Source organism: Emticicia sp. W12TSBA100-4, assembly GCF_040253585.1.
Taxonomy (GTDB): Bacteria; Bacteroidota; Bacteroidia; order Cytophagales; family Spirosomataceae; genus Emticicia.
The window spans coordinates 115,343-173,013 of sequence record NZ_JBELAU010000014.1 but is presented as its reverse complement, the minus strand read 5'-3'; the positions used below and the strand labels follow the sequence as shown (position 1 = coordinate 173,013).

Below are 57,671 nucleotides of genomic sequence, written 5' to 3'. Positions count from 1 at the left end.
AAAATGTTGAAACGAATGAGTCTTTACACCAAATGGCTTTTAAGTGCAATTGGCGGGTTAATTTTAATTGGCTTTGGTCTGAGTATTTTTAGCGAGGCCGCCAACTTGAAGCATACCAATGCCCCGTTTTTGCGTTGGTTTTTGTTGGGAAGTTATAGCCTAATTATGATTAATGGTGGTTTATGTGTCTTTGGGCAAGCTATCATTTTTAAAGTAAGAATGGAGAATAAAAAGCTTATCAAAAAAGCCCTCAAACAAAGAGAAAAAAATGTAAGAAAAAAGCTGACTATCACTAAGTTAGATACACCTAAAGGTGAGTAAACTTGTAAATTTATATAGTTATTTATTACCGGTTTTCTTTAGACTTTCACGACTAAAATAAGATTTGGTCGTGATTTTTTTTAATTCCCCCTCTTACTTTAGAACTTAATAAAGTTTTTATAGGCTTATTTTAAGTATAAATACTTAAAATATATTGATTTAAATAATTGACTATCAGTAATTTGTGAAAATATAATTAATATACGTAATTTTGCACAACCAATATGATGAAAGTCGTTTTATACTCAATTTTGTTAAAAACCTATAGATGAAAAAAAATGATAATGGTATTAAAATGCCATTAGCAACTCAAAGAATTAGAAAAATTTTAATAGCTGTTGATTTAGAAAAAAACTCAGAAAATCTAATAATGTATTCAATAGTTGTCACAAAGCGTATTCTTTGCGAATATACTTTGTTGCACTATCATAGAGAAAAAGTATTAGACTCTGCGAATGTCGAAAAAGTGAATTTACTTTTACAGAAAGTAAAAAATGTTCATAATGTCGATGTAAAAAGTGTTTTTGGACAAGAAATAGCTACTGAACAAATTTCAGCTAAAATAACTGAATTGCATAGCATTGAGCATTTCGATACAATCGTAATCGGAACTTCAAATACCCCAAACTCGTGGAAAATGGGCAGTGTTTCCACGCAAATTTTACGAGAAGTACCTGCTAATATCTTGGTTGTACCTCCTTATATTTCTTTAGCTTTTCCGCAAAATATAAGTATTTTGGCCGATACTCAGCAAAAAGCAGATATTGAAAAACTAACAGCCTTTAATCGATACATCTCTCAGTTTAGTGTATTTATTAATTTTGTTTTTTTTGTTGATTCTAAAGAAGATTTAGAAGAGAAACAAAAAGCAATGCGACAATATCAAACTTTTTTTGAAGCAAACTTTACTTTCAACTTTATATTACAGGATGTCAGGAATTTACCGAATTTTCTGACAAAAATTGAAGAAACATTGTGTGAATCGGCTGTAATTGCGTGGAATGAGGATTTTATGAATGTTGAGCAAAACAGTACAAATTTTCCATGTAGTCCCAAAATATCTATTTTTTATTCTAAAAGTAGCGAACCTGCTGAAAACGCTTTTCGGCTCGAAACACCACTTCGATAAACAAAAAAAAAGAGATACTCATCGAGTATCTCTTTTTTTTTGTTCGATAATCGAACTACAAAAATTATTTTGTAAATTCTGCTTTCAATGCCTCAATATCAACACGTTTAATATCTAATTTCAAAGATAAACGTTTGATAGTTGCAATTCTATTTTTAGCTACTGCTTGGTTTCTTTTTGCTTTACGCTTCAACTGTGTTACTGCCATTGTATTATGTATTTTAGACCCTAAAACCCATTTACTAATGGAGAATCAGAGCATAGTAAAAAATTTTTGGAATATCTAAAGTCCCTTTTTGAGGGGCTTGGGGCAAAATTAGGGTGCAAAGCTACGAAAATCAATTAACATTTAATAATTAACAATGACTTTTTTAAGCTAATTTTGTGGCAAAGAAAAATAAATGTCTAAAAAACACCGTCTGTACCGCAAGTCTGACGGTATTTCTGAGAAAAATATTCTTAGAAAATACTAAAAAACAACATGAGTAAACCAAGTTTAGCAAGAGGAACAAGAGATTTTGGACCGTCGGTGATGGTCAAGCGAAATTATATTTTTGATACAATTAAGCGTACTTTTCAGAAATTCGGTTTCCAACCAATTGAAACGCCAACCATCGAAAATCTTTCGGTTTTGATGGGAAAATACGGCGATGAAGGCGACCAACTCTTATTCAAAATCTTAAATTCGGGCGATTTTTCAAAAGACCTGACTCAAAAAGATTTAGAAGAAGGTTTCAAGAAACTAACGCACAAAGTCTCAGAAAAAGGTTTACGTTATGACCTTACTGTTCCGTTTGCACGTTTTGTGGTCATGAACCGCAACGACTTGGTGATGCCATTCAAGCGTTATCAGATTCAGCCAGTTTGGCGTGCCGACCGCCCTCAAAAAGGCCGTTATCGTGAGTTTTATCAATGCGATGCCGACGTGGTGGGTACTGATTCATTGATTTGTGAAGCCGAAATTGTGTTGATGTTGCAGGAAATTTTGCAAAACTTGGGCATCAAAGACTTTACGATTAAAATCAATAACCGAAAAATCTTATCGGGTATTGCGGAAGTAATCGGTGTGAAAGGCAGTGAAGTCCCGCTAACGGTTGCGATTGATAAATTAGATAAAATTGGAAAAGAAAAAGTAGAAGACGAACTCCGTGAACGTGGTTTTTCAGAAGAATCTATTGAGAAATTGCAACCGATTTTTGAAATACAAGGAGCTGATAGCCAAGTGTTTGATAAATTAAAGGCTTGGTTGAAAGATTCTGAAACAGGTTTGAATGGTATCGAAGAATTAGAGAAAGTTTGGTCATTGGTGCAAAGTTTTGGATTAGAAAATGCCAATACACAACTTGATATTACGCTCGCCCGTGGACTCAGCTATTATACAGGAGCTATTTTTGAAGTAAAAGCCAACGGCGTACAGATTGGAAGTATTTCGGGTGGTGGTCGTTATGATAATCTAACAGGCACTTTCGGAATGCCTGGACTTTCAGGAGTTGGTATTTCATTAGGCGTTGACCGTATTTTTGATGTAATGGAAGAATTAAGTTTATTCCCAGATAATCAAGGTGTTACGACTAAAGTTTTATTAACTAATTTTGATGCAGAAGCCGAAAAGTATTCTTTGCCAATCCTAAAAAAATTGCGTGATGCTGGCATCAATGCTGAAATTTATCCAGAATCGGCAAAAATCAAAAAGCAGTTTGATTACGCCAATCGTAAGAATATTCCATACGTAATCGTTGTGGGTTCTGACGAAATGCAATCGGGCGAACTAACATTTAAAAATATGGTTTTGGGCGAGCAGGAAAAACTGTCTATTGAACAAATAATTAGTCGATTGGTATAGTTTCTGGAAATAACTATATTTGATAAAAATATTGAATGATGGTAGCACTAACCGAAAAAGAACTTTCCAAGAGTGATTCAATGGACTGGCGAGAAATTGAAAGCCAATTGGCTGACATCGGTGTGCCATTTCTTCCTCTCTCTTGGGAAGATGAATTTTTAATGGCAGAAAACCTCCAAAATTACTTTGCGGAGGTGATTGCGGGCTATTCCTTACTCGAACTCCAAGAGGAAGAAAATCAGGAAATAGATGAAGCAAAGTTAATCGTTTGGGAAAATGCCAGTATAGAATTGATACGTGAACGAAGTAAGTATTTTAAATATTCACTAAAAGAAAGGCAAGCACTATTAATTAGGTTAATGAAAGAAGCTAAAGTAATTGAAAAGTTAAGGAGGTAATGCAATATAATATCGAATTATCAAGCGAATTTAGTGAAAGAGTTTTTGAAAAAATTAAAAAGAAATATCTTTTTGAAAAAGAACCGTCAATAAATCCAATAGGTATAATTTTAGGTGGACAACCTGGCTCTGGAAAATCTTTCTTGGTAAACGAAGTGAAAAAAGAATTTCAAAAAGACTTTATTTTTATCAGTACCGATGACCTCCGACTTTATCATCCTGCTTATGCAGCTCTCCAGCAAAACCCCGAAACACTTCAAAATGCTGCTAATCTCGTAAATCCGTACGCTTATGCTTGGACAGAACGCTTAATAAAACACTGTATCGAAAACAAATTCAATCTCATCATTGATAGTACACTGGGTGGAAATATCAATGCGGTTTATCAAACTGTTGATATGCTGCGAGAAAATGATTTTTCTTTCCACCTAAGGCTGATGGCTGTGCCTGCACTCATCAGTAAATTGAGCATTTTTTTGCGTTATGAATTTCAATTGAAAGAAAAAGGTTTTGCCCGATGGACACGCATGGAAGACCACGATAATAGATTTGAGAAAATTCCGAGTGTTATCGAGCAAATTTTCACAACTAAACCGCCCGATACTGCCCGATTTTATCAACGAGTGCTGGCAGCAAGTATAACAATCTCTCTAAAGTCTTCGCAAGTTTTTTTCTTAGATAACAATGCCTTTCCTACCTTTGCATTTTTGCAAGACTTCCATTCGATTAGAAATCAATTTAATAGAACAGAAACAGGCTTCATTATTGATTCTATCAGAAATATCGAAGCGTTTATTTTGCAAAGAAGAGGTACTTTAGATGAATTTAGAACAATGATTCTTCAAGAGTCTAACAACATTTCGGGTAGATTGAAAAGAATGATTTTGAAAACTATTACAAATATTTGATTACAAAATGTTAAAAAACAGAAAATTCATTGCCTACGCATTAGTAGTTGTCACCACCGTTGCGGCCACTTTATCCTTTTATTTTTGGCAAGTTGCCAATAGTGCCAATCTCAATGTCGAGGGCAAAAAAGACTTTGTTTTGTATATTCCAACTGGTGGAACTTACAAAAATGTGGTCGATTCATTGCATAAACATAAGGTAATTCATGACGAAATTTCTTTCCAATTTCTCTCAAAATTCATGGATTACCCCGAAAAAGTAAGAGCAGGACGCTACATCATCAAACCAAATTCGGGCAACCGTGAAGTAATCGGGAAATTACGCCGAGGCGAGCAAGATGAAGTTCGTTTGACTTTCAATAATGTACGCTTAAAATCAGATTTGATTAAGAAAATGGGCGGTCGTTTTGAGTTTAAAACTGAAGAATTGGTCGATTTACTTCGTAATCCAGAAGCTTGTCAGAAGTACGGTTTCGATACAACCACCATTATGTGTATGTTTTTGCCGAATACGTATTTTATCAGATGGACGACCACACCCGAGAAATTTATGGCAAGAATGCACGACGAATACAATAAATATTGGACTGACGAACGCCTTTCGCAAGCAAAATCTATCAATATGACACCTATTCAGGTGGCGGTTTTGGCTTCAATCGTGCAATCTGAAACTAATAAAGTTGACGAAATGCCACGTGTAGCGGGAGCATATATCAACCGTTTGGCGGCAAATATGCCTTTGCAAGCTGACCCAACCGTTAAGTTTGCCGTTGGTGATTTTTCTTTACGTCGTATTCTCTACAAGCATTTAGCCGTAAATTCACCTTACAATACTTATAAAAATACAGGTTTGCCTCCTGGCCCAATTGCATTACCTGAGCCAGTAGCCTTGAATGCGGTTTTGAATTACGAACGCCATAAATATGTATATTTCTGTGCAAAAGAAGATTTCTCGGGCTATCATAATTTTGCCGAAACCTTCGAAGAACATACAAATAATGCTCGTATTTTCCAAGAAGCACTTGATAAAGCGAATATTAAATAATCTTTCAGCAGGCAGTTTTCAGTAAACAATTTTCAAAACAATAATTTCTTACCAAAAAAGCGAAGTAAATATCAGATTACTTCGCTTTTTTGTATGTTTGTATCCAACAAACTAAAACCTACCTTATGAAAAATATTTTCAAAAAACTCTTTCTAATTCCCTTCTCATTTGCCACGTTTCAACTCTTCGCACAGAAAAAAACGGCCGACCTCATTGTGCATAATGCGGTGGTTTACACCGTCGATAATCAATTTGCAAAAGCTGAAGCATTTGCCATAAAAGGCGGTAAATTTCTCGAAACAGGCACTTCTAAAAATATTTTGGCCAAATACACTGCCAAACAGAAAATTGATGCCAAAGGCAAACCTGTTTTCCCTGGTTTGTATGACCCCCACAGTCACTTTTTAGGGCTTGGACAAATGCTTAGTCAGTGCGATTTGGTTGATACAAAATCTTACACCGAAATCATCGAACGTTTACAGAAATTTGAAGCCCAGCACAAGGGTGATAGATGGCTGATTGGCCGTGGCTGGGACCAAAACGATTGGGATGTAAAAGTTTTTCCGACCAAAGAATTACTCGATAAAGCTTTCCCGAATAAACCTGTTTTCTTGACTCGTATTGATGGTCATGCGGCGGTTGTTAATTCAAAAGCGATTGAATTGGCAAAAATTTCGCCCGCAAGTAAGGTAAATGGTGGCGATGTGGAAGTAATGGATGGACAATTGACAGGAATTTTGGTCGATAACGCCATGGGTTTGGTGCGTAGAGTTATCCCGCAAGCTACCGAAGAAGATAAACGAAAAATGCTTTTAGCGGCTCAGAAAGAGTGTTTTAAATTGGGACTTACTACGGTTTCAGATGCGGGTCTTAATCAAGACGATATTGATTTGATTGATAAAATGAACAAAGAGGGTTCGTTGAAAATCCGTAATTATGTGATGGTTTCGCTCGGAATTAGAAACCTTGATTATTTCATCAAAAAAGGCGTTTACAAAACCGACCGCCTCAATGTGCGTTCGTTTAAATTATACGCCGATGGTGCTTTGGGTTCACGAGGTGCGTGTTTGCTCAAACCATACAGCGATGAACCTTCAAAAACTGGCTTTTTATTGTTGAGTGCTGCCGAATTAGAACGCAGCCTTACACAAATCTATAATTCGGGTTTTCAGGCAAATACTCATTGCATTGGCGATTCGGCCAATCGTTTGATTTTGGATATTTATGGTAAATTATTGAAAACCAAAAACGACCGCCGTTGGAGAATCGAACATGCACAAGTAGTTGATAAACAGGATGTTCCGAAGTTTGGCAAATACTCAATCATTCCTTCAATTCAGGCTACGCACGCTACATCTGATATGTATTGGGCCGACGAGCGATTAGGCGATGTACGTGTCAAAACAGCTTATGCTTTTCAAGATTTATTGAAACAAAATGGCTTTTTGGCTAACGGAAGCGATTTCCCTGTTGAATTTGTGAATCCTCTGTATGGTTTTCATTCGGCAGTTGCTCGCCAAGATGCCAAGAATTTCCCCGAAGGAGGTTTTCAGATGGAAAATGCACTTACTCGTGAGCAGGCCCTAAAAGCCATGACGATTTGGAGTGCCTACGCCAACTTTGAAGAAAAAGAACGTGGTAGTATTGAAGCAGGAAAAATGGCAGATTTTGTGATTTTGGAAGATGATTTGATGCTCGCTCCAAAAGAAAAGCTTAGAAATGTAAAGGTTCTGAATACATTTGTTGGTGGAGAAAAGGTACATTAATAATCGAAATTACCCGTGGCACGAATTTTTAGTCAATATAATTAACGTATTGAGATACTTTCAGGCCACGGGAATTTTTGAGTATTTAGTATTTTACTACGCCATTCAACCGAATAATTGTAAAATTCTAAAAACTACGCAATGAAACCAGCAAACACCACACGTAAGATTCTCCTCCGAGTCCTCTACGGCTTTATATTTTTCAGTATCGTAGTGACTTTGATAGGTATTTGGGGTTTAAAACCTTTGTTATCAAGCCGAATCAAAGAAGCAATTCTGACTTCTACCAATGGTTTGTATCAGATAGATTTCAAAGATATTCAGTACAGCCCAATGACAGGTAATGCTGAAATCAGAGCCGTGACTTGGACGGCTGATTCAATGTTGTTTGATAAATTAAGAAATCAAAAAAAACTTCCTAACAATGTTTTTAAGTGTAAAGTTGAAGAAATAAAGTTGACTGGATTGAAACCGTGGACGATTATTTTTTCAAAAAAGTTAAATATCAATACAATTCTGGTTAAAAATCCACTCATTGAAATTCTTCACGAAAAACACACTTACAATAATTCTAATAAAGCAAAAACTCCTTATCAGACAATCTCAAAATTTGTTGAATCGTTTTCGGTTGATAAAATAAATCTCGAAAACATTGGTCTGACTTATACCAACTTGTCAAAGTCGAAACGAACAAAAAGTAGTAGAATCGCCAGCCTCGATTTAGAAATTTCAAATTTGCTGATAGATTCGCTTTCGCACAAAGACACCGCACGTTTTTATTACACCAAAGAATGTATCATTAAATTAAAAAAACTTGAACTTCCCTCTGCCGACTCGCTTAATACATTTAGGCTTAATATGTTGGTCTTTTCGAGCGAAAATCGTACTTTAACTATTGAAAAACTGGCTTTTCAACCTCATTATAAGCCTTTTGAATACGGCAATCAGTCGAACGGTGATGACAGAGTAGAAGTTTTATGCGAAGCCATCAAAATCTCAGAAGTTGATATCGAAAAGCTGCTTGAGGAAAAGAAAATTTATGCCAAAGAGTTAAGCATTGATAAGGGACTTCTCAACGTTTTCTCTGACGAACGCCCGTTTGTTCGTCCACCAAGGATCAATTACCGACTTTACCCGCATCAAGCTTTTGTTCAACTTCATCTGAAATTTAATATTCAACAAATTAAACTTCGACAGGTAAATGTCACGTTTTCGCAGTATAATCCAGAAACTCGCCTAATTGGATTTTTATATTTCAATAGCATAAATGGAAAAATTAAAAACGTAACAAACGATACGATACCTCTACAACAAAATCCTTTTTGTGAAGCCAATTTATCAACAAGGTTTATGAAAAAAAATCCTGTAAATTTGACTTTCAACTTTAATCTAAAAGACCCTAAGGGGGCTTTCAGGTGTAGAGGAGAGGTTTCGCCAATGCCATTATCTGACATTAATCAAGTGACTAAGGCTTTGGCCAAGGCAAAAGTTGATTCTGGTATTCTTGATAGTTTTTCGTTTAATTTACAAGGCGATAAATATGGTTTGCGTGGGCCAGTCACGTTTTTGTATCATGACCTAAAAGTAAGTTTAATGAAAGAGCAAGAAAATACAAAAGTGATGAAAATTAAGCGACTTTTGTCATTTTTTGCCAATAAAAGCGTATTGAAAAGAAGCAATCCAATAAGAAATAAACCAGCAAAAACAGTGACTGTCAATTACCAACGCAATCCCAAAAAAGGCTTTTTTACCACAGTTTGGCTTGCTTTAGTCGAAGGTATCAGAGGAACAGTGATGTGATTTTTATATTTTAATCGAAATTTTATGATAAACGTACTTTTTGTTTGCCTCGGTAATATTTGTCGCTCTCCAATAGCTGAAGCAACTTTCCGTGAGTTAGTGCAACAGCGTGGACTCGAAGACCAAATCTCTTGCGATTCGGCTGGTACAGCGGGCTATCACATTGGGCAATTACCTGACCAGCGTACCATGAAAAATGCCGAAAAACATGGCTTAAAACTCACCCATCGTGGGCGTAAACTTTCAGCAGCAGATTTAGATTCTTTTGACCATATTGTAGTTATGGACGAAGCAAATTTCAAAGATGTGAATGATTTGTACTATAAAACCAAGCACAAAACTCCTTCGGCCGATAAACTTTTCTTACTCCGTGACCATGACCCCGAAACCCGTGGCATCAAAGAAGTGCCAGACCCATATTATGAGTCAGAGCCATTCTTCGAAGATGTTTACCAAATCGTATGGAGAAGTAACGAAACTTTGCTTGATTATCTGATTGAAAAACATCAAATCGTAAAAACAGAGGAGTAATGAACCTTCACCAAGAAATTCTCAAAGAACATTCCAAGGCTACCGTCAATAAAATTATTGACTACATTGGCACTGACGAAGAGCTTTTTGCTGAATTAATGCAAGTTTTTCTGAAAGGAGATTACATCACAACCCAGCGTTCGTCATGGATAGTGAGCGAGTGTGCCGAACTTTATCCATTTTTGATAAAGCCTTATTTCAGAAATTTAATTGATAAACTGCACGAACCCAATATTCACGATGCAGTCAGACGAAATATTGTCAGAATCTGGCAATTTGTAGAAATCCCCGAAGAATTTATGGGTGAGGTTTATGATATTTGTTTTTGTTATCTAACTGGTAATGAAGCAATTGCGGTCGTAGCTTTTTCTATGACCGTCTGCCTCAATATTACAAAGTATTTCCCCGAACTCAAAACAGAACTACGAGTTACAATCGAAGATTTACTACTGAAACATCAAAATGGTTCGGCAGGAATAAATAGCAGAGGAAAGAAAGTTTTAGCCGAATTGAAAAAAAAATGAGTAAATTTGGGGAATTAATTAACCAAAGAATTCATTGAAATTCGTATGCTTCATAAGCCTCATCATACGAATCTTTCTAATAAAATTCCTCTTTGGGGCAAGGGGTTTAACGTATGAACAAAAAAGTAGCATTAATTATCCTTGATGGATGGGGAATTCCTAAAAAAGGAGAAGAGTGGCGTTCGGCAATCGAGGCCGCCAATGTACCATATTTCAGAAAGCTTATGAGCGAATACCCAAATAGTACGCTTGAAGCTTGCGGTCGTGCCGTAGGTTTGCCAAACGGACAAATGGGTAACTCAGAAGTTGGCCACATGAATCTGGGGGCTGGCCGAGTAGTTTATCAAGAATTAGAAAAAATCAATATTGCAGTTGAAGAAGGATATTTGGCCAAAGAACAAGTTTTGGTCGATGCTTTTGAATATGCCAAAACCAATGGCAAGAAAGTACACTTCATAGGTTTAGTGTCAGATGGTGGCGTTCACTCGCACATCGACCACGTAAAAGGACTCGCCAAAGCCGCTGGTGATTATGGTTTGACCGATGTTTTCGTTCATGCGTTTACTGATGGCCGTGACTGTGACCCAAAAAGTGGAAAAGGTTTCTTGACTGAGCTTCAAGCAACGCTTGAGCAAACAGGTGGAAAATTGGCTTCGGTAACGGGTCGTTACTACGCAATGGACCGAGATAAGCGTTGGGAGCGTGTAAAAATGACATACGACGCAATGGTAAACGGAATTGCAGCAGTTGATGAAAACGTAGAAGGCTTAGAGGTGAAAATTCAGATTGAAGAATTGCCACAAGTTATTCAAGATTTCTATGACGAAGGCATTACCGATGAGTTTTTGAAGCCAATCGTAATCGTTGAAGACGAAAAGCCAGTTGCCGTAATCGAAGAGGGTGACGTTGTGATGTGCTTCAATTTCCGTACTGACCGTGGGCGTGAAATTACAGAGGCTTTGACTCAAAAAGACTTCCCAGATTTTGGCATGAAAGCCCTTGATTTGTACTATATAACCATGACAATGTATGACGAAACATACAAAAATGTGAAGGTTATTTACGAAAAAGACAACCTAAATAATACTTTGGGTGAAGTTTTGGAGCGAGCGAAGAAAAAACAAATTCGTATTGCTGAAACAGAAAAGTATCCGCACGTAACATTTTTCTTCTCAGGTGGACACGAACAACCATTCGAGGGCGAAAGTCGCTTAATGTGTCCATCGCCAAAAGATGTGGCTACTTATGATTTAAAGCCACAAATGGCCGCTTTTGATATTGATAACGCCATTTTACCCGAACTTGAAAAAGGCGAAGTAGATTTTATCTGCTTAAACTTTGCCAACCCTGATATGGTTGGTCACACAGGTGTTTTCTCAGCAGTAGTTGAGGCCGTTGAAGCAGTTGATAAATGCTTAGAGCAAGTGGTAGAAACTGGTTTGGAAAATGGTTATACATTTATTGTAATTGCCGACCACGGTAATGCTGATTATATGATTAACGATGACAAAACGCCAAATACGCAACACTCGCTTAACCTTGTACCGTGTATCATCGTTGATAAAACTGACACTTTTGAGGTAAAAGATGGTAAATTGGGTGATATTGCCCCTACAATTTTAACATTGATGGGTGTAGAAATTCCAAAAGAAATGACTGGAAATGTTTTGATTTAAAATTACCCAAAACGGAAGCCTTCGCTCAAAGCGAAGGCTTCCGTAAACACCAAATAACAAAAATCCCCCAAGAGCAAACTCAAGGGGGATTTTTATTATATTCTGTTGACCGTCGTCAGTTGACTGTGGTCTTAAAATTATGCGTAAACGGTTTCAGCAACTTTGTTGAATTCTTCAACATTAACGGCTGTTTTCTCAACTGCGATGTTTGCTTTCAAGAACTCACGTACTTTTTTGCCAAATGCACGGTCAGTATAACGACGAACTGCATTATCTTTGTTTTCTTTCAAAGTTTTACGAGCCATTTGGTCAATCATTTCGTCCAAACCTTCGTAAGCATATCCACCGAAATAGTTTCTCATTTCAGCTTTTACTTCTTCAACGATGTCAGTATATTCTAATTTAATATCGCTATTTGAAGCAACTTCATTACGAATCAAATCCATGCGTAAACCTTTAGCGAAAGCATCGTAATCTTTCTCGATGTCTTCTACAGTAAATTTACCTTCGTTGATATTGAACAACCATTTTTTCAAAAACTCATCTGGAAGTTCGATAGAAATATTATCTAAAAGTGTTTTTTCTACCTCGAAGTCTAATAAATGTTCGCTTTCACGGCTGTAATTTTCTCCGATGATTTTTGAAATTTCAGCTCTGAACTCTTCTTCGTTGCTTACTTTTCCTTGTCCAAGAGCTTGGTCGAATAATTCTTGGTTAAGTTCTGCTGTACCAACACGAGTAATTTTCTCAACTGTCAATTCAAATTCACCGCTCAAAGCTGCCGCTTCTTCTTCTGTTTTACCAGTTGCAAAGCCTAAATCTTTTGTGTTTGAGAAAATTGATTGAATATCAAATTTTACGCTGCTTCCTTTTTCTAAACCTTTGAAAATGTGAGCAGATTCTTCTTTCACACGCTCAGTCGGGATAGTTGCATCTTTTACTTCAAACTCCGAAGATTCTTGTTTCAAAGTACCAAAAATCATATCGCCAGCCTCAACCTCTTCAACTTCTTCATCTTTTCCGAAACGCTTACGTACGTCAGCAATTGCATCTTCGATTTTATCTTCCGAAACTGCAATGTCATACGTTTTGATAGCTGGAATTTTCGATAAATCTACCGAAAAATCAGAAGCTGTTCCGATTTCATATTCAAAAGTAAATTCTTTTTGGTTGTCCCAGTCAATGTTTTGTGCTGCTTCATTATCTGGCATTGGGTCGCCCACAACACGCAATTTATTTGCAGCAATATAATCATTCACAGTTTTCGATACCATATTGATAACCTCATCAACTAAGATACTTTTACCGTGTAATTTTTGGATATATTCTTTAGGCACCATTCCTGGGCGGAAGCCTTTTATTTGAGCAGTTTTGCTGTATTGTTTGATTTTTTTATCAACCTCAGGCTTATAATCAGCTTCGATGAGGGTTACTTTCAATTTGCCTTGAGTAGAAGAAATTCTATCTAATGTAGTTTCCATTGAGGATTATTTTTGATTTTGCAGCTCTTAGCATTAAGCTATTAGCTTTTAGCTTTAAAAACGATAGTTATAAAATAATGACTTATTAAAGAAATTCTAAGATTAATAATTAACAATTGCCAAACTATTTCTCGTTGTGATGTCGCTGCATTTTGAAAAATTCACATCGAAACGACGAACCGTTCAACAATTTGCAATTACTAATCTTCAATCACTTCATTAATTGCTAAAAGCTAACTGCTAATAGCTAAAACTTAAAAAACCCCCTAACCAAGCAAGGTTCAGAGGGTTTTTTCGTACGGGCGAAGGGACTCGAACCCCCACACCTTGCGGCACCAGATCCTAAGTCTGGCACGTCTACCAATTTCGCCACGCCCGCATTTTCCAATCTGATAATTGTCTTAAAAGTGAATTACTTGTTCTGACTTTTTGTATCATTTGGGCTGCAAAGGTAATGAGTTTTTTTTAATGTGTCAACCTAATATTGAAAAATATTTTATAATTTTTTATTCATTCATCTTTATCGCTCAAAAGAAGGCTTTCAAAATATGAATCACAGAAAATAATTTGTTCCTTTAAGTCTTACTATTAACTTAGTGTTACGAAAATACAACAAAACAAAATATAATATTAGGAGGGCGATTGTGATGGAGCAAGAACTAAGTACTACAACGGAAGTTAGTCAGCAAGGAGCAATGATTGATTTAGAAAAAGAGCGTAATGAAATATTGGCAAGGTATCGACGATTATTTCGGGCGGCCAAGCCTGTTTTGAAAGGTGACGATGCTAAACAGATAAAAAAAGCATTTACGATTGCGATGGAAGCCCATAAGGACATGCGACGAAAGTCGGGTGAACCCTATATTTTTCATCCGCTTGAAGTTGCTCAAATTTGTGTCGAAGAAATCGGACTCGGTGCAACTTCGATCATTTGTGCATTGCTACACGATGTAGTAGAAGATACTGACATGACGCTCAAAGATATTGAGCAAGAGTTTGGCTCAAAAGTGGCTCGAATTATTGATGGGTTGACCAAAATTGGGGGAAGTTTTGAGCAAGGAACATCGGCACAGGCAGAAAATTTCAGAAAGATGCTTCTGACGCTTTCAGAAGACGTAAGAGTGATTTTGATAAAACTCGCTGACCGCACGCACAATATGCGTACGCTTGGAAGTATGGCTCGTAATTCACAGCTAAAAATCGCTCATGAAACTATCTTTATTTATGCTCCGTTGGCTCACCGTTTGGGGCTTTATAAAATCAAATCCGAACTCGAAGATTTATATCTGAAATATACCGAGCCAGAAATATATAAAGATATAGCCAACAAGCTAAAAACCACTAAATCGACTCGTGATCGTTTCATTGAAAACTTTATAAAGCCAATTCAGAAGAAATTAAATGATGCGGGAATCAATTTTGTAATCAAAGGCCGACCAAAGCATATCTACTCGATTTGGAATAAGTTAAAGAATAAACATACTTCATTTGAAGATATTTTCGATCTCTTTGCGATTCGTATTATTTTGCAAGATGTTCCTTCGGAAAGAGAAAAATCGGCTTGTTGGCAGGCGTATTCTATCGTAACTGACGAATATAAGCCAAATCCTGACCGATTGAAAGATTGGATTTCGATTCCGAAAGCCAATGGTTATGAGTCGTTGCACACAACGGTAATGAGCCAAACTGGACAATGGGTTGAGGTGCAGATTCGTACCGAACGCATGGACGAAATTTCAGAACGTGGTTATGCTGCTCACTTTAAGTATAAAGGCAATGACACTTCGACCGATGCTCCGCTCGACCGTTGGATAAATCAAGTGCGTGAAACGCTCGAATCGGAAGATAAATCGGCAATTGAATTTTTGGAAGATTTCAGAGGCAATTTCTATAACGAAGAAGTTTTTGTCTTCACTCCAAAAGGCGATTTAAAAGTTTTGCGAAAAGGAGCAACAATTCTTGACTTTGCCTTTGAAATTCATACTGATATTGGCAAGCGATGCACGGCAGGAAAAGTAAACAGCCAGCTTGTGCCGATAAGTTATGTGATGCAAAACGGTGACCAAATTGAGATTCTGACCACTAAAAGTCAGAAACCTTCGGAAGATTGGTTACGATTCGTTACGACTTCAAAAGCCAAAGCTCGTATCAAAGATTTGCTGAAAGAAGAAAACAAAGTTTATTTCAGCGATGGAAAAGAAATTATTGCCAAAAGATTTAAGGTTCTGGGACTTGAAAATAACCTCGAAACACTGAATCAACTTCGAGCGTATTTCAATAAAAAAGATTATAACGACCTTTATTACAGTTTCGGAAAAGGCTATATTCATTCGGATGAAATTAAGAAATTCAAAGCCGACCGAGACGCTCGAATCAATAAACAAGCCAAAATTGAACTTGATAATAAGGCCTTTATTGATGCCAAAAGTTTCGAGAAAGAAATCAAAAAAGTAAAAGGTGTCGATACGCTTTTTATTGGGGATGATTTGCAAGAAATTGATTTTACACTGGCTAAATGTTGTAGTCCAATTCCTGGCGATGATGTTTTTGGATTTCTAACAGTTAATGAAGGCATCAAAATTCACCGAAATACTTGTCCGAATGCCCAGCAGTTACTTTCGCAATATGGCAATCGAGTTATTAAAGCCCGTTGGTCGTCGCAAGTTGCTAAAGCTTTTGTGGCCAGTATCCATCTCGACGGCCTTGATAGAATGGGAATGATTCAAGATATTTCAAAAGTTATTTCAAGCGAATTGCATATTAATATGCGTTCTTTGGCAGTTGATACAAATGATGGTATATTTACGGGCGATATTAAACTTTATGTACAAGATACCCGGCATTTAGAAACATTGATGCAGAAACTTAATGGTATTGAGGGAATGAATAAAGTGACGAGGGTTGATGTAGAATAAGTCCATGCGATTTCTATAAAGATTTTATTTAGGAAACTTCAAGCTATAACCGTAACCCTACTTAGGTATGTTTAGGAAAGCATATTTTGTCTGTATATTTATTTGTACAAGTTGTTATACTGTTTTTGCACAAAAAGTAGATACCTTGTATGCACAAAAGGCTTTTCTGAAAACTCATATATTTAAGGACAGTGTACAACTTTCAAGAAAAAAAGTCGTAGCATTATTTCATGATACTTACCTTCCTAAAAAAAAGTATAAGTGGGCAAATATACTTAAACCAGTCGGGCCATTAGTTACGCTTGGAGGTGTAGGGCTTACTTATGTGGCATTTAGGGGAAAAAATTTTATTACGACTGTTGAGGGTAACCGTGTTACTTATAAAAGTGTAAGTTTACCTCAGCTTTCTATCGGTGTTGGTTTAGTCGTCTTGGGGTATAGTATCATTGAATCATCAAAACTGCTGGCATTTAGTTCGGTGAATGTTTATAATAAAATGCTGAAGGAAGGCCGAAAAACAAGTTACATCAATAATATTCAGTTTGGAATTACGGACAGCAAGTCAATTGGGTTTTCGATTTCCTTAAAATAAATAGTAGAAGAAAAATTTATTAAATCTCGGATGAAACAAAAAGCAGTGTTGCTATTTTTTATATGTGTATGTTCTTTGAATGCTTTTGCTCAGAAAAAGGATTCTTTATATGCTAAAAGAGGATTTTTATCGACTTATATTTATAAAGATGGTGTAAAGCTTTCTATTCAAAGGACAAACAAAATATTTAAAGACGTCGAACAGTCGAGAATTAAATATACGTGGTCTAATATCTTGAAGCCCATCGGGCCAGTAGTGGCCGTTGGTGGTGTAGGATTAGCATACGTTGCATTAAAAGGAAAAGATGCGACTGCTGTTGTAGATGGCAAAGAGGTTGACTATAAAATCAGAAGTTTGCCTAAATTATTGATAGGTTTAGGTTTGGTCGTGGGTGGTTTGAGCATGGTAGAATCATCTAATGAACTTGCCCAACATGCTGTTGATATTTACAATGCTAAGCTACACGAAAGCAAAAAGACCAGCTACATTCATAAAGTACAGTTTGGTATCACTGATAACAATGGTTTAGGTTTTTCTATTTTACTAAAGTGAGCTTGAAAAAATATTTTTAGCATAGCTATAATTGCTCAAAAGCACTGAGAAAACTCGGTGCTTTTGGTATTTATTTAAGAATTGATTGAAATAAACGTAGCTAATTTGTTCAATAAGTTTTTAAATCATGGAAGTTCTGTATTTTATTAGTAATTTTATCCTAAAATCATAGTCAAACGCATTTAATAAAATGGTTTCTACTCCTTCAAATTTTGAATCAGCAAAAAGTATTTTTACGGCTTATTTGGAGACAAAATTGCTCCGTAAAACGCCCGAAAGATATGCTATTTTGGAAGAGATTTACTCAAGAAATGACCATTTCGAGGTAGAAGATTTATATATTTCTATGAAAAACAAGAAATATCAAGTAAGCCGTGCCACGGTTTACAATACCCTCGATTTGTTGGTTGAATGCGATTTAGTGAAAAAACATCAGTTTGGTAAAAATTTAGCTCAATACGAAAAGGCTTATGGCTCGAAGCAGCACGACCACCTCATTTGTGTTGACTGCCATAAAGTAATGGAGTTTTGTGACCCTCGTGTTCAAAATATTCAAAACATGGTTGGTGATATGCTAAAGTTTAAAGTGATGCACCATTCACTGATTTTTTATGGGAATTGTGAGCGAGAAAATTGTGAGAATAAAGCGGCTTCTTGATTTTACGGACTTAAAAAAAAATAGATTTTTATACATTGAATTTTAGCATTTTTTTCTACTCGAAAAATTCTTATATTCTAACGGGCGGCGTACCGCTTCTTAATTCTTAATTGATAAAATGGTTGATATTCTTTTAGGCTTACAGTGGGGCGATGAAGGCAAAGGCAAAATTGTTGATGTGCTTGCTCCTGATTATCAAGTAGTTGCACGTTTTCAAGGTGGCCCTAATGCTGGACATACACTCGAATTCAACGGCAATAAACATGTGTTGCATCAAATTCCATCAGGTGTTTTCCGCACCGATTGCTTAAATATCATCGGAAATGGCGTTGTGCTTGACCCAATTATCTTCAAAAAAGAGATTGATGGTTTAGGAAAATATAACCTTGATTTGAAGAAAAACTTAGTTATTTCTAAGAAAACTGCGATAATTATTCCAACGCACCGTTTGCTTGATGCCGCCTACGAAAAAGCCAAAGGAGATGCCAAAATCGGCTCAACCTTGAAAGGTATCGGTCCAGCATACTCTGATAAAGTTGCTCGCCAAGGTTTACGTTTAGGTGATATTATTTCGCCAAACTTCACCGAAAGATACAAGGCTTTAGTAGCGAAACATACACAAATCTTAGATTTTCATCACTTTGAGTATGACCTAACCGAGGCAGAAAAAGAATTTTTCGCAGCTCTTGAGTTTATCAAAGAATTTGATTTACAAGATACCGAATATGTGGTAAACGCTTCAATAAAAAGTGGTCAAAAGGTATTGGCCGAAGGAGCTCAAGGTTCTTTGCTTGATATTGATTTTGGTTCGTATCCATTCGTAACGAGTTCAAATACAACCGCTGCGGGTGTATGCTCAGGCTTGGGAGTAGCACCAAATACAGTAGGAGAGGTTTACGGAATTTTCAAGGCATACTGCACACGTGTAGGGAGTGGACCATTCCCGACCGAATTAGATAACGAACTTGGAGAAAAAATCCGTCAAGAAGGACGTGAGTTTGGGGCGACAACTGGCCGAGCTCGCCGTACAGGTTGGTTAGATTTGCCAGCACTCAAATACAGTATCATGCTCAATGGCGTAACGCAATTGATTATGATGAAAGTTGACGTATTAAATTTCTTAGATGAAGTAAATATCTGTACGCACTACCGCTTACCAGATGGTACTATCACCGAGCAAATGCCTTTTGATTTGACTGATACTGATGTGGAGCCAATCTACAAAACATTCAAAGGTTGGGCTTGCTCACTTGAAGGAATGCGTAAATTTGACGAAATCCCAGCTGAACTGGCTGATTATGTAACTTACTTAGAAGCCGAGCTTCAAGTGCCAATTAGCTTTATTTCAACTGGTCCTGACCGTGAAGAAATTATCTTGCGTTAAGAGCAGATGTAATTCATATTAATTTTAAATGTGCCATATTTAAAAAGTGTGGCACTTTTATTTTGTAACACAAGGTTGAACGCAACCCCGGTTCTAACTTGTGAATAGCAAACAGAAACAAGTCGGAGACTTGTTTTACAAGTTTTAAGAAGATGACTTCAAATCTTGCCAATTATCTTTTTAGTACCGAAACACTCTACAGAAATGTAGTTTCCGAAAGCCCAAAAGTTGCGGAAACTAAGCCTGTTATTGAGCAAAAAGTGATTGTGCAAGAATCTGTCCCTGCTTCAGTGCCGCCAAAAGAAGTGTCGAAGCCAGTTATTCCGACTTTCAAATTCCGAAATCAAGTTTTGATTCTGATCGATACGATTTCAGATTCCGAAAAAGCACTTTTGGTGAAAATTCTCGGAGCAATTGGTCTTACGATTGACCAAGTTGATTTAGTAGAATTGAGTAAAGTTCAAACGCTTGATTATCAGTCGTTTTTATCGCAGAATGTTACGAAGAAATTTGTAAGTTTTGGTGTAGGTCTCGGTAAAATAAACTGGAATATTCTGCTCAATATTTACCAACCTAAAAATATTTCTGGGGTTGATTTTCTATTGTCTGACGAACTTCGTGTACTTGATACAAACCTCGATTTGAAAAAGACCCTTTGGGGAGCTTTGAAAGCGATGTTTGGAAATTAAATTTCGCATAGTTCAATAAAATTCCCATCAGGGTCGGTCAAGAACAACTGTAAAATTCCATCGGGACGAGATTTGATGGGTAAACAATTCGCTCCATTTTCTTTCAGAATTTTCTCTGCCAAATATATATCGCTCACTTCGAGTGCAAAATGATTACTCCTCACTGGAGTAAAAGTAGCTTCGGGTTTTCTACCAATCAGATGTACTTCTCGGCCATTTCCTAAACTAAACCAAACAACAGGATAATCAAAAGCTGGGGCAGGAATTTCCTCTAATCCAAGAGTTTCTGAGTAAAAAGCTCGACTTTTTTCAATATCAGATATTTGTATAGCTACGTGGTTAAATGCCTTTATTGTCAGTTTGTTGGTCATATTGTCCATTGGGTTTTCGCCACAAAAGTAAATAAATCGTGCGATTCTGAGCGTGAATATCTCATAAAATTCCATTTTTTTTGTAACTTGCGTCATGGAAAAATTTGTTGTTTCGGCCCGAAAATACCGCCCTATCACTTTCGATACAGTTGTAGGTCAGTCGCACATCACAACTACTTTGCAAAATGCCATTCGCACGAATCATTTAGCACAGGCGTTCTTGTTTTGTGGGCCTCGTGGTGTAGGTAAAACAACTTGTGCCAGAATTTTGGCCAAAACTATTAACTGCCAAAATCTCACCGAATATATTTCTCCATGCAACGAGTGTGAGTCTTGTAAGAGTTTCAATAATAATGCTTCGTTTAATATTCACGAACTTGATGCTGCTTCTAATAACTCGGTTGAAGATATTAGAAATCTTACCGACCAAGTGCGTTTTCCTCCGCAGTCGGGCAAATACAAGATTTATATCATTGATGAGGTTCACATGCTCTCGCAGGCGGCTTTCAATGCCTTCTTAAAAACCCTCGAAGAGCCGCCAAGCTATGCCATTTTCATTTTAGCAACCACGGAAAAACACAAAATCTTGCCAACGATTCTGAGTCGTTGTCAGATTTTTGATTTTAACCGTATTCAGATAAAAGACATTGCTGAACATTTGGCTAATGTCGCAGCGAAAGAAAATGTAAAAGCTGATTATCAGGCACTTGAACTCATTGCTCAGAAAGCCGATGGTGGTCTGCGTGATGCCCTTTCGATGTTTGATTTGAACGTAACGTTTTCTTCAGGTAATGGACTTACATATCAGGCTGTCTTAGAAAATTTACATATTCTCGACTATGATTATTACTTCCGAATGACCGATGCCTTATCGGCTGGAAATGTATCGGAAGCGTTTTTATTATATAATGAAATTTTGGAGAAAGGCTTTGATGGACACCAATTTGTGGTTGGTTTGAATGAGCATTTCCGAAATATCATGGTAAGTAAAGACCCGCAAACGGTAAAACTTTTGCAGGTAGCCGAATCTATTCAGCAGCGATATGTCGAACAGGCGGCGAAGTTATCGTTGGGTTATATTTTTTCTTCATTAAGTATTGGTAGTCAGCTTGATATAAATTATAAATCGGCCAAAAATCAGCGTTTGCATGTTGAAATTGGTTTGATGAAACTCTCGCAGATTAATCAAGTTTTGAATTTGAGCGAGCTACCCAACAACGGGGACGAAAAAAAAAATAGTAATTCAGTAGTTTCGCCAATTCCAGTGAGGGCTGAGAGTTCAGAACCAAAAGCGGTCGTGGCTGCTGCTACACCAACCACAACTTCGCAAGCACAGCCAAGCTATGTACAGTCGATTCCAGCTATGCCAGTAAGGCCAGTTACTCCAACTGTGCCGAGTCCTGCACCGAGCGTACAGCCTACTGTTCGTCCTTCGATGGCTTCTTCAAAACTCCGTTCTACAGTTGATATTGAGACTGCGGTGTTTAATCCAAAAACTGAGGTGCAAAGTGTTGATAATGAGCCAGCTTTGCCGAATTATAGTGAGGCTTTTACTTATGAAGCAGCTCAACAAGCATTGTTTGCCTTTGCTAATGAGCGAGACATTGAGACTTTGAAAGTGATGCTCAAACGTGAATTTGTTTTGGAAGGTACAACTTTCAAGTTGCAATTGGATAACCAGATTCAGATGGATACGTTGGTTCAATTAAAGCAAGAATTGGCTACTTTTTTACGTCAACGTTTGAGAAATACTTCCATACAAATCGCCTCAGAAATTGTGGAAACTACAACCGAACGCCGGCCATACACTGCCCAAGAAAAATTTGAATATTTAGCCAATAAAAATCCTGCTTTGTTGGAATTGAGAGATAAATTGGGCTTGGAGTTAGTGTTTTAACATAATCAACGTCGGCATGGTTCAAAACCATGCCGACGTTAGTTGTCATTTGAATTGATATAATCATAGCATCCCTTCTGGATTGATTTCAGAGTTTTTATTGTATCATCCCTTCGGAATTGTGCTTGATTTTCATTTTAATTGCTATCATCATAACATCCCTTCTGGATTGATTGTATGAGTTAAATCCCGAAGGGATGTTATGATTATAAAAAATAGGTTAACACCCAGTCTTAAATCCCAAAGGGATGATATACTGCTCAATGTATTTAACTTGAAAACTCAAAAAGTAATCTTCAAAATCAATTTTTCTGCTCCACGTTTTACTTCGGCATCAATAGTTTGACCTTTTTCAAATTTTCCGAGTGCTTTCATATATTCTTGTACATCGGTGGTTGCGTTTTCTCCGAGTTTCATAATTACATCACCCGCTTGCAAGCCAGCTTTTTCGGCAGGACGACCTTTCGTTACACCATCTATTTTTACGCCTCCTTTGTCGTAAGCATAATCTGGAATAATTCCCATCGTTACCTTAAAACTACTGCGGGCGTTGCCAGCGTGTGGATTATTGGCCACTTGTATAAAATCAAGTTTCGGAGCTTCTTCTATTTTCTCAATAATACTTTTGGCTAAATCTAAAACTTTTAATTCGCCTTCGGCATTAATCAGATTCGCATCATCGCTTGGTTTGTGATATTCTTGGTGAGCTCCAGTAAAGAAAAACAGCACTGGAAGGTTTTTGAGATAAAAAGAAGTGTGGTCAGATGGACCAACTCCTGCCGAGTCAACGTTATATTTAACTCCTTGATTTATAGCCAGTTGTGGAATGTTCTTTCCCCAAAAACTACTCGTTCCCCAGCCGCCAATCGTTAAGCCTTTATCTTCACGATAACGCCCAATCATGTCCATATTTACCATACAATTGACAGTTTTTAAGTCGATTGTTGCATTATCTGCGTAATATTTTGAGCCAATCAGACCCAATTCTTCGCCCGAAAAACCAATGAACAAGAAATTGTGTTTTTCCTTGATTTTGTTTTTAGCGTAAAACTTGGCCATTTCTATCAAACCAGCCGTTCCAGAGGCATTATCATCGGCTCCGTTGTGGATACTTCCCACCGAATTTGCTTCGAGCGAACTCCCTTGGTCGCCTTTGCCGAGGTGGTCATAGTGTGCTCCAATGATGATGGTTTTATCTGAACCATTATCCAAAAAACCGACCACATTGGTCGCTTGCACGTAGCTAACATTAGGCGGTAAACCTTTTTTGGCAGGAAATTCTTGTAGGTAAGTTCCTTTATCGCCATAGGGTTTCAAGCCAATTTTTTTGAATTGTTTTTCTAAGTATTTAGCTGCTGTTTTTCCCCCTTCCGTACCTGTTCCACGCCCTTCGAGTTTATCCGATGCTAAATAATTAATATGTTTTTGGATACTGCTCGGGGTTTGTGCGAAAAGTAGCCCCCCAGCCCCCGATGGGGGAGCTAAAAACAGCGTAAAGAGACTTACTGAATAGAATATTTTTTTCATTGATTGATATTTTGTTGATAAACTGAAAATCAAATATACTCACAATTTAGTTCTAATAATAAAATCTAAAAACTCATTTTCTCAATACCAAACTTTTAGTAAATTGTGAGCTTAACTCATCAATAAACATGAAAAAACTTATCCTTCCTATTGCCTGTGTGTTATCGCTTGGCCTTGGTGCATTTATCACAAAAGTTGTCGAAAATCCACCTTTGACGGTTGATGTAATTAACCAAGCCGAAAAAATCTTAGGACTCGATTTTACCGATGCAGAGGCTGACTCGATGCTCAATGATTTGCGAGATAATCAGAAAGATTTTGAAGCGATGCGAAAAGTGCCACTTGATAATAGCGTTTCGCCAGCACTGTATTTCAATCCACTTCCCGTAGGTTTTGAATTTGAAAAGAACTATTTACCATTTAAGGCTTCGCAGACTTCTGCCGTAAAATTGCCCTCAAATCGTGAAGATTTGGCATTTTATTCGGTACGAGAATTGGGTGAATTGCTCAAAACCAAACAAATTACTTCGGTAGAACTGACAAAGTTTTTTCTGGAAAGATTAAAAAAATACGATACTCAGCTGCATTGCGTAGTTACGCTTACCGAAGATTTGGCACTCAAACAAGCTGCTCAAGCCGATGCCGAGATTAAGGCAGGGAAATACCGTGGATTTCTGCACGGAATTCCGTACGGTGCGAAAGATTTATTAGCCGTGAAAGGCTATAAAACTACTTGGGGGTCGGTGCCGTATAAAGACCAAATGATTGATAAAGACGCCACCGTGATTCAGCGTTTGGAGCAAGCAGGAGCGGTGCTATGTGCAAAATTAACGTTGGGAGAATTGGCCATGGGTGATGTTTGGTTTGGTGGAAAAACCCTTAATCCGTGGGATTTGAAGCGTGGTTCGAGTGGCTCTTCGGCGGGTTCGGCCTCTTCTGTTTCGGCTGGACTGTTACCTTTTGCTATTGGTAGCGAAACTTTGGGTTCGATTGTGTCGCCTTCTACTGAGTGCGGAACTACGGGTTTGCGTCCAACATTCGGGCGTGTGCCTCGCACGGGTGCAATGGCTCTAAGTTGGAGTATGGATAAATTGGGGCCAATTTGCCGAACCGTTGAAGATTGTGCAATTGTGCAAAATGTAATTCAAGGGGTTGATAATCAAGATTTTACTTGTATGAAAGCTCCGTTTAACTATGATGGAACGAAAAGTATTAAAGGCATGAAAATTGCCTATGTGAAAAGTGATTTTGAGCGACGTTACCCCAACAAAACAACTGATTCGCTTACGTTAGTTACACTCAAAAAACTCGGTGCGGAGTTGGTTCCGATTGAATTACCTACTTTGCCATCGAACGAAATTAGCTTTTTGTTGGGGGTAGAGGCGGCCGCTGCTTTTGATGAGTTGACTCGCTCGGGCAAAGATGATTTGATGGTTAGACAAAACAAAAATGCTTGGCCCAATGCTTTCCGTTCGGCTCGATTTGTACCTGCTGTTGAGTATTTGCAAGCCAATCGTCATCGTACTTTATTGATTCAAGAATTAGATAAAACCTTGAAAGGATTTGATGTTTATGTCACTCCATCGTTTAGCAAAAATTTGACTATGACAAACCTTACGGGGCATCCGTGTGTAGTTTTACCAAATGGTTTCCGTGCTGAAGGTCGCCCCGTCAGTATTACTTTTATGGGTAAATTATTTGGTGAAGCGAAGCTTTTGCAAGTTGCCAAAGCTTATCAAGATGCAACAGATTTCCATAAAAAGCATCCGAAGTTGTAAAACAATTCTCTGAATTGTTACGTACTAAAAATGAGCCATTTCTTTCTTGAAGTGGCTCATTTGTTTTGGGCAATTTGGGAAATTGCTCTACTGGAAAAAAGGCAATAATCTATCTGTAATTTCTTTCGGGCAATTGGCAATTCGATTATTTGATGTTCTTACAAAGACCAATGTTGTTTCGCCAGTGTGTAAGAGCGTTTGCTGCTCGTCGTAGATTTCGTAATTAAATACTATTCTTACCTTCGGTAATTCTTTAATAATCACTCGAATAGTTACTAAATCATCGTATTTGGCTGGAGAAATAAAGCGAGATTTGTTTTCGTAAACGGGCATAATGATTCCTGTTTCTTCCAAGTCTCGGTAACGTAAACCCAACGAACGTAGGGCTTCAACACGACCAATTTCGTAAAGTTTGGCGTAGTTTCCGTAATACATATAGCCCATTTGGTCGATGTCGGCGTAGCGGACTCGGTAATTATAATCGAATGAATACATTCTTTAATAGTTCTAAGTTCTGAATTATGACGTAGCCGCCCAGGCGGTTCTGAGTTTTTGTAAAATTATGAAAGTCGTCCTTATAAATTAGTTGTTTTTTATTATTTCTAATTTTACCAAGTCTTCTTCGCTTCTAACTATCTGCAAGTCAAGGTCTTGTAAGTATTCATTCAATAAATCAAAAAGAGATTCGGTGCCGAGAATACATTTTTCAAAATACCAATCGAGCGATTCTTCAGCCACTTCTTCGCAAATATCTTGATAATCTTGCATAGTATAACCTTTCAATGGCGTTCCGTTTTCAGATTTTCCGAAACGCTGCCACATCAATTCCATTACATTATCAATTGAGCGAGTTTTGTGCGATATTCGCTGGATATGTAAATCTAAAATCTGAGCGGCAACTGCTCCTTTATGATACACCGAAACTTTGCGGTCGGGAATGCTTTGGGTATAACCATCAAGCCACAAATCCCACGAAGATTCGACGAGCGATTGTGAGGCACGGTCGGCGTGGTCGAAATGACGTTTGTAGTAGGCTTCTAATTCCTTAAAGTATTGTTTTTGGTCGAAAACGCCCGAACGGTAGAGCATCAAATCGCCGTAGTAGGTCGTTACGCCCTCTGCCACAAAGCAAGTCGGGAAATAATTTTCCTTCGTATAATCGTAGGGGAGAAGCTCAGCGGGGCGAAGTTTGCAGATATTCCAAGTATGGAAAAGTTCATGCGATGCCAAGCCGAGTAAATCAATGTAAAGTTCATCGAAGTCTTGGCTATCTGGCCCCAAAACTTGCATGGTAGAACTGCGATGTTCAACACCGTGATAATATGGTACGGGCAAAATCCAAGTGATGAAGTGATATTCTTTTTCGGGAAATTCGCCAAAAAGTTTGATTTGCTCTTCGGTAAACTTCTTGAAATCAGTTCTAATTCTACCCAGATATTCTCTCGAAAGATTCCCTTCAAACCAAATGTTAAATTTTATTTTTCCGACCTCATAAAAATCATGTTTCAGATTTGAACTGACAATAAACGGAGAATCGGCCAAATGATAAAAATCATTAAAAGCTATACTTACTCGGTTATTTTCTAATTCATGTTGGTCATTTAATCCTGCAATTTCCTGATTATCAGCTTTGTATAATTCTAAAGTGCAAGGGTTATTAATATATCCTTCAGCATAAATGCACAAGTTTACAGGGTTTACGTACAAAATATTTTCATCAACAAAACTGCTTCCTGCATTTACTAAATTTGCATAGTAATTATACTTTGCCGTAATGGTTTTTGCTCCGTGGGTTTGTATTTTCCAGCGGTCTTTGCTTATTTTTGAGGTTTGTAATTTTTGTCCTTTTTCATCGAAAACTTCAAAAAGTTGAATGTTTTTAGCAAAATTTTGGAGTTCATAGCGGCCAGGTCGCCATGCGGGTAATTGAAGTTCAATTTCATCGATTTTGATGTTTTCGATATTACATTCGATGTCAATGAAGTGAGAAGCCTTGTTTTTTGAATATATTTTGTAGTTCATACAGTTTTTTTTCGTAAGGATTTTGTGGTTTTAAAAAATAGTAGTACTTTTGCACTCCCGAATTTAAGATTCCAAGAACAAAAATAACAAAAATATAATGAAAAGGACATTCCAACCATCAAATAGAAAGCGTCGTAACAAACACGGATTCCGTGAGCGTATGGAAACTGCTAATGGAAGAAGAGTATTGGCAGCACGTCGTGCAAGAGGCAGAAAAAGATTAACTGTATCTGACGAGAAAAAGCATAAATAAGATTTTTTCTTGAAATAGAATTTTATCAATCTATTTGATAATAAAGATATTTGAGCCGCCTTATTGGTGGCTTTTTTTATTTTGGAATGAAGTTTTACTTCGTTCAGTTAGTGATTTTTGTAAAGGCGAACGTATTGGTTCGCATCACATGAAGAAAACATTTAAAAAAGACGAGCGTCTTTGCAGTGTGAAGGTAATCGAAAACCTTTTTGACAGGAAAAATTCTGCCAATGGAGGTGTATTTTCGTACCCGATGCGTGTGGTTTTTCAGCCTCAACCATCAACCGAGATTGATGGCGTTGTTTCTTCTCAAACTCCTACCCAAGTTTTATTCTCCGTTCCTAAGCGTCAGTTTAAGCATGCTGTTGACCGCAACCTCATTCGTCGCCGAATGAAAGAAGCCTATCGTCTTCATAAACAACTACTTACAGGAAATTTCAATATAGCATTTATCTACATCGGTAAAGGAATCGAAGAGTATAAAGCTATCGAGAAAGGCATGAAAAGTGCCTTGAAGAAGGTGAGTGTCAACTGAAATTTCAGTATAGTTTATATCTTTGATAAATTGAAAATCAAAATATAAAAATAAACGTGTCTTGGAAATGACTGCTCTCGAAAAATACATCCAGTCTTATTTCGGAATTCCGATTGACGATTTGCAGAAAATTAGTTCGTTTTTTGAATTAGTAAAACTTAAAAAGGGCGATTTTTTTCTAAAATCGGGAAGAATCTCCGACCGACTTGGTTTTGTGCAATCGGGTATTTTGCGAGAGTTTGTCTATGCCGATGGTAAAGAAATTACGAAATGGATTTCGACCGAAGGCTATTTTACTGTTGATTTATCAAGTTTTGTATTCCAGCAACCAGCTCGATGGAATATTCATGCCCTGACCGATGCCGATGTCTATGTAATTAAACATGCTGATTATAAGCAAATTGGACAAATAATTCCTCGTTGGCAAGAGTTAGAAAAACTTTTTATTACTCGTTGTTTTAATATTCTTGAAGAACGAATCATGACACACCTTTCGATGACAGCCGAAGAGCGTTACCAGCATTTTCATAATTTTAATCCTGCATTATTCAATCAAGTCCCGCTGCAATATTTAGCCTCAATGCTCGGTATGACTCCCGAAACTTTTAGTCGAATCAGAAAAAAGACGATGCACTGAAATTCTTGATTTTTATCAAGAGAAGCCTGCTTTTTTTGCCTGAACTTTGTGTTATTAAACTTTTAAACACAAAAAATCATGGCGAAAGAACTTATCACCGAAATAAAAATCAAAGCAAATCCTGCACAAGTGTGGACGGTTTTAACCGACTTTAGTACTTATCCTGCATGGAATCCATTCATAAAATCGCTGACTGGCGATGTACAAGTTGGTAATACAATCACGGCCAGATTAGAGCCACCCAAAGCCAGTGGAATGACATTCAAGCCCAAAGTTTTGGTATTTGAAGCCAACAAAAAGTTTGTTTGGCTGGGACATTTATTCATTAAAGGTTTATTTGATGGAGAACATTCTTTTGAACTGATTGATAATCTTGATGGAACAACGACATTTATTCAAAGCGAAAAATTCGGAGGAATTCTTATTCCACTTTTCAAGAAAATGCTTGATGTAAATACCAAAGAAGGTTTTGAGTCAATGAACGAAGCATTGAAAAAAAGAGTGGAGAGTTTGTAGCATTAATTTATTCTCAAATATTATTTGATAATAAGCAGTTTAGCCAAAATTTTCATTTATTTTAGTGGTACTATTCAACCTCATTCCTCTAAAACCAAATGAAAACATTCTCGTATGCTTTCGTATTACTTGCTTGCGTACTTTCTGCATTCAATTCTACCCAAAAAAGTGTTCGACTTTTTGATGGAAAAACATTTAAGGGCTGGGAAGGAGACACCCTAAACACTTGGCGTATCGAAAATGGTGCTTTAGTGGGTGGATTTCTGGATAAAGATGTGCCACACAACGATTTTATCTGTACCACTCGTAGCTATGCTAATTTTATACTCAAACTCAAAGTGAAATTATCTGGAAATAAGGGTTTTATCAATTCGGGCATTCAGTTTCGTAGCCAACGTTTGAAAGACCCTGCTTATGAAATGACTGGTTATCAGGCAGATTACGGAGAAAATTATTGGGGAACACTCTACGATGAATCTCGAAGAAACAAAACGATTGCTGGGCAAGATGCAAAAATTACGCAGCAATTTATAAAACTAAACGATTGGAACGACTACGAACTACGAGCTGAAAATCGACGAATTAGAATTTACATCAACGGAAAACAAACAACCGATTACACAGAACCTGACCTAACAATTCCACAGTCAGGACTCATTGGCCTACAAATTCACGGAGGCGGAGCTGCCCAAGTTGCCTTCAAAGATATTTATATGCAAGAATTACCTTAATCATAGATGCTTGAGCGATTTCGTTGCCTTCGACTTCGCTCAGGCATCGAAAAAATTACGACAAAACTATTCAACCTTAAAATCAAAACTATGTACAAATCACGTTTCCTTTTGCTCCTGCTTTTGGGGGTGACTATTCTCCCTTCGGTCTATGCCCAAGATACCACAAAAATCGACAAAGAATTCACACTCGAAACCACCATGTTGGGCTATTTTTTCAAGAATGGTACAAGAAATCCTACGTTGAAAGTAAAGAAAGGGAGTCGAGTAAGAATTAATATCGTCAATGGAGAAGTAATGACTCACGATATTGCCTTAGAGAAATTGGGCATTAAAAGCGGGACCGTTTCTGAAAAAGGCTCAAAATCGAGCATCACTTTTGTAGCTGATAAAAACGATACTTATTATTGTACTGTTCCTGGCCATCGTGCCGCTGGTATGGTCGGGAAATTGGAAGTAGTAGAAGGCGAAATAATTGAAAAAATTGTAGTAGGTAAATTACCCATGAAGAATGGTAAACCCCTCAATCTTAACTTTGAAACAGGTGATTTACGTGATTGGACTGCCACTGGCGATGCCTTTGCAAGTCCGTTAATTAATACTGACCCATCACCCATTCATGATAAAGATATGACGATTGGTTTTGAAGGTAAAAACTTCCTTAGTTCAGGCGGAACAGTTAATTATAAATTGACGGGAACACTTACTTCTGTGCCTTTTGCTGTAACGCAACCTTACGCTTCGTTTATGGTATCGGGTGGGGCTTTGCAAGATACTCGTGTAGAAATTGTTTTAGCAGATACCAAAAAAGTTATTTTTCAATCAACTGGACAGGGGAGAGCTAATCTTCAGCCAGTAGTGGTTGATTTAAGAAAATACCTCAATAAAAATATCTTTGTCAGAATTATAGATAAAGAAACTGGTATTTCGCAAATACCGTACATCTCAGATGATAAATTGGCCCATATCAATTTTGATAATTTCTTGTTTTATCCTTCACGACCAGATTTTCAAAACGAATTATTTCAAAAAGATATTATTGTTTTACCACCACTCGACCCCGTTATCAATGCTGGACTTTCAGGAGTTGAGGCCGCAAAAGCCATGATACCACCGAAAGGTTTTAAGATTACTTTGGCCGCTGCCGAACCCGATATTGTACGCCCGATTGCCTTTACGATTGACTGGCGTGGAAGGCTTTGGGTCGTAGAAGGGCATACTTATCCAGTACCTGCCCCCGAAGGTCAAGGGCGTGATAGAATCTTGATTTTTGAAGATACAAACGGTGATGGAACACTCGATAGTCGTAAAGTTTTTATTGAAGGTCTGAATCTTGTTAGTGGTATTGAAGTGGGCATGGGTGGCGTTTGGGTTGGAGCTGCTCCTTATTTATTGTTTATTCCGACCGATTTTACTACCGATAAACCTACGGGTGAGCCTCAAAAACTTTTAGATGGCTGGGGAACACAAGATACGCACGAAACCCTCAATAGCCTAAGATGGGGGCCTGACGGCTGGCTTTATGGTACACATGGAGTTTTTACCCATTCAAAAGTTGGAAAACCTGGTACTCCCGACGACCAACGTATCAAACTCAACGCAAGTGTTTGGCGATACCATCCAATGAAGCATATTTTTGAACTCTTTGCCGAAGGCACAAGTAATCCGTGGGGTTTAGATTTCAATGATTATGGACATGCTTTTATTACGGCTTGCGTGATTCCGCATTTATACCACATGATTCAAGGTGGGCGTTATGTGCGTCAAGGTGGCAAGCATTTCAATCCATATATCTATGATGATATTAAAACCATTGCCGATCATGCCCATTATTTGGGCGACCGTGGGCCTCATGCGGGAAATTTCCGCTCGGCAGCCGCTGGTGGCGGACACGCTCACGCAGGAGCAATGATATATTTGGGTGGAAATAATTGGCCGAAAGAATACCGCAATAATATTTTCATGAATAATATTAATGGTGCGAGATTGAACATTGATGAGCTGACCCGTGAAGGCTCGGGCTATGTAGGAAAGCACAAAAAAGATTTTATGCCAATGAATGATAGCTGGTCGCAGTGGCTCAATTTCAAATACGACCCAAGTGGGTCAGTTTTTGCAATTGACTGGTATGATAAAAACCAATGCCATAGTTCAAATCCTGATGTGCATGACAAAACGATGGGACGGATTTTTAAGATTAGTTACGAAACCGATAAATGGGTTCAAGCCGATTTACGCAAAGCAACTGACTTAGAATTGGTGAATTATCAGTTAAATCCGAATGAATGGTATGTGCGTCAGGCAAGGACAATTTTGCAAGAAAGAGGAGGGAACAAGCAAGTGCATGATGCCCTAAAAGTCATTCTGAATACAAATCCAGATATTAGTCGTAAACTTAGGGCTTTGTGGACACTTTATGTAACTAACGGCCTTTCGGAGAAAGAATTGATAGATTTACTTTCAAATCAAAGTGAGTATATCAGAAGTTGGGCAATACAGTTTTTGGCTGAAAACAATACCGTTTCGGCCGATGCTTTAAAACAATTTGGAACAATGGCTAAAACTGACAAATCAGCTTTGGTGAGACTTTATTTGGCGTCGGCTATGCAAAGAATCGAGCCAAACAAACGTTGGGAAGTAGTGGAGGCTCTCGCTCAAAAAACAGAAGATATTGCTGACCATAATTTACCGTTGATGATTTGGTATGCTGCCGAGCCTTTGGCTGATGTTGATGCCAAAAGAGCGATTCAGATGGCAGAAAAAAGCCCAATTCCTAAGTTTTTGGAGTACATGAAAAAAAGAACAGGGAATAACTCAACCACTGATAGCGGAAACCACAACCACAATCATTAATCCAAAATTTTAGACTGATAATTAAGATGAAAAAATATTTTAAAATATTCCTACAATATAGCCTGAGCATAGCATCATTTGCTGCTTTTGCCCAAGATTTCAAAAAAACTGTACTTTCAAGAGAATTTCTATCAGAAGGTGGAGCTGTGGCTGATTTGAACAAAGATGGTAAACTTGATATTGTAGCGGGTTATTATTGGTTTGAAGCCCCTAATTGGACTCGTCACGAAATGGCTCCTTCGAGAGTATTCAAACCTCGTGAAGAATACAGCAATTCATTCCTTAATTTCGGAATGGACGTAAATCTTGATGGCTGGGACGACGTAGTGATTATTGATTACCCTGGGAAACCCGCTTTTTGGTTTGAAAACCCAAAAAAACAGCAAGTAAGCGAATGGAAAAAGCATATCATTGCCGATTCGGTGGGAATTGCCAACGAATCGCCCAATTTTGTGGATATTGATGGCGATGGAAGATTGGATATTTTATGCGGAGATAAAGCCAAAAAACAAATTGTTTGGCTAAAATCACCGAGTAAAAAAGGCGAAACCACGTGGAAAAGATTTAATTTAACAAAGGAAAAAGTGGCTGGTACAGAGATGTTTTCGCACGGAATTGGCTATGGCGATATTAATAATGATGGAATAAAAGACGTAGTGATTCGTGAAGGTTGGTATCAAGGCACAAAAGACCTCAATGGGGGAAATTGGGAGTTTCACCCAGCAAATTTGGGCGAACCATGCTCTCACATGCAAGTTTTTGACCTAAACGGCGATGGCAAAAACGATGTCGTTGCGGCATCGGCTCACGCTTTGGGGGTTTGGTATTATGAGCAAATCAACGAAAATGGAAAAATTGATTTCAAAACCCACACTATTAGCACAACTACTGCCCAAACTCACTCTTCAATTATGGCCGATTTGAATGGCGATGGAAAGAAAGAATACATTACAGGTAAACGTTATTTGGCACATAATGGCAGAGATGCTGGCGATGCTGATGCTCCGATTTTGATGTATTTCGAGTTTGATTCTAAAAAGCAACCTTATTGGACCGAACACATCATTGATAATGATTCAGGCTCGGGGCTTAACGTAACGGTTGCCGATATGAATAAAGATGGCAAACTCGACATTATTATTGTGAATAAAAATGGCGTGTTTTTATTAGAAAATAATTTGAAGAAAAAAGGGAAGTAAGCCAAGTATTATTCGCCTATTGAAATAATAAGATTTAAAGCCTCAATCTCTCCCGAATTTCGCTAAGTTTATCTTCATACGAAGCTCCAACCGAAATTTCGTTACCCGCCACCCACACCGACTGGCGGGTAATTTTTTGTATTTTAGTTACCGCCACAATATAGGAGCGGTGGATTCTAATAAATTGATTTGCAGGGAGTTGTGCAATACATTCACCAATATTTTGTCGGCATAATAGTTTTTTGTTGGGTAGCACATACGTCATATAATTGCCTTCGGCTTCTATATAAAGAATATCATCAAATAGCACTTTTTCTTCTTCATAGCCCGTTTTTAGAAAAATAAAATTCGGAGAACTTTCACCTCTTGAAAGCTTCATTTCGAGGGCTTTATTACAGGCTTTTGTAAACCTTGCCAATGAAAAAGGTTTCATCAAATAATCAATGGCATCGAGTTCAAAGCCTTTCACTGCATATTCAGAATAGGCCGTTGTAAAGATAATCATCGGTGTTTTTTGAAGAATATGCACAAACTCAATGCCCGAAATATCAGGCATTTTTATGTCCAAAAAAATCAAGTCAATTTTGTTTTGCTGCAAATACGAAATCGCCTCAAAAGCATCGGTGAATGTTGCTTTTAGTTCCAGGAATGGCACTTTCTGGGCGTGTATTTCAATCACCTCTAAGGCTCTTGGTTCATCATCGATGGCGATTGCTTTTAAATTCATAGTTAGTTGATGGTCAGACCTGAGGTGTGTAACCTTCGGTACAGACCTTTTTAATAAATTCCGATAATTAAAGATACAAAATAATCGTTGTCAGATACTTGAATATCAAGCGTATGGCGATTAGGATAAATTAATTCAAGTCGTTTTTTTACGTTTTCTAATCCAATGCCATTATTATCTTTCTCAGGCGAATTTTCTTGTTTCAGATGCCTGCTATTATGCACTTTAAAGTACAGTTTTTGAGCATCATGCGTAAGTGTAATGTATATCCACGAAGGATTTCGGAAACTTATGCCGTGTTTGAAGGCATTTTCTACGAACGGATTGAGCAACATCGGCGAAATAAAAATTTCTCGTTCAGAGTTTTGTATATTGACTTTTATTTCGATGTCGTGGTTTTCATCAATTCTCATGCGTTGAATATCAATATAGTTGTGCAGATATTCAATTTCTTTACTCAACGGAATTCGGTCTTGGTGGTTTTCATTGAGCATAAATCGCATCATATCGCCCAGTTTTTGAATGCCATCCGAGGTTTTTTCAGCGTTTTCTTTCAGCGAAACCGAATAAAGTGTATTTAAGGCATTGAATAAAAAATGAGGATTTATCTGCGAGCGAAGGCTGGAAAGTTCAGCTGATTTTGAAACAACCTGAGTTTGTAAGGCAATTTTCTCTTTAGAAAAAACTTTTCTGAGAAATGCCACAACGATAGATACAAAAACAAGTATCATGAACATTTGGAAAATCCACTCACCATGAAATCCTAAATTAACGTGGGCGTAAGTTAACCAGCTGATGTATTGAATAAAATACCCACTAATTGCTCCAAAAAAATTAATAAAAACAAAGAAAATTGCACCAGTTTGAAATTTTCTTGATTTGATTGAAGAAAAATAGGGAAGAACTCTTTTGTAAAATGCCTCTTGAGCAAAGTAAACCGTAGCAGCACAAATGGCCCATAAAGACAATTCTCTGACTGCTCCATACCAGTAGTTTTTGCGTGGAAGGTTGGCCGTTACAGCTACCAGCATCATAAAACCAGCGATTGAAATATTCAAGAAATATATCAAATACTGGAAATTTTCTTCTTTTTCTTCATTCAATTTTTTATTTAAGAAATAGTAGAATTGAGCGAAGCCTTCATACAGCAAAATAATAATTATTGCTGCTAATGAGTTTGTAAAGAAAAAGAGTTTTCGGAAAAGAGAATAGACTTTTATTCCTATTACTTGTTCATGATTATCTACTCTATGACGAATGTATAATTTAAGAAAATCAAACAAAAAAACACCCGTAACCACAAAAGCAATACTCATAAAAATGAGTATCAATAGTTGGTTGTCAAGTTTTTTTTCTTTGAATCGAGGGTAAATGTAGTAATGGAAAATAAACCAACCACCTAAGAAAAATACAGCCCCCGTTATGATTGGGAATATCGTATTTGAAAAGTGATTATAACTTCTGAGTGGACCCCAAATAAGCTCGTGTGGTACTTTATTCAGTTCAGCAATCGTGACAGTTTGGTCAAAGTGGTTGGCTTCTTGAAATAATCTTCGGACAACATAAATGATTGTCGAAATAAAAACAAGGAAGAATTCGTAGCGTCTGATTTTTTGTAATGATTGCATAGCTTTTTCATAATTTTTCAACAAATCTATGCTTTGAAATTCCACGAAACTCAAAAATGTTGTAGAAGTACAGGAAAATGTGATGAAATGGTGCAATCAAAACCCAATTTTTCTACGTTCGGGTTCTTCCGTAATTACTCTCATTGTGTTTCCTACAAAACGATTTTCGTATTTTTCGTGCCAGTATGCCGCTGCCATTTGCCATTTTTCTACTTCGGCTTTTAGTTTTTCGTTTTCGAGTTGGAGTTTTTCCATCGAAAAGTCAACAGAATGAAGCTCAATATCCATTAAATCAACAATACCAACGCCCAAAACTTTGGCAATTTCGGTAGCCCTCGAAATCGTCAATTCGGTTTTGTTTCGTTCAATATCACCATAGGCAGTAGTCGAGATGCCCAACATATCAGCCATGTTTTCTTGCGAAAAACCTTTCATAAGGCGTATTTGACGTATTTTCTCACCTGTGTTCATAGTTTAATGAAGAATGTAAAATGAAGAATGGATAATTGTAAAATCTTAGTAATCAAGCATTAATTTGTAATCAAACATCAATCATCAAACATCAAACATGAGATTATCAGTTTTTCTGATAAAATATCTGAAATTCTGACTACAAATTTCTAAAAGAATTAACATCTTTGTATCGAACAAAACGTATTTATAGAAAGTTCTTATTTTGAACTTTGAAAGTCAGCGTTCTGTTTTAAACTTAAAAGAAACATCAGTAAAAACTGATAATTGATAACTGTTAATTGAAAAAATATGCATTTTGGAGAAGAATTTCGTAAGTATGCCGTACATCACATGGGCATGAGTGGTTTAGGGATTGATGATTATATGAAACACAACGTTCAGAACATGACTCCAAACATCATTGAAGAGCGTCCGATGCGTTTTGCCGCTATCGACGTGTTCTCTCGTTTGATTATGGACCGTATCATTTTCTTAGGAACGGGTGTTGACGATTACGTAGCAAACGTAGTAGTTGCACAACTGCTTTTCTTAGAGTCAGTTGATGCTAAAAAAGACGTTTTGATGTACATTAATAGCCCAGGTGGTTCGGTTTATGCAGGTTTAGGAATGTATGACACCATGCAATATGTGCGTCCTGATGTAGCTACAATCTGTACTTCATTAGCAGCTTCGATGGGAGCGGTATTGTTGGCAGGTGGTGCAGCAGGTAAGCGTTCTGCGTTGCCACACGCACGTGTCATGATTCACCAACCAAGTGGTGGAGCTCAAGGACAATCACGTGATATGGAGATTACTGTGAAGGAAATCATAAAATTACGCCACGAGTTATACGAAATCTTGGCAAATCATACAGGAAAGACAATCGAGCAAGTTGAGCAAGACTCTGACCGTGACTATTGGATGAAAGCCGAAGAAGCAAAAGCCTATGGTTTGATTGACGAGGTTTTGTATCGTGATAAATAAAACCAACGAGTGATTATAGCATTGCTTTAACGTCGGCAGGGTTCAAAACCCTGCCGACGTTTTTATTAATATTGAATAAATAAAATTTCGTTCCACAGTTTTAAGCCCTAACTTTGCAAAAAAATATTCAAAAAAAGTATGAGTTCTTTTCCCAATGGAGCAATTATCGCTCCTTCTGTTTTAGCAGCCGATTTTGCGAATCTCCAACGTGACTGCGAAATGCTCAATGTATCTCAAGCCGACTGGTTTCATATTGATATTATGGACGGTGTTTTTGTGCCAAATATTTCGTTTGGAATGCCAGTTTTGGAGGCAATCCAACGCCATGCCAAAAAGCCATTGGATGTGCATTTAATGATTGTTCAACCAGAGCGTTATTTAGAAACTTTCAAGAAATTGGGTGCTGAAATCATCACGGTTCATTATGAGGCTTGCCCACACTTACATCGCACGATTCAACAAATCAAAGATTTAGGTTGTAAGGCAGGCGTTGCACTCAATCCACACACGCCAGTAAATGTGCTTGAAGATATTATTCATGACATCGATATGGTGCTGATTATGTCAGTAAACCCAGGTTTTGGTGGACAAAAATTTATTGAACATACTTACGCAAAAGTGAGTAAAGTACGTCAAATGTCTGCAACCGTAATGATTGAAATTGATGGTGGCGTAACTTCTAAAAATGCAAAACAACTCGTTGAAGCAGGTGCAAATGCCTTGGTAGCAGGTAGTTTTGTGTTTAGTTCAGAAAATCCAATTCAGACGATTGCAGATTTAAAAAATAGCTAAATTGATGCAAATACAGCAATTTCTTAAACAGCATACAAACTTTGTCCTAATCGGGATTGTAGTCTTAGCATTTGGTTTGAGATATTATAAAATAGGTGAACACGGACTGGCTGGAGATGAGAAGTATTCTTTATTTGTGAGCCAGTTTGTGACATACGAAGGCAATAATCAGCACGATTCGGTTAGAAAACCTAATGATAAGTATTTTACACCGAAAGAATTTTGGTCAGAAAAGTCATTACCTGATTTTTTTGATTCGATAGCACGTTTAGATACTGGTAATGGGGCATTATATACTTATTCCTTACATTATTGGACAAAGGTTTTTGGAGTTTCGGATAAAAGTATGAGGATGCCCTCATTGATTTTCAATCTTTTTACTATTATATTACTATTTGTTTTCGTAAAAGAACACTGTCGTTCTTCGAGTTTGGCTTTATTAGCAGCATTTCTCGCTGCTGTTTCTCCGTTTTATATTAATTATTCTCAAGTAGCTCGCAATTATAGCATCAATATGTTTTTTGCGTTGTTGGCTACACACTTATTACTAAAACTCATTCAAGAGGAAGAAAACAATCAAAAGCCAGTTTGGAAATATGTTTTTTATGGTGCTTGTGCTTTAGCTTGTGAACTTTGCCATTTTGCAACATTTCCTTTGTTTCTGATACACGCCTTATTTGTTATTTTGTTTTTTCGGAAAAAAAGAGGGTATATTGGCTTTACATTGGCTGCAATCATACCATTGATAGGGGCATTGGCATGGCTAAACTGTGATGGTGGAAGATGGCTGTTTGATTATGTGGCAAATAGTGTAAAAACGTACAATCAAATGGCTCTCGAAACACCAGATGATTATCTGAATGTTGCCAATTTGAAAAATATTCTCAAGCAATTACGTCATGTAATTTCTGCTATGTTCTTGTTGATTGATGGCTATCCTTCACAGACTATTTTTTATAAAAAGTTATATCTTCTAATTACGCTCTCGGCACTTTTTGGTTTCTTTGTTTTTGCACAGCATTCACTAAAAACCTCAGATAATCAACAATTTCGTTTAAGAGTTTTTATCGCTTTATTATCACTTATTCCGTTATTGACTTTAATTGTTTTTGCTTACCAAGATGGTAATACGTTCCGAATTATGCCACGTTATTTGGCTTATTCGTATAGTTTTTCCTTAGTTTTGATTACACTGATTATTAAAGACTTATGGAATAAAAAGCCGATTGTCAAATTTACTACTTACGCAGTTTTTACTGTACAATTCTTTATGGTTTTACGTTTGATAAATACTATCTGGAATGATAATGCTCCACGTTATTTTATGTATTTTCCAGAACCTCGCAAAGAGAACCCTTACGAATTTTCTGCACAAACAATTCAGCGAGAATATGCAAAAGGCGATACCGTACTGTATCCTTCTGTTTTTATTGAGAAACGAGGCGGTGTAGGAATGCCCACTTATTCAGTTTCTGATGCTCAGTTGACCAACTTTTATTTACCTAAAGATGCTGAAATTATCCAGCGAGTAAATGTAAATGAAGAGAACAAAATCATTATTAAGAAAGCCAATGGAAGTGAAAAATTGATATTTGATTTTAAAGGAGTTAAATATCGTTATTAATTACCTTAGAGATACTATCTCAAATTTTCGAGATGTGGATAGATTTTCTACCTACAATCATATCCTTACATTATCTATGAAAATTTGTCTTAAATTTAATTATTTGTGCCATCTGCACGGTCATTCTCTTATCTGTAGTAGTAAAGTTTAGAGCACCCATAGAATAAAGTACTCAGTTTTGGATGTTTTTGAAAGTTCAAGACAAAAGCAACAAAAAAGAGGCGTCGCAATTTGCAACGCCTCTTTTTTATTTACCCAATATTGAAATTAGAATTTATACACACGCTTTGTAATCTGTTGCGTTGCTGTACGAAGACTAATAGTATATGTTCCTTCTGAATAATTGCTTAAATCAAGGCGATATTCAGATTGATTTGAAGTCAAAAGAGTTTTTGAAATTACTCTGTTAGATTTATCAGTGATGATAATCATACCAGATTCTTTCAACATATTTTCTGAAACCGAAACCTTAACGGCATCAGCAGTTGGGTTTGGATATACTTGGAATACATCTTCTGCTACAAGGTCGATAGAGGCAGAAACTTTTGCTGGAGTAGTTACCTGTAATACATTGGTGTAATCTGAGTTACCTTTCACGTTAGTGGCTCTTACACGATAGAAATACTTAGTTTTCTCAGCTACAGTTTTGTCAACATAGCTAACCTCATTACGGCCAGTGGATGCTAATTTTGTAAATGTGATGCCATCAGCAGAACGTTCTACATCAAAAGCAGCTTCTTTATTTGAATCATCACCCCATTTCAAGGCAACTTCAGAGGCAGTAGCAGTTCCTTTAAGGTCGTAAGGTGCGTTTGGAGCAGCACTTACCACAACATCAAGTTTTGTTGTTGCAGAATATTTTGAGCTACCATACTTATTTGAAGCATTGACTCTGAAATAATAGATTAGACCTTCTTCAATCGGAATACTTGTAGCCGCTACTGAATTAGAATCGAGGTCTGCTTTCAATACACCAGTTGCAAAAGTACTATCAGTTGATCTTTCAAGTGTAAAGCCCCACTCATCATCAGAGTTATCTTTCCATGTTGTTTTGATTACAGTATTTCCTAAAGCATCATTTGCCAATACCGCTGTTAAATTTGACGGTGCAAACGGAGGTCCCAAAGTTGTAGCAGTTGCTACGTTTGAGTAAGGTGACTGTCCTTGGAAATTTGCCGTTAAGATTTTATACCAATACTTAGTTTTTGGTGTTCCTGTTTTATCAGAATAACTTGCTTCATAATCACCAATTGTAGCAATTCTGATGAAACCATCAGTTGCACTTAGCGATGAACGATAGATTTCTTGTGAAACTCTGTTGTTTGTTACTCCATCTTGAGTTCCTAAATTCCAAGTCAAGTCAATTTGTGTTGTTGAAATTGTTTTTGCAGCTAAATTAAATGCAGGATTTGGAGCTACACGCTTCAATGTTGTTGCAACTAAAAGACCCGATGGTGCACTGTTTCCACCTGTATTGAATGCAATTACTCTGAAAAAGTATCTCTGACCTTCAATTAAGTTTTCTGCTTTAAAGCTTGGATCACCCGATGGAATTGAACCAACAGTTACCCAAGTATTATTATCAACTGATTGTTGAATCAAAAATCCAGTTGCATTACTTGCATTGTTAATCCAGAAGAAACGAATAAAATTCAGACCTAATCCATCTTGCGTTAGGGATGGATTACTTGGTGCAAGTGGAGGGTCTGGAAGAGTTAGGAAAAAATCTGTTTTCGACTCAGGTAAAGCTATTCCTGCACTATTGCGAGATGTTACACGATATGAGTACGAAGTATTTGGTTGAGTAGTATTATCAACATACATGCGTTGTCCAGTACCAGCAACTCCAGGTATAACCGCTATTTGAGTATAATTGCCACCAGTTGTACGTTCAATGACAAATTCCGTCTCGTTATTAGAATTATCAAAGAAATAAAGTGTATTTGTGCGTTGCGAATAAGGAGTTGCTACTGTAGCTCCAGTAACCGCTGCTGGAAGAGCCTGATTAGTAGAAACCATGACTAAATTGCTCCAACATGATGCACTTTTACCTGGTGGTGGGCCATCTGTTGGCATATTTGCCTGCGGAGTACATGTTGGTGGAGTTTCTACGCCATTCTTTAATGCTCTTACCCATATGTAATAAAGCGTATTTGGTTGAAGGCCAGTCAAGGTTATTCCACCTATTGCTGAATTATTTGTAACTGATGTTGTTTCAAAGGAGTACCCAGTCGGGAGAGTTGTATAGGCAATCTGAAACTCACTTTCATCCAATGAATTATCATTCCATGTTAAAGCGATTCGTGTACTATTTCCGCCAACAGGAGTACCTGCAAGGCCAGTAGGTGCAACTGGAGCGACAAACATTGTTGTGTTGGCCGAATTGCCATTCGGATTTGTTGATTTGCTTCCATCTGATGCTTGCACGTGCCAAAACGCCGTCATCAACAAAAAAAGGGATAGAAAATAATTTTTTCTCATAGCTAAACTATCAGTTTATGTTATTAATATTGGGAGGGAAATTTTGTTTTTTTGTAAATATATATGTTTTTATTTATTATAGACACATTCTACTCTATGAAAATTATTTTACGGTAAACTTTATTTTTTTAACCATAGTTTATCCTCGAAATAAATAGTTGATAGTCAATAGACGAACTTAATGAATATTTTAAACATACTATTTGACCGCAATAACAGATATTTCTACATTTACATCTTTTGGTAATTTTGCCACTTGTACGGTTTCACGAGCTGGGGGTAATGAGGTAAAATAGCTACCATAAACTTCGTTTACCAACCCAAAATCGTCCATGTTTTTTAGGAAGATGCTTGATTTGACGATGTTTTCGTAGTTCATGCCTGCTTCTGAAAGAATGTGCCCTATGTTTTCCATTACTTTTTGTGCTTCGGCTTTGAGGTCACCAGATGTGGAGAGTTCAAAAGCGATCTGCCCCGAAACATAGAGTGTGTTTCCAGCTAAAACCGCTTGACTATATGGGCCAATTGGAGCGGGAGCATGTTCTGTATAGATGACTTGCTTCATGTATGAATTTTTTGGATGATGTTTGTTTTTATGAGTGTTTTGTTAAATCTTCAACCATACAATTATAAATTTCGTATGTTTGAAAGACAAAAATCAGAATAAAACTTACAATAAACAATTTTCAAAGCATAATTATTCATAATAAATGACTGACTTTCCAGATAATCAAATTTCTCAAAAATCCCTTTTTTTAAAAGACGAAGCAATTATTATTTTCATAAAAAACCCACAATTGGGGAAAGTAAAAACTCGCTTGGCTGCTACTGTTGGAGATGTGCGTGCCTTAGAAATATACCATATTTTGATGCAACATACAAAGGCAGTAACGAACGATTTATCGACCGAAAAATACCTCTTTTACTCTACATTTGTTGACGAACAAGATATTTGGGAGAATGAAAAATACCATAAATCGCTTCAATATGAGGGGCAGGATTTAGGTATGAAAATGGCTGTTGCATTTACAGAAACATTTCAGAAAAATCATAGCAAGGTACTAATAATTGGTAGCGATTGCCTTGAGCTTAACCAAGAAATCATAAAGAAGGGTTACGAGCAATTGTCTCATAATGAGGTAGTTATAGGCCCAGCTAACGATGGAGGATATTATCTAATTGGTTTTAATTTTAACCGCATCGGAGAGCGTGTAGAGAAGGTATTAAAAGAATTTTTTGTTGACAAAGAATGGAGCCATGAACGAGTATTTCAGGAAGCAATAGAAGTTTGCCAGCAGCAGAATTTGGGTTATTTTGAATTACCGACATTGACTGATGTTGACGAGGAAAAAGATTACCTAAAAACCCAACATTTAGCTATGAGACTCAGCTAAAATTGCGTAATGGAGAGATATAATTTGTGGTAAAACCATGTTTTTATCATCATTTATGATTTGATAATCAGCTATTTTAGCAAATTCCTCATCAGTTTTTTGCCGAGCAATAATCGCCCTGATTTGTTCGTCACTTCGGTGTGGGTCTCGCTCTTGGATTCGCTTGATTCTAACTTCAATCGGGCATTTAACGACAATTATTCTATCTAAATCGTTTCCCTTTCCTGAGGCATTGCTGATGGCAGCTTCACGCAAAATGTAAGGTTGACTTTTGTGAGTAGCCAGCCATTGCTTAGTATCATCAAAAACCCTTGGATGAATAAGCATATTGAGCATTTTAAGTAAATCAGGGTTATCAAAAACTTGGCTGGCTACCCATTTTCGATTATATCGCCCGTTTTCGTCGTAGGATTGGCGGCCGAGTAGTTCTTTTATTTCTTTTCTTAATTGTAAGTCGTTATTAGTGAGCCAATTAGCTCGTGAATCGGCGTAGTAAACAGGCACACCAAGTAGTTCAAAAACCTTGCAAATAATACTTTTTCCCGAACCGATTCCGCCAGTTATACCAATCACTTTCATAGTACAGGTTTTTGTTTTTTTACAAAATATTCCCAAACAATACTTTTCTGATAAATTTTACTAACATTTCTGGGCGATTTTCGTTCTAATCTCGGAATCATCGCATAAAAAGCAAAATGAGCCTTGATAACGGCCAAGAAATCTGCAAATGAACCATCGACCAAAAGTTTTATCCCCGAGATTCCATCCAAAATCAATCTGAGAAGTATAGTAGAAAATAGTTTATCTGCGGGAATATTTTTATAAATCATTGCCAATCCATTTCGATAATTCAAGAAAGTCTTTCTTGGATTTGATTTATGTAAAGTGCCTCCTCCAACATGATAAACTGTTGAGGCAGAAGAATACATGATTTTGTGCCCATTACTTTTCATTCGCCAACACAAGTCAATTTCTTCCATGTGAGCAAAGAAATGAGCATCAAAACCACCTAATTGATGAAAAACATCTGCTCGCACAAACATACAAGCACCAGTTGCCCAAAAAATTTCTTGCGTATCATCATACTGGCCTTTGTCTTCTTCGTAGCTGTCAAATATTCTACCTCTACAAAACGGATAGCCAAGCCAGTCAATATAACCACCTGCCGCACCCGCATATTCAAAATGAGTTTTCTGATGATAACTCCTGATTTTAGGTTGACAAGCCGCAATTGATTTATCTGTGTCCATTAAATCAATAATTGGTTTTGTCCAATTGGCACTTACTTCTACATCCGAATTTAGAAGTACATAATATTCGGCTTCAATTTCTTTTAATGCATTATTGTATCCGCCAGCAAATCCTTGATTATTAGGTAGTTGTATCGTTTTTAAAGTCGGGTAATGGTTTTGAAGAAAAGCCAGCGAACCATCGGTTGAGGCATTGTCGGCAATAATAATTTCGTAGCCATCGGCATTCTCAATGACCGATGGCAAGAAAGTCTCCAGAAATTTTTGTCCGTTATAGTTTAAAATGACTACGGCAACTTTGGTCATAGTATTTTATTTAAAAAGCTTATCTAAATCCATTCCTGGAATATTTGGCATTAATCCTTCAGTTGATTTTTGTAATTCTTCTTTGGCTTTTACCTCAACTTTCTCTAAGGCTTTATTGGTGGCCGCAACGATTAAATCCTGCAAGATTTCACGGTCGCTGGCTTTCATTAAATCTTCGTCGATTTCGATGCTTATCAATTGCTTTTTACCGTTGGCAGTTGCTTTTACCATTCCTGCACCTGCTTCGCCTGTTTCGGTTATTTTGCTCAAGTTTTCTTGTGCTTCTTGCATTCGGGCTTGCATTTCTTTCATTTTGCCTGCCATCCCGAAAAGGTCTCCCATGTTCATATTCCTATGCGTTTAAATTGTATTGCAAATATACAAAAAAGGCAGTCGGTTGAGAACTGCCTTTTGCTAAATAACACGTTTAAATATATTGTTGTTCGATAAATTATCTAATGAGTGTAACCGAACCTACTTTTTCAAATTTTTGCCCTGCTGGGTCTAAACCAAAAATCTTAAAGCCATAATTACCCGCAGGTGCTGGCGAAACACCATCGCTGGTTGTACCATTCCAGCCATCATCTAATTTTCTGCTTTCAAAAATCACATTTCCCCAACGGTCATAGACTTCTAAGTTAAATTGCACAATATATCTTCCTTGAGCAATGAAGGCATCGTTGATGCCATCACTGTTTGGTGAAAAAGCGGTAGGTACGTATAGTTGTGCAGGAGTGATGAATGTGTATTCGTTGGAATAGGCATCGAATGGAAAATCAATGATACTTCCTCCGCCAACATCAATTTTAACTTTTTGTACCCCTCTGATTCTAAACGTCGCAGTGCCATTATTGCCAGGTAAATCTAAAAGTGACTCAATTTGTGCTTTTACCCCTAACGTTGTATTTGGTGTAGCATCTACTGTCGTAATCATCCCACTTTCATCAATTGTTTCAATATAATAATCGACGGGAAAGGTGTCGGGTGTTGGTATAACAAACGGGGTCCAATTGAGTGTATTTGGACGTGCCGAAGTCAAGAAAATACTGCAAAATGATGGTGATGGCTCAGATGTATTGGCACACTCATCTTGGTATTCTACTTTGTAGCAGTATTGCTGCTTACTCGGCTCGACGCTTTTATCGTCATAAAAGTTTTCGGTTGTTTGTTTTACTTCGACAAAGTTTGATGCTCCTCCTTCCGACCGATAGAATATATAATTATTAGCTTTATTTCCCGCCTCGTAAACACTAAATTTAATCGTATTTGTATTTAAAACAGATACAGTACCAATCGTTTTTGGAGGTAGCTTAGCTGAGTTTTTTGGGTCAACAATAATAGTAGGAGATTTTATAATTACCTGATTTGGGGCAGTGCCTATATAAGCGTTAATTTGAAAATTATATTTTTTCTTGCAATCAAGAGCATCAAAAATATAAGTTGTGGCTGTTGGATTAACAGGTTGCCCATTATTAGGATTATCTCCAGTAGGTGATTCACTGTAAGGAATTGTGTATTTAACAACCGCAGGGTCTGGTGAATTCCAATCTATTTTTACTTCTTTTGGACTCGTTACGTTTGCTTTGGGTATAATTGTACAAACTTCATTAGATAGAATAGGGTTATTACAACCATCCAAAGTTTTTAGTCTAAAGCAGTATTCTACTGTTGGGTTAAAGCCAGTCAAGGTTGTGGTTTTAAATGTTTCTCCAGTATTACGTGTTAATTTTATACCTGTATCTGTCCAGGTACCATTTTTTTGCTTCTGTTCAATAATATAAGGCTTACCCTCACTGCCTTCAACCATCGTAATTTTATTGCTTGTTCCACCCGTTAGACCTTCTAATTCACTAATTTTGGGTTTGTTATTCGTATTAAAATTAAAAGGAAAAGGAGAACTATTACAGCCCTTAGCATAACGCCCGACAATGAGTGGCTGACCTGATGGAGTTCCTGAGTAAATGTGTGTTTTGGTGAATGGGAAACTTGTAGGGGCAAGACCTGAGAAATTATCTTCAGTGCCGTCACCCCAGAGGATTCTGTAACCACTGTGTTTATCGTTAACAGCTGACTTTTTGAATGTCAATGTTATTTCGTTAGTTCCGCAAGAACTTATATCAACATCAGGAACTTCTGTTTGTATCAGTTCAAACGCATTACAAGTGATATAAGCAGACCCACTTATATTCATACCTTGCAAAATCCAATAAGTGCCAGGTTGAGTAAAAGTCTTAGAAGTTTCTAATGCTGTAGGAAATGTTATATTATCACCATCTTTAAAGTTAAAAATATACCCTAAATTTGTAAAGTTAGTGCCTCCAACAAGGTCTTTTGCGTTTGATACTATCGCAGTTCCTGAATTATTACTAAAATCTAAGCATCCAACACGGGGGTTGATATCAAAAAAACCACCTGTCAATATTCCACCCCCAGGATTTGTGCACTTTGCTGGCTTAGTCTCTTGCTGTCCAAACGAAAGGGTAGTAATGCAAAAAGCACCTAACCAAAATAAAATAAATTTGATACGGGACATAGTTAAAATCTTTTCATGTGTTCACTCACTCAATAGTTTTTTTAAGCAAAAATCATGCCCGATAGTAGCGGAGTCTATTAGATAACGAAGGTCTGTATGGAATTATTAAGTAAAATTTAAAAAAAATAGCAAGAAATGCAAATGAGTGAGAATAAAATATTTGACTATCTTATTGATAGTCAGTTGATTAAGAGATTGTCGCTGAAAATTACTGTTTGGCGTGATAATTGTTGGGCGGAAATTGAAGATTTACATAGTAAAAGGATTGACTCCTTTAATACTTCCGAAAGTTTCTACTGGAATAAATCTTGCAAAAAGTTCTTCCGAATACCAGCCTTCTGAATGTGTTTTCTTGATTACTTCGGCGTGTTCTCGTTGGCGATACGCAAATTTCTTTACATCTTCCAAACTTGCCCAAACCGAAAAAGTCGCTTGTCGAACAAAGGGCATTTCGCCAATTCCTACCGATGTCACAAAACCTTGAGCATGACCCATTGAGGCAGCAACAGTCGGCACATTTTTCCAGAAACCTGATAATTTCGATAAACGAATGGTTGCACGAGTAAGTACCGCAATCGGACCTTGATAACTGCGGTCGGGTGTGGGTTGTCCGAAAGGCTCTTTGCTGTCCCATTTTCCGTGCGATTCGTAGGGAATACAGCCGATAGTCCATTGTTCATTGGTCAATAATTGCCACCAACGCCATACCAATGAGTTTTTATAGAAGTTTTCCGAATCAGTTTTCTCTTTCCAAACTGCCATCATTCCCCATTGTTGATAGTCGGGGTGAATATCGAAAGTCCCATTTTTGCCACAGCCCAATAATTTCCAAAAAGTAATTCCTTTTGTAAAAAATAGCGGAATGTGAAGAATCGCCATTGAAATAAAGGCCAAAGGAATGAAATATTTTGGGTAACGAACTATGGTGAGTGTGACAAACATTTTAGAGTACAATTAATAAGTAATAGATAAACACTCAAAATAGCATTTAATTATAAAATCCTTCCTATTTTTCTACCAAGATCAACCACCGAAAAGCCCATCTCCATTTGATTTGATATTTTTTGATGCCAGCTTTTTCCAATAAAATTTTCCATTCTTGTCTTGTAAAACCTCGCAAAACTGAGAGTGGAGCATCATTTTTGACCAAATACGACCTAGAAAACAAAGCCGTAAGCCATTTGATTGAATAATAAGCCAACGGGTGACGGTGCAAATCAGCAATGACAAAGCCAATTTTTGCATTTTTGTGCATCCATTGAAGCATTTTTACCAAATCTTCATCTCGGAAATGATGACAAAATAAAGAGTTAAAAATCACATCAGGCTTTCCATTAGGAAACGTAGAGAGTTGATAGTCAGCTATTTCGTATTTGATTTTGGAGTCTTTATTCTCAAACTTTTCAGCAAATCTTACACAATCTTCTTTTAGATCAACACCACCAAGTAGGTGAGATATGCTCTTTTTACTCAAAAACCGACCAATTGCCCTTAGATTATCTCCACCACCGCTACCTATTTCAGAAATAAATAAATTTTCAGAAATATTTGAAAATTTATTTATTTCTGAAATAATTGTATTTTCTATTTGTTTGGTATTTATGTGATTTTCTGAAGTATATGTATTATTTGAATATATTGGATTATTGGGATTATTTTTAATTTCTGAATAAATGTTTTGTTTTAAATAAATGAAATATTTAATTCCATCTAAAACTACTGAATGGCCACCAAGATGCCGATTGATAAAATCAAGTTCACGGAGATTTTGGTAGAGGTCTTCGGTTGGAATATCCTCATTATCAAGGAGTTCGGCTTGGTAGGAGCGGGTATTAAAATTCATCGTTCTAAAATTACACTTTCCATCGTGATGCCAGGCCCGAAAGCTATGGCAAAAATATTGCCTGTTTTGGTTGATTCCATCATTTTTTTCAACACAAATAAAATCGTTGGCGACGACATATTTCCGTAATTTTTCAAAACTTCATACGATTCATTCAAAGCTTCAGCGTCTAATTCGAGTGAGGTTTGTACGGCTTCCAGAATATTTTTTCCCCCTGGATGAATTGCCCAATCGGTGATATTTTCGGTATTTAAACCAAGTTTTTGTAGCGAATTTTCGAGTAGATGCCTTATTTCTTGCTTGATTAGCTTCGGTACGTGGCTTGAGAGTGTCATCAGAAAACCTGTGCTTGATAATTGCCAAGCCATATCTTCTTGGCCACTCAGAGCAATTTGCGAGTAAAATTGCTTAATAGTTAAGCCTCTTGCTTCATTATCTCCACTTATTAAACAAGCTGCTGAGCCATCAGCAAAAAGCGTGGACGAAAGAATGGCATCAACATCATTCGATTTTTGGAAGTGAAGTGTACAGAGTTCGGTACAAACAACCAAAACTTTGGCCGAAGCATCGGCTCTGCAAAAAGCATCGGCTATTTTGAGGGCATGAAGTGCGGCGTAACAACCCATAAAATTGACCGAAGTTCGAACAATATTGGGCGAAAGATTTAGAGCTTGAACCAACTGAATATCAAGACCGGGTGCCGAAAGCCCAGTACAAGTTACCGTAATTAAGTGAGTGATTTCTTGAGTACTGGTAGCATTTTTGTCAGTTTTTAAGCAATCTTCAATAGCTGAAACAGAAAGCTTTACAGCTTCTTGGTTATAGAACGCCATGCGTTTTTCGAGCGATGGCATCGTGCAGTTATCGCCAAAGAAAGCCCACTGGCCACGAGCCAGCGAAAAGTCAGAAAATACAGAATAACGAGTATCTATACCGCTTCTATGATATAAAATTGGGAGGAGTTTTCTGTTTTTTTCGTCGGGATTATTGGCATCGAGCATAAACCGCATGATGTCATTTTGCTGATGACGGTGAACTGGATTAGCGGTGCCGATTGCGATTATTTTTGACATGAAAGAGAATTAAAGGTCGATTGTCCACGGACGACAGACGATGGTTTTTGATAAGTAAATTTTACTTATCATGTGTTAGTTTTTATGCTTGACCGAAATTTACGGCTTTTAGCTAACTAAACACATTCCGTGAATACTCTATATACGAAATCCTTCTCTTTTTGGAGGTCTTGGTATTTTACCAGAAAATGTTCGTTGCTAATACTAAACTGTGTAACGCTCAAAGTCTTTAATTTGTTTTCACGATTCATCTTTATATCGTTTCGTATATCGCCTTTACCTCCGAAATGATGAAAATTTATAACGTCTTCTTCTGTGCAGTTAGGGTTTTTCTGCAAAAAATCCGCAAACCATTGTTCTCGTTCTTGTCTTATTTCAGGCGAATAAAGTGTAACTGACGACCAAATATGAGGCATATGAGTATCAATTTCTTTTTGTACAACTTGGCTGCCCGTCCAGCGTAACTCATTGATTGAAAGTTGTTTGTTTCTATCGATGACTACTAATGTGAATGGTTCGATACCATCAAACTGATAATTTTGGACGAAAGTATCGAAGTTTTGATATTCGTAAAAATCTAAGATGATACGCCCTCGGCTTTGGCGATAGGGTGGTATGTGAATATGTTTTTCAAGTCCACCATTCAATAGGCAAAGTGTAAATCTATCACAACCAGCAATCCATGTTCCACCACCTACTGGGTCTTTGGGGAAAAAGACGTACTGTCCTTCGAGTTCATATTTTCGAGGAGGCAAGGCTATTTCACGCAAAACGCTTTCATCTCGGTTTGAGGTGAAAATATAACCGTCGTTTTTGGTTGGTATGTAGGTTAGAACGCACATGGTTGGTGTATAGGTTATTTGGAAACTGGTTATTGGTTACTGGGGAATTGGTTATTAGTTTACTTGTGTATTGGTTTACTGGTTGATTGATGAATTTGTGGCTGATAGTACCCAATAACTAATCTATTAATAACTAATCTACCAGCAACCAATCTACCAATAACAAACTTACGCACTCATTTCGTGGTGACGAATAGTTGAGTAGGCAATACCAAAGTTTTTAGGAATATTAATGCTTGGAAAGTTTTCCTGTAAACCAATGCGAATAAGAGCATAATGGTGAATAGAATGTTCGACCAAGTAAACCATTTCCCTCATGAAATTTGTTTCTATAAAGTCCTTACTTTCAAGGCAGTAACCGACTGATAATAAGATAGTTTCCTTAGGTTTTTTGATAGAAATGATGTTGTTTTCGATGCTTTCTAATGTTTCTACCGTAAAATAAAGGTCGTTTTCGAGTACTAAGTTTCGTTCACGAGCATCATAATCAACTACGCCATTCGTTTTACCTGAGAGTAAACACTGATAAAATTCCACGACATGACGGGTATGCTGCCCGATACTACTTCCATTAAGTACGGTCAGCGACTTTGTGTATTCATTAGGCGAAAGTTGCTTGAGTAAATCAGTCAATTGTCTGATAACTTCTATATAAACTGAGGTTTTCATTGTAGCGTATTGATGGTAATGAAAATAGTGGCAGTATCGCCGAGTAAAGCACTTTTATCACCAACTTTATACTCAGTTCGGTTGATAGCAAAACTGCCTTTAAATATACCTTGATTGTTAGTTTGAGTAAATATAAAAGGAAATTTTATATTTTTAGTGACATTCCTGATAGTCAGATTGAAATAACCGATGTACTCGTTTTCTTTGGTAGTTTTTTCGATTTTGGTCGAAACCATCGAAATTCGAGGATATTTTTCGGCATCAAAATAATCTTCTCCACGCATTGTATTATCTCTCAGGTTAATTCCTGTATTGATACTTTTTACATCAATCGTTGCTTTTATAGAAGCATTTGCCAGATTCATCGGGTCGAAATTTATCGAACCAGCAAAACCTTTAAATGATCCTTCAGCAGTTGCTCCGAGTGAATGCTTGATTTTGAATGTAATTGCTGCTGTTACTGGTTTCCAATTTTGAGCATAAGCTCCAAGATAGAAACTTAGTGTGCTGATAATCAGTGATATATAAAGAGCTGATTTGCGGTTCATAAGTTAGAATTTGTATGATATTGCTATCATTGGTAAAAGATTTTTTGTACGGAATCGGTCGTTTTCAAAGGTTAGTACTTTATCGGTTGTGTATTCAATGAACTGAAAACTAAGACCTGCCCGAATACCTATTTTATCATTAACCCAATAGCGTGCATAAAGTTCGGAGTTGAGACTTCCTAAATCATTATCGCTTACTAAAAGAAGATTAAATGTCGTTGGCTTAGCCGTTTGGGTACTTTTATTAAGGCTACGTGAATCGCTGGCGTAAAATGTGCCACTCTGTTTACTCCCAAAGCTAATTCCGATTGCATCAATATTGAATCCAACTTCAAACTTTTGACTAAAACTATACTGCAAATGAATAGGTATATTGATATAGCCCGCTCCGATTTTTGATACTTTGAGCGTATCAAAATTACTCAAGATATTTTCTGTAAAAAGTACTTGCGGGCCTTTTTCGCCCGATGTGAGTGATGCAGGGGCTGTAATCAAGTCGGTTCTACCTTTGGCGAAATACGTAAATCTAATACCTGTTCCGATTTTGAATTTCCCCTTTTTTCCCAATCCCCAATTATAATTATAGGATAATGCTGGGGAAAATCCGCTTCCTGCCGCAATTGATACATCAGCATAGCGTTGGTTTTTGCTCTGAGAAAATGATAAATGGTTGATAGTTAGGAGTATAACTATTAAAAAAAGTATTTTTTTCATAATTAAAAGTTTTTGAGATGTAATGATGGGTCTCACAATCGGAAAACTGTGAGATTGAACTTTTATTTTAGGCTGGCACTGCCAAATAATACTGAAAATGCTTTGCACCAAATAACGACTGTAGTTTGTTTTTTTAAGTCAATTGAAGAGGGAATAGAAAGTACATAACTACCGTTGGTATTTACTTTATCCGTTATTTGAATAAAATTGGTTAGTACTTTATCTTCAGCCAAATAGATTCTGAGGTCGGGACCTGGGTCTGTTTTGAAGTTTTCAAATACCAAGTTATAGTTCTTGTTTTTATCTTGATAAATTGATGCTTTTCCAGTTGTAGTATGTACGGCAGACGTAAATGTACCTTGTAAAATCAATGTTTGATTTGCAAGGTCAGTCATTTCGCTGATTGGTGTAGGCGTTGTACTAACGGGGTCAATGGTATCTTTCATGGGCATATTGACCACGATTGATGAAAAATCGGTTTCTTTTTGGCAAGCAGACAAACTAAAAATGAGGGCGGAGATACAAATGATTTTTTTCATAGTGCTTTCTTATTTTGTTGATACAAATGTAGAAAGTCAACGAAAAAACAAATGTCGGCTGGATGACCAAAACTGGCAAGTTAATATTAAGTGTCTGAAAACGAGACAATTACTAAGTCAAAAGAGCTGCGTTTTTGATAATAATTTCGGTTCGGGTATAGTCTAAAATACCTTTTTCTTTAAGGTCGTTGAATAGTGATGTAACCGTTTGGCGAGTACTACAAATCAGACTTGCGATGTCTTGATGAGTAAGATAATTTTTCAAGATAACTTCACCGTTGGCGTTTGTGCCTTCTTTCAAAGCCCAATCTTTTAAGAATTCAATGAGGCGAGTTCGCACATCCTTAAAAACCAGATTAGCATAACGATTTTCGAGGCGTTTTAGTCTAAAACCCATCCATTTGGTATAACGAAGTGCTAAAGCGGGGTTTCGTTCGATGATACTTTCAAAATCATCCATTCGGAAACTACAACAAGTTACATAGTCAGAGACAGCAATCGCATATTCATCAAGTGTTTGGTTGGTTAATGTAAACTGCCCGAATAAATCTCCTTCTTGGAGAATATCCTTTACAATTTCGTTGCCTTTGGCATCAATTTCTACAATTTTTATTGTTCCTCGTTTTAATGTATAAACTCGGCTCGACTCATCGTGCGAAAAGTAAATGATTTCGCCTTTTTTTGCAGTTTTGAAGTTAGTAATCAGACAAATTTCTTTCAGTTCGGCCGAACTCAAAACATTCATTAACTTGTGGTTGTGTAAATGCCAATATTTTGTTTCGAGATTCATAAAAGTATCTTGCTTGAAGGTTAGTTTATTGAAATACGAGAAAAATACTTAAAAGGTTAAAGATGTATATAAAAATCTGAAGAGTATTGTTGAGAAGAAATGTTTTAAAGTATTAGAGTTCGTTGAATAAACTTAAATCCCAATTCTTATCGGCTTGATAATACAGTTTGCCATTTGTTACCACAAGTGGGCTGTCGATATTATTATGATACAACGACCCCGTTCCTAAACCTTGAGGAAGGGTGTTTTTGTATTCAGCCGTAAATTGAGAGATGGCATTCAAACCAACGTTCGATTCGAGTGCCGATGTCATCCACCAACCAATGTGCAGACGTGAAGCAATCTCAATCCATTCTCGGCAGTGCTGCAAACCACCCAAAAGTGTGGGTTTCAGAATAATATAAGTCGGTTTGAGTTTTTTGAGCAATTGCATTTTCTGTACGTAATCACTCACACCAATCAATTCTTCGTCAAGTGCAATCGGAATTGAACTATTTTGGCATAATTCGGCCATTGCTTCAGGCTGATGCTGTTTAATTGGTTGCTCAATGCTATGTATTTGATAACTAATGAGTTGTGAGAGTTTTTGGGGGGCTTCTTCGGGGGAAAATGCTCCATTCGCATCAATCCTAAGTGTGATCTGTTCGGCCGAAAATTGTTGACGAATACTGGCCAGAATTTCTAATTCTTCCGTAAAATTTATTGCCCCAACTTTCATCTTGATGGTATCGAAGCCTGCCGCCAGTTTTTCATCGACTTGGGCAGTCATAAATTCTTTGCTTCCCATCCATACAAGTCCATTGATATTAATTGCTTTCTGACTTTTCGAGAAATCATTCTCAAAAATAATTCTTCGTCCGCCATTCATTACATCGAGTAGGGCTGTTTCAAAACCAAATTTGATAGAAGGCAGACGGTCGTCGATGAGTTGCGAAAGAATAATATTGATATTCCATTCAAAAACCTCAAGGTCGAGATTATTGAAGGTATCGCAGATTTCTTGTAGAATTTGCTCGAAATTTGGGAAGTCGTCAATACTAAGTCCTTTCAATGGGGCAGCTTCTCCTAAGCCAAAAACCGACGGGTTTTCAGAATCGAAGATTTTCAAGAAAAAAGTATCTTTCTCGGTATAGACACCACGTGAAGTTCCGGCCTCAAACTTGAACTTTAAAGTGTGCTTCAACCATTTGACTTTCAGACCCATTGAAAAATGCTTAATTTTGGCAAAAGTACAGAAACTTTTGTTTTTTATGACACAAATCGGCGATTTATATGCTTTTCGAGCAGTTTGCTCTTGAAAGAATGGATAAATCTACAAAAATCGAACCAAATGAAGGTTATTTTCTATCTGCTAAAAATAATACTTTTTCCGTTATATGGGCTTTATTATGCCGTAATTTTCTTACGTAATTGGTTGTTTGATGCAGGTTTTATAAAATCAATTTCGCCTAAAGTACTGACAATCAATGTCGGGAATCTGAGTTTGGGTGGAACTGGTAAAACCCCACACGTAGAATATTTAGTCAGACTTTTGAGCGATAAATATAAAGTAAGTACATTGAGCCGAGGTTATGGCCGAAAAACAAAAGGTTTTTTATTGGCTGATGAACAAGCAACTGCCCAAACGATTGGCGACGAACCGATGCAGTATTATCTGAAGTTTAAGGATAAAATAAATGTAGTTGTCTGTGAAAATAGGGTAGAAGGGGTTGACGAAATACAAAAAAAGTTTGCAGATAATCAGATAGTTATTTTGGATGATGCCTTTCAACATCGCAAAATTGCTCCACATTTAAATCTTTTACTTTCAGATTATAATAAGACATTTTATGAAGATAGTTTAGTGCCTTTTGGTCGGCTGCGAGATATTCGGCAAAGTGCCAAACGTGCCGATGTGGTTATTATCACCAAATGCCCACGACAGATTACTGAGCAAGAAAAAGAAAATAT

General features: G+C 37.1%; 56 protein-coding genes and 1 tRNA gene (2 of these 57 running past the window's edge). 31 read left to right on the top strand and 26 right to left on the bottom strand.

Annotated elements, in window-relative coordinates; translation table 11 throughout:
* Positions 1-321, top strand: the 3' portion of a protein-coding gene (locus ABR854_RS20760; RefSeq protein ID WP_350267769.1) for a hypothetical protein. 33 nt of this gene lie to the left of the window's left edge; the window shows 321 of its 354 coding nt (coding positions 34-354); its start codon lies beyond the left edge, outside the window; its stop codon occupies positions 319-321.
* A 268-nt stretch (positions 322-589) separates the two neighbouring features.
* Positions 590-1,450, top strand: a complete 861-nt coding sequence (locus ABR854_RS20755; RefSeq protein ID WP_350267768.1) for a universal stress protein — start codon at positions 590-592, stop codon at positions 1,448-1,450.
* 64 nt (positions 1,451-1,514) lie between these two features.
* On the opposite strand, the gene ABR854_RS20750 is transcribed toward ABR854_RS20755, so the two are convergent.
* Complete coding sequence (locus tag ABR854_RS20750) at positions 1,515-1,658, bottom strand: hypothetical protein (protein WP_350267767.1); 144 nt, start codon at positions 1,656-1,658, stop codon at positions 1,515-1,517.
* A gap of 273 nt (positions 1,659-1,931) precedes the next feature.
* Here ABR854_RS20750 and hisS point away from each other — a divergent pair, with 273 nt between their 5' ends.
* The 9 genes from hisS to gpmI all read left to right on the top strand — a co-directional run bounded on the left by hisS (position 1,932) and on the right by gpmI (position 11,941).
* Positions 1,932-3,293: a histidine--tRNA ligase gene (gene hisS / locus ABR854_RS20745; RefSeq protein ID WP_350267766.1), complete on the top strand. Its 1,362-nt coding sequence runs from the start codon at positions 1,932-1,934 to the stop codon at positions 3,291-3,293.
* Positions 3,294-3,328: 35 nt separating this feature from the next.
* Complete coding sequence (locus ABR854_RS20740) at positions 3,329-3,691, top strand: hypothetical protein (RefSeq protein WP_350267765.1); 363 nt, start codon at positions 3,329-3,331, stop codon at positions 3,689-3,691.
* A complete protein-coding gene (locus ABR854_RS20735; protein ID WP_350267764.1) occupies positions 3,691-4,599 on the top strand; it encodes a zeta toxin family protein in 909 nt (302 codons plus the stop codon). Before ABR854_RS20740 ends, ABR854_RS20735 begins: the two co-directional genes overlap by 1 nt.
* A 7-nt stretch (positions 4,600-4,606) precedes the next feature.
* Positions 4,607-5,644 (top strand): endolytic transglycosylase MltG, encoded by a 1,038-nt coding sequence (gene mltG / locus ABR854_RS20730; RefSeq protein ID WP_350267763.1) that lies wholly within the window; start codon positions 4,607-4,609, stop codon positions 5,642-5,644.
* Between the two features lie 125 nt (positions 5,645-5,769).
* Positions 5,770-7,410, top strand: a complete 1,641-nt coding sequence (locus ABR854_RS20725) for an amidohydrolase (RefSeq protein ID WP_350267762.1) — start codon at positions 5,770-5,772, stop codon at positions 7,408-7,410.
* 141 nt (positions 7,411-7,551) lie between these two features.
* Positions 7,552-9,210 (top strand): hypothetical protein, encoded by a 1,659-nt coding sequence (locus tag ABR854_RS20720; protein ID WP_350267761.1) that lies wholly within the window; start codon positions 7,552-7,554, stop codon positions 9,208-9,210.
* 24 nt (positions 9,211-9,234) lie between these two features.
* Positions 9,235-9,741 (top strand): low molecular weight protein-tyrosine-phosphatase, encoded by a 507-nt coding sequence (locus ABR854_RS20715; protein WP_350267760.1) that lies wholly within the window; start codon positions 9,235-9,237, stop codon positions 9,739-9,741.
* Entirely contained in the window at positions 9,741-10,265 is a 525-nt protein-coding gene (locus ABR854_RS20710) for a HEAT-like fold family protein (RefSeq protein ID WP_350267759.1), read from the top strand. Before ABR854_RS20715 ends, ABR854_RS20710 begins: the two co-directional genes overlap by 1 nt.
* A 113-nt stretch (positions 10,266-10,378) precedes the next feature.
* Positions 10,379-11,941 (top strand): 2,3-bisphosphoglycerate-independent phosphoglycerate mutase, encoded by a 1,563-nt coding sequence (gene gpmI / locus ABR854_RS20705; RefSeq protein WP_350267758.1) that lies wholly within the window; start codon positions 10,379-10,381, stop codon positions 11,939-11,941.
* 137 nt (positions 11,942-12,078) lie between these two features.
* Here gpmI and ABR854_RS20700 read toward each other — a convergent pair whose 3' ends face one another.
* Together ABR854_RS20700 and ABR854_RS20695 are read right to left on the bottom strand one after the other, a co-directional pair.
* A complete protein-coding gene (locus tag ABR854_RS20700; RefSeq protein ID WP_350267757.1) occupies positions 12,079-13,422 on the bottom strand; it encodes a trigger factor in 1,344 nt (447 codons plus the stop codon).
* A gap of 297 nt (positions 13,423-13,719) precedes the next feature.
* A tRNA-Leu gene (locus ABR854_RS20695) sits at positions 13,720-13,801 on the bottom strand.
* Between the two features lie 268 nt (positions 13,802-14,069).
* On the opposite strand from ABR854_RS20695, the gene ABR854_RS20690 reads away from it, so the two are divergent.
* The 6 genes from ABR854_RS20690 to ABR854_RS20665 all read left to right on the top strand — a co-directional run bounded on the left by ABR854_RS20690 (position 14,070) and on the right by ABR854_RS20665 (position 20,212).
* Complete coding sequence (locus ABR854_RS20690) at positions 14,070-16,337, top strand: RelA/SpoT family protein (protein ID WP_502881219.1); 2,268 nt, start codon at positions 14,070-14,072, stop codon at positions 16,335-16,337.
* Between the two features lie 67 nt (positions 16,338-16,404).
* Positions 16,405-16,929, top strand: coding sequence for a hypothetical protein (locus ABR854_RS20685; protein ID WP_350267756.1), 525 nt, complete (start codon positions 16,405-16,407; stop codon positions 16,927-16,929).
* A 30-nt stretch (positions 16,930-16,959) separates the two neighbouring features.
* A complete protein-coding gene (locus ABR854_RS20680; RefSeq protein ID WP_350267755.1) occupies positions 16,960-17,481 on the top strand; it encodes a hypothetical protein in 522 nt (173 codons plus the stop codon).
* Between the two features lie 190 nt (positions 17,482-17,671).
* Positions 17,672-18,139, top strand: a complete 468-nt coding sequence (locus ABR854_RS20675; protein ID WP_305952934.1) for a Fur family transcriptional regulator — start codon at positions 17,672-17,674, stop codon at positions 18,137-18,139.
* Positions 18,140-18,257: 118 nt separating this feature from the next.
* Positions 18,258-19,523: an adenylosuccinate synthase gene (locus ABR854_RS20670; RefSeq protein ID WP_350267754.1), complete on the top strand. Its 1,266-nt coding sequence runs from the start codon at positions 18,258-18,260 to the stop codon at positions 19,521-19,523.
* A gap of 152 nt (positions 19,524-19,675) precedes the next feature.
* Positions 19,676-20,212: a hypothetical protein gene (locus ABR854_RS20665; RefSeq protein WP_350267752.1), complete on the top strand. Its 537-nt coding sequence runs from the start codon at positions 19,676-19,678 to the stop codon at positions 20,210-20,212.
* Here ABR854_RS20665 and ABR854_RS20660 read toward each other — a convergent pair.
* Positions 20,209-20,679, bottom strand: coding sequence for a VOC family protein (locus ABR854_RS20660; protein ID WP_350267751.1), 471 nt, complete (start codon positions 20,677-20,679; stop codon positions 20,209-20,211). The genes ABR854_RS20665 and ABR854_RS20660 overlap by 4 nt on opposite strands.
* On the opposite strand from ABR854_RS20660, the gene ABR854_RS20655 reads away from it, so the two are divergent.
* Complete coding sequence (locus ABR854_RS20655; RefSeq protein WP_350267750.1) at positions 20,678-22,480, top strand: DNA polymerase III subunit gamma/tau; 1,803 nt, start codon at positions 20,678-20,680, stop codon at positions 22,478-22,480. The two genes, ABR854_RS20660 and ABR854_RS20655, sit on opposite strands and share 2 nt — an antisense overlap.
* 282 nt (positions 22,481-22,762) lie before the next feature.
* Here ABR854_RS20655 and ABR854_RS20650 read toward each other — a convergent pair whose 3' ends face one another.
* Positions 22,763-24,007 carry a M20/M25/M40 family metallo-hydrolase gene (locus tag ABR854_RS20650; protein WP_350267749.1) on the bottom strand — a complete coding sequence of 415 codons (1,245 nt, stop codon included), beginning with the start codon at positions 24,005-24,007 and terminating at the stop codon, positions 22,763-22,765.
* A gap of 128 nt (positions 24,008-24,135) precedes the next feature.
* On the opposite strand from ABR854_RS20650, the gene ABR854_RS20645 reads away from it, so the two are divergent.
* Entirely contained in the window at positions 24,136-25,785 is a 1,650-nt protein-coding gene (locus ABR854_RS20645; RefSeq protein ID WP_350267748.1) for an amidase, read from the top strand.
* Positions 25,786-25,872: 87 nt separating this feature from the next.
* Here the strand turns inward: ABR854_RS20645 and ABR854_RS20640 are convergent, their stop codons facing one another.
* Entirely contained in the window at positions 25,873-26,280 is a 408-nt protein-coding gene (locus ABR854_RS20640) for an acyl-CoA thioesterase (protein ID WP_350267747.1), read from the bottom strand.
* Between the two features lie 87 nt (positions 26,281-26,367).
* On the bottom strand, positions 26,368-27,807 hold the full coding sequence (locus tag ABR854_RS20635) for a M61 family metallopeptidase (RefSeq protein ID WP_350267746.1): 1,440 nt from the start codon (positions 27,805-27,807) through the stop codon (positions 26,368-26,370).
* 97 nt (positions 27,808-27,904) lie between these two features.
* Here ABR854_RS20635 and rpmH point away from each other — a divergent pair, with 97 nt between their 5' ends.
* From rpmH to ABR854_RS20600, 7 genes are all read left to right on the top strand, one after another.
* A complete protein-coding gene (gene rpmH / locus ABR854_RS20630) occupies positions 27,905-28,060 on the top strand; it encodes a 50S ribosomal protein L34 (RefSeq protein ID WP_015029776.1) in 156 nt (51 codons plus the stop codon).
* Between the two features lie 34 nt (positions 28,061-28,094).
* On the top strand, positions 28,095-28,595 hold the full coding sequence (locus ABR854_RS20625) for a ribonuclease P protein component (RefSeq protein ID WP_350267745.1): 501 nt from the start codon (positions 28,095-28,097) through the stop codon (positions 28,593-28,595).
* A gap of 67 nt (positions 28,596-28,662) precedes the next feature.
* Positions 28,663-29,232: a Crp/Fnr family transcriptional regulator gene (locus ABR854_RS20620; protein WP_350267744.1), complete on the top strand. Its 570-nt coding sequence runs from the start codon at positions 28,663-28,665 to the stop codon at positions 29,230-29,232.
* Positions 29,233-29,310: 78 nt separating this feature from the next.
* Positions 29,311-29,748, top strand: coding sequence for an SRPBCC family protein (locus ABR854_RS20615; RefSeq protein ID WP_350267743.1), 438 nt, complete (start codon positions 29,311-29,313; stop codon positions 29,746-29,748).
* Positions 29,749-29,846: 98 nt separating this feature from the next.
* Positions 29,847-30,479, top strand: a complete 633-nt coding sequence (locus tag ABR854_RS20610) for a 3-keto-disaccharide hydrolase (protein ID WP_350267742.1) — start codon at positions 29,847-29,849, stop codon at positions 30,477-30,479.
* Between the two features lie 90 nt (positions 30,480-30,569).
* The gene (locus ABR854_RS20605; RefSeq protein ID WP_350267741.1) at positions 30,570-33,332 is read left to right on the top strand and encodes a PVC-type heme-binding CxxCH protein; all 2,763 of its coding nucleotides are present in this window, start codon (positions 30,570-30,572) and stop codon (positions 33,330-33,332) included.
* A gap of 26 nt (positions 33,333-33,358) precedes the next feature.
* A complete protein-coding gene (locus tag ABR854_RS20600; protein ID WP_350267740.1) occupies positions 33,359-34,531 on the top strand; it encodes an FG-GAP repeat domain-containing protein in 1,173 nt (390 codons plus the stop codon).
* 34 nt (positions 34,532-34,565) lie between these two features.
* Here ABR854_RS20600 and ABR854_RS20595 read toward each other — a convergent pair whose 3' ends face one another.
* The 3 genes from ABR854_RS20595 to ABR854_RS20585 all read right to left on the bottom strand — a co-directional run bounded on the left by ABR854_RS20595 (position 34,566) and on the right by ABR854_RS20585 (position 37,357).
* Positions 34,566-35,258, bottom strand: coding sequence for a LytR/AlgR family response regulator transcription factor (locus ABR854_RS20595; RefSeq protein ID WP_350267739.1), 693 nt, complete (start codon positions 35,256-35,258; stop codon positions 34,566-34,568).
* Positions 35,259-35,308: 50 nt separating this feature from the next.
* Positions 35,309-36,886 carry a sensor histidine kinase gene (locus tag ABR854_RS20590; RefSeq protein ID WP_350267738.1) on the bottom strand — a complete coding sequence of 526 codons (1,578 nt, stop codon included), beginning with the start codon at positions 36,884-36,886 and terminating at the stop codon, positions 35,309-35,311.
* 96 nt (positions 36,887-36,982) lie between these two features.
* Complete coding sequence (locus ABR854_RS20585; RefSeq protein ID WP_350267737.1) at positions 36,983-37,357, bottom strand: helix-turn-helix domain-containing protein; 375 nt, start codon at positions 37,355-37,357, stop codon at positions 36,983-36,985.
* A 291-nt stretch (positions 37,358-37,648) separates the two neighbouring features.
* Between ABR854_RS20585 and ABR854_RS20580 the strand changes: the two genes are divergently transcribed.
* The 3 genes from ABR854_RS20580 to ABR854_RS20570 all read left to right on the top strand — a co-directional run bounded on the left by ABR854_RS20580 (position 37,649) and on the right by ABR854_RS20570 (position 40,739).
* Complete coding sequence (locus tag ABR854_RS20580) at positions 37,649-38,323, top strand: ClpP family protease (protein WP_350267736.1); 675 nt, start codon at positions 37,649-37,651, stop codon at positions 38,321-38,323.
* A gap of 138 nt (positions 38,324-38,461) precedes the next feature.
* Positions 38,462-39,115 carry a ribulose-phosphate 3-epimerase gene (gene rpe / locus ABR854_RS20575; RefSeq protein WP_350267735.1) on the top strand — a complete coding sequence of 218 codons (654 nt, stop codon included), beginning with the start codon at positions 38,462-38,464 and terminating at the stop codon, positions 39,113-39,115.
* A 4-nt stretch (positions 39,116-39,119) separates the two neighbouring features.
* Positions 39,120-40,739, top strand: coding sequence for a glycosyltransferase family 39 protein (locus tag ABR854_RS20570; RefSeq protein WP_350267734.1), 1,620 nt, complete (start codon positions 39,120-39,122; stop codon positions 40,737-40,739).
* A 267-nt stretch (positions 40,740-41,006) separates the two neighbouring features.
* On the opposite strand, the gene ABR854_RS20565 is transcribed toward ABR854_RS20570, so the two are convergent.
* Both ABR854_RS20565 and ABR854_RS20560 read right to left on the bottom strand, forming a co-directional pair.
* Positions 41,007-43,220 (bottom strand): fibronectin type III domain-containing protein, encoded by a 2,214-nt coding sequence (locus ABR854_RS20565; RefSeq protein WP_350267733.1) that lies wholly within the window; start codon positions 43,218-43,220, stop codon positions 41,007-41,009.
* A 199-nt stretch (positions 43,221-43,419) separates the two neighbouring features.
* Positions 43,420-43,785 carry a Rid family detoxifying hydrolase gene (locus ABR854_RS20560; RefSeq protein WP_305952912.1) on the bottom strand — a complete coding sequence of 122 codons (366 nt, stop codon included), beginning with the start codon at positions 43,783-43,785 and terminating at the stop codon, positions 43,420-43,422.
* Positions 43,786-43,930: 145 nt separating this feature from the next.
* Between ABR854_RS20560 and ABR854_RS20555 the strand changes: the two genes are divergently transcribed.
* Positions 43,931-44,614, top strand: a complete 684-nt coding sequence (locus tag ABR854_RS20555) for a TIGR04282 family arsenosugar biosynthesis glycosyltransferase (protein ID WP_350267732.1) — start codon at positions 43,931-43,933, stop codon at positions 44,612-44,614.
* On the opposite strand, the gene coaE is transcribed toward ABR854_RS20555, so the two are convergent.
* The 14 genes from coaE to menC all read right to left on the bottom strand — a co-directional run bounded on the left by coaE (position 44,594) and on the right by menC (position 56,925).
* Positions 44,594-45,193 carry a dephospho-CoA kinase gene (coaE, locus tag ABR854_RS20550; protein ID WP_350267731.1) on the bottom strand — a complete coding sequence of 200 codons (600 nt, stop codon included), beginning with the start codon at positions 45,191-45,193 and terminating at the stop codon, positions 44,594-44,596. The genes ABR854_RS20555 and coaE overlap by 21 nt on opposite strands.
* A complete protein-coding gene (locus ABR854_RS20545) occupies positions 45,190-46,170 on the bottom strand; it encodes a glycosyltransferase family 2 protein (protein ID WP_350267730.1) in 981 nt (326 codons plus the stop codon). Before ABR854_RS20545 ends, coaE begins: the two co-directional genes overlap by 4 nt.
* Positions 46,171-46,176: 6 nt before the next feature.
* The gene (locus tag ABR854_RS20540) at positions 46,177-46,518 is read right to left on the bottom strand and encodes a YbaB/EbfC family nucleoid-associated protein (protein WP_350267729.1); all 342 of its coding nucleotides are present in this window, start codon (positions 46,516-46,518) and stop codon (positions 46,177-46,179) included.
* A 103-nt stretch (positions 46,519-46,621) separates the two neighbouring features.
* A complete protein-coding gene (locus tag ABR854_RS20535) occupies positions 46,622-48,703 on the bottom strand; it encodes a T9SS type B sorting domain-containing protein (RefSeq protein WP_350267728.1) in 2,082 nt (693 codons plus the stop codon).
* Between the two features lie 249 nt (positions 48,704-48,952).
* Complete coding sequence (locus ABR854_RS20530; protein ID WP_350267727.1) at positions 48,953-49,645, bottom strand: DUF3291 domain-containing protein; 693 nt, start codon at positions 49,643-49,645, stop codon at positions 48,953-48,955.
* Positions 49,646-49,709: 64 nt separating this feature from the next.
* On the bottom strand, positions 49,710-50,546 hold the full coding sequence (locus ABR854_RS20525; protein ID WP_350267726.1) for a methyltransferase domain-containing protein: 837 nt from the start codon (positions 50,544-50,546) through the stop codon (positions 49,710-49,712).
* Positions 50,543-51,619 (bottom strand): type III polyketide synthase, encoded by a 1,077-nt coding sequence (locus ABR854_RS20520; RefSeq protein WP_350267725.1) that lies wholly within the window; start codon positions 51,617-51,619, stop codon positions 50,543-50,545. Before ABR854_RS20520 ends, ABR854_RS20525 begins: the two co-directional genes overlap by 4 nt.
* A 116-nt stretch (positions 51,620-51,735) precedes the next feature.
* Complete coding sequence (locus ABR854_RS20515; RefSeq protein WP_350267724.1) at positions 51,736-52,461, bottom strand: NRDE family protein; 726 nt, start codon at positions 52,459-52,461, stop codon at positions 51,736-51,738.
* Positions 52,462-52,629: 168 nt separating this feature from the next.
* Positions 52,630-53,130, bottom strand: coding sequence for a hypothetical protein (locus ABR854_RS20510; protein ID WP_350267723.1), 501 nt, complete (start codon positions 53,128-53,130; stop codon positions 52,630-52,632).
* Positions 53,127-53,678, bottom strand: a complete 552-nt coding sequence (locus ABR854_RS20505; RefSeq protein ID WP_350267722.1) for a YceI family protein — start codon at positions 53,676-53,678, stop codon at positions 53,127-53,129. The genes ABR854_RS20510 and ABR854_RS20505 overlap by 4 nt, the downstream gene beginning before the upstream one ends.
* Before the next feature lie 3 nt (positions 53,679-53,681).
* The gene (locus ABR854_RS20500) at positions 53,682-54,392 is read right to left on the bottom strand and encodes a hypothetical protein (RefSeq protein WP_350267721.1); all 711 of its coding nucleotides are present in this window, start codon (positions 54,390-54,392) and stop codon (positions 53,682-53,684) included.
* Positions 54,393-54,454: 62 nt separating this feature from the next.
* Positions 54,455-54,931 carry a DM13 domain-containing protein gene (locus tag ABR854_RS20495; RefSeq protein ID WP_350267720.1) on the bottom strand — a complete coding sequence of 159 codons (477 nt, stop codon included), beginning with the start codon at positions 54,929-54,931 and terminating at the stop codon, positions 54,455-54,457.
* 112 nt (positions 54,932-55,043) lie between these two features.
* The gene (locus ABR854_RS20490) at positions 55,044-55,721 is read right to left on the bottom strand and encodes a Crp/Fnr family transcriptional regulator (protein WP_350267718.1); all 678 of its coding nucleotides are present in this window, start codon (positions 55,719-55,721) and stop codon (positions 55,044-55,046) included.
* A 112-nt stretch (positions 55,722-55,833) separates the two neighbouring features.
* The gene (gene menC, locus ABR854_RS20485) at positions 55,834-56,925 is read right to left on the bottom strand and encodes an o-succinylbenzoate synthase (protein WP_350267717.1); all 1,092 of its coding nucleotides are present in this window, start codon (positions 56,923-56,925) and stop codon (positions 55,834-55,836) included.
* 126 nt (positions 56,926-57,051) lie between these two features.
* Between menC and lpxK the strand changes: the two genes are divergently transcribed.
* On the top strand, positions 57,052-57,671 hold the 5' portion of the coding sequence (gene lpxK, locus ABR854_RS20480) for a tetraacyldisaccharide 4'-kinase (RefSeq protein ID WP_350267716.1). Its footprint extends 439 nt past the window's final position; only the first 620 of its 1,059 coding nucleotides appear in the window; it begins with the start codon at positions 57,052-57,054; its stop codon lies off the right edge, out of view.

Coding starts and splice junctions, on each gene's coding strand:
- ABR854_RS20755 (WP_350267768.1), top strand. CDS start 590: ATGAAAAAAAATGATAATGGTATTAAAATGCCATTAGCAACTCAAAGA.
- ABR854_RS20750 (WP_350267767.1), bottom strand. CDS start 1,658: ATGGCAGTAACACAGTTGAAGCGTAAAGCAAAAAGAAACCAAGCAGTA.
- hisS (WP_350267766.1), top strand. CDS start 1,932: ATGAGTAAACCAAGTTTAGCAAGAGGAACAAGAGATTTTGGACCGTCG.
- ABR854_RS20740 (WP_350267765.1), top strand. CDS start 3,329: ATGATGGTAGCACTAACCGAAAAAGAACTTTCCAAGAGTGATTCAATG.
- ABR854_RS20735 (WP_350267764.1), top strand. CDS start 3,691: ATGCAATATAATATCGAATTATCAAGCGAATTTAGTGAAAGAGTTTTT.
- mltG (WP_350267763.1), top strand. CDS start 4,607: ATGTTAAAAAACAGAAAATTCATTGCCTACGCATTAGTAGTTGTCACC.
- ABR854_RS20725 (WP_350267762.1), top strand. CDS start 5,770: ATGAAAAATATTTTCAAAAAACTCTTTCTAATTCCCTTCTCATTTGCC.
- ABR854_RS20720 (WP_350267761.1), top strand. CDS start 7,552: ATGAAACCAGCAAACACCACACGTAAGATTCTCCTCCGAGTCCTCTAC.
- ABR854_RS20715 (WP_350267760.1), top strand. CDS start 9,235: ATGATAAACGTACTTTTTGTTTGCCTCGGTAATATTTGTCGCTCTCCA.
- ABR854_RS20710 (WP_350267759.1), top strand. CDS start 9,741: ATGAACCTTCACCAAGAAATTCTCAAAGAACATTCCAAGGCTACCGTC.
- gpmI (WP_350267758.1), top strand. CDS start 10,379: ATGAACAAAAAAGTAGCATTAATTATCCTTGATGGATGGGGAATTCCT.
- ABR854_RS20700 (WP_350267757.1), bottom strand. CDS start 13,422: ATGGAAACTACATTAGATAGAATTTCTTCTACTCAAGGCAAATTGAAA.
- ABR854_RS20690 (WP_502881219.1), top strand. CDS start 14,070: ATGGAGCAAGAACTAAGTACTACAACGGAAGTTAGTCAGCAAGGAGCA.
- ABR854_RS20685 (WP_350267756.1), top strand. CDS start 16,405: ATGTTTAGGAAAGCATATTTTGTCTGTATATTTATTTGTACAAGTTGT.
- ABR854_RS20680 (WP_350267755.1), top strand. CDS start 16,960: ATGAAACAAAAAGCAGTGTTGCTATTTTTTATATGTGTATGTTCTTTG.
- ABR854_RS20675 (WP_305952934.1), top strand. CDS start 17,672: ATGGTTTCTACTCCTTCAAATTTTGAATCAGCAAAAAGTATTTTTACG.
- ABR854_RS20670 (WP_350267754.1), top strand. CDS start 18,258: ATGGTTGATATTCTTTTAGGCTTACAGTGGGGCGATGAAGGCAAAGGC.
- ABR854_RS20665 (WP_350267752.1), top strand. CDS start 19,676: ATGACTTCAAATCTTGCCAATTATCTTTTTAGTACCGAAACACTCTAC.
- ABR854_RS20655 (WP_350267750.1), top strand. CDS start 20,678: ATGGAAAAATTTGTTGTTTCGGCCCGAAAATACCGCCCTATCACTTTC.
- ABR854_RS20660 (WP_350267751.1), bottom strand. CDS start 20,679: ATGACGCAAGTTACAAAAAAAATGGAATTTTATGAGATATTCACGCTC.
- ABR854_RS20650 (WP_350267749.1), bottom strand. CDS start 24,007: ATGAAAAAAATATTCTATTCAGTAAGTCTCTTTACGCTGTTTTTAGCT.
- ABR854_RS20645 (WP_350267748.1), top strand. CDS start 24,136: ATGAAAAAACTTATCCTTCCTATTGCCTGTGTGTTATCGCTTGGCCTT.
- ABR854_RS20640 (WP_350267747.1), bottom strand. CDS start 26,280: ATGTATTCATTCGATTATAATTACCGAGTCCGCTACGCCGACATCGAC.
- ABR854_RS20635 (WP_350267746.1), bottom strand. CDS start 27,807: ATGAACTACAAAATATATTCAAAAAACAAGGCTTCTCACTTCATTGAC.
- rpmH (WP_015029776.1), top strand. CDS start 27,905: ATGAAAAGGACATTCCAACCATCAAATAGAAAGCGTCGTAACAAACAC.
- ABR854_RS20620 (WP_350267744.1), top strand. CDS start 28,663: ATGACTGCTCTCGAAAAATACATCCAGTCTTATTTCGGAATTCCGATT.
- ABR854_RS20615 (WP_350267743.1), top strand. CDS start 29,311: ATGGCGAAAGAACTTATCACCGAAATAAAAATCAAAGCAAATCCTGCA.
- ABR854_RS20610 (WP_350267742.1), top strand. CDS start 29,847: ATGAAAACATTCTCGTATGCTTTCGTATTACTTGCTTGCGTACTTTCT.
- ABR854_RS20605 (WP_350267741.1), top strand. CDS start 30,570: ATGTACAAATCACGTTTCCTTTTGCTCCTGCTTTTGGGGGTGACTATT.
- ABR854_RS20600 (WP_350267740.1), top strand. CDS start 33,359: ATGAAAAAATATTTTAAAATATTCCTACAATATAGCCTGAGCATAGCA.
- ABR854_RS20595 (WP_350267739.1), bottom strand. CDS start 35,258: ATGAATTTAAAAGCAATCGCCATCGATGATGAACCAAGAGCCTTAGAG.
- ABR854_RS20590 (WP_350267738.1), bottom strand. CDS start 36,886: ATGCAATCATTACAAAAAATCAGACGCTACGAATTCTTCCTTGTTTTT.
- ABR854_RS20585 (WP_350267737.1), bottom strand. CDS start 37,357: ATGAACACAGGTGAGAAAATACGTCAAATACGCCTTATGAAAGGTTTT.
- ABR854_RS20580 (WP_350267736.1), top strand. CDS start 37,649: ATGCATTTTGGAGAAGAATTTCGTAAGTATGCCGTACATCACATGGGC.
- rpe (WP_350267735.1), top strand. CDS start 38,462: ATGAGTTCTTTTCCCAATGGAGCAATTATCGCTCCTTCTGTTTTAGCA.
- ABR854_RS20570 (WP_350267734.1), top strand. CDS start 39,120: ATGCAAATACAGCAATTTCTTAAACAGCATACAAACTTTGTCCTAATC.
- ABR854_RS20565 (WP_350267733.1), bottom strand. CDS start 43,220: ATGAGAAAAAATTATTTTCTATCCCTTTTTTTGTTGATGACGGCGTTT.
- ABR854_RS20560 (WP_305952912.1), bottom strand. CDS start 43,785: ATGAAGCAAGTCATCTATACAGAACATGCTCCCGCTCCAATTGGCCCA.
- ABR854_RS20555 (WP_350267732.1), top strand. CDS start 43,931: ATGACTGACTTTCCAGATAATCAAATTTCTCAAAAATCCCTTTTTTTA.
- coaE (WP_350267731.1), bottom strand. CDS start 45,193: ATGAAAGTGATTGGTATAACTGGCGGAATCGGTTCGGGAAAAAGTATT.
- ABR854_RS20545 (WP_350267730.1), bottom strand. CDS start 46,170: ATGACCAAAGTTGCCGTAGTCATTTTAAACTATAACGGACAAAAATTT.
- ABR854_RS20540 (WP_350267729.1), bottom strand. CDS start 46,518: ATGAACATGGGAGACCTTTTCGGGATGGCAGGCAAAATGAAAGAAATG.
- ABR854_RS20535 (WP_350267728.1), bottom strand. CDS start 48,703: ATGTCCCGTATCAAATTTATTTTATTTTGGTTAGGTGCTTTTTGCATT.
- ABR854_RS20530 (WP_350267727.1), bottom strand. CDS start 49,645: ATGTTTGTCACACTCACCATAGTTCGTTACCCAAAATATTTCATTCCT.
- ABR854_RS20525 (WP_350267726.1), bottom strand. CDS start 50,546: ATGAATTTTAATACCCGCTCCTACCAAGCCGAACTCCTTGATAATGAG.
- ABR854_RS20520 (WP_350267725.1), bottom strand. CDS start 51,619: ATGTCAAAAATAATCGCAATCGGCACCGCTAATCCAGTTCACCGTCAT.
- ABR854_RS20515 (WP_350267724.1), bottom strand. CDS start 52,461: ATGTGCGTTCTAACCTACATACCAACCAAAAACGACGGTTATATTTTC.
- ABR854_RS20510 (WP_350267723.1), bottom strand. CDS start 53,130: ATGAAAACCTCAGTTTATATAGAAGTTATCAGACAATTGACTGATTTA.
- ABR854_RS20505 (WP_350267722.1), bottom strand. CDS start 53,678: ATGAACCGCAAATCAGCTCTTTATATATCACTGATTATCAGCACACTA.
- ABR854_RS20500 (WP_350267721.1), bottom strand. CDS start 54,392: ATGAAAAAAATACTTTTTTTAATAGTTATACTCCTAACTATCAACCAT.
- ABR854_RS20495 (WP_350267720.1), bottom strand. CDS start 54,931: ATGAAAAAAATCATTTGTATCTCCGCCCTCATTTTTAGTTTGTCTGCT.
- ABR854_RS20490 (WP_350267718.1), bottom strand. CDS start 55,721: ATGAATCTCGAAACAAAATATTGGCATTTACACAACCACAAGTTAATG.
- menC (WP_350267717.1), bottom strand. CDS start 56,925: ATGGGTCTGAAAGTCAAATGGTTGAAGCACACTTTAAAGTTCAAGTTT.